This is a genomic window from Acidovorax sp. Q11 (assembly GCF_054950075.1).
Genome location: NZ_JBUDZG010000005.1, coordinates 56,850 through 113,879 on the forward strand (window position 1 = coordinate 56,850; position 57,030 = coordinate 113,879).

Annotated in this window: 51 protein-coding genes and 1 tRNA gene (2 of these 52 running past the window's edge); 20 read left to right on the plus strand and 32 right to left on the minus strand. The window is 62.4% G+C overall.

The genetic code is table 11. The annotated features are described in order from the left end of the window. Together ACYZGB_RS06220 and ACYZGB_RS06225 are read left to right on the plus strand one after the other, a co-directional pair. Window positions 1-293: the 3' end of an N-acetylmuramoyl-L-alanine amidase gene (locus ACYZGB_RS06220; protein WP_462387382.1), read on the plus strand. The gene continues 1,174 nt to the left of window position 1, outside the view; only the last 293 of its 1,467 coding nucleotides appear in the window; its start codon lies off the left edge, out of view; its stop codon occupies window positions 291-293. Window positions 294-497: 204 nt separating this feature from the next. Then, window positions 498-830 (plus strand): cupin domain-containing protein, encoded by a 333-nt coding sequence (locus ACYZGB_RS06225; protein WP_462387383.1) that lies wholly within the window; start codon window positions 498-500, stop codon window positions 828-830. Window positions 831-872: 42 nt separating this feature from the next. Here ACYZGB_RS06225 and ACYZGB_RS06230 read toward each other — a convergent pair whose 3' ends face one another. Continuing rightward, window positions 873-2,453 carry a methyl-accepting chemotaxis protein gene (locus tag ACYZGB_RS06230; protein WP_462387384.1) on the minus strand — a complete coding sequence of 527 codons (1,581 nt, stop codon included), beginning with the start codon at window positions 2,451-2,453 and terminating at the stop codon, window positions 873-875. 269 nt (window positions 2,454-2,722) lie between these two features. Between ACYZGB_RS06230 and ACYZGB_RS06235 the strand changes: the two genes are divergently transcribed. After that, window positions 2,723-2,962, plus strand: coding sequence for a glycine zipper 2TM domain-containing protein (locus ACYZGB_RS06235; protein ID WP_462387385.1), 240 nt, complete (start codon window positions 2,723-2,725; stop codon window positions 2,960-2,962). Between the two features lie 261 nt (window positions 2,963-3,223). Here the strand turns inward: ACYZGB_RS06235 and ACYZGB_RS06240 are convergent, their stop codons facing one another. Next, complete coding sequence (locus ACYZGB_RS06240; protein WP_462387386.1) at window positions 3,224-3,871, minus strand: DedA family protein; 648 nt, start codon at window positions 3,869-3,871, stop codon at window positions 3,224-3,226. 101 nt (window positions 3,872-3,972) lie between these two features. Between ACYZGB_RS06240 and mutL the strand changes: the two genes are divergently transcribed. Together mutL and ACYZGB_RS06250 are read left to right on the plus strand one after the other, a co-directional pair. After that, window positions 3,973-6,063: a DNA mismatch repair endonuclease MutL gene (gene mutL, locus ACYZGB_RS06245; protein ID WP_462387388.1), complete on the plus strand. Its 2,091-nt coding sequence runs from the start codon at window positions 3,973-3,975 to the stop codon at window positions 6,061-6,063. Window positions 6,064-6,093: 30 nt separating this feature from the next. Then, window positions 6,094-6,867, plus strand: coding sequence for a hypothetical protein (locus ACYZGB_RS06250; RefSeq protein WP_462387389.1), 774 nt, complete (start codon window positions 6,094-6,096; stop codon window positions 6,865-6,867). A 296-nt stretch (window positions 6,868-7,163) separates the two neighbouring features. Here the strand turns inward: ACYZGB_RS06250 and ACYZGB_RS06255 are convergent, their stop codons facing one another. Beyond that, window positions 7,164-8,327, minus strand: a complete 1,164-nt coding sequence (locus ACYZGB_RS06255) for a glycerophosphodiester phosphodiesterase (protein ID WP_462387390.1) — start codon at window positions 8,325-8,327, stop codon at window positions 7,164-7,166. A 294-nt stretch (window positions 8,328-8,621) separates the two neighbouring features. On the opposite strand from ACYZGB_RS06255, the gene ACYZGB_RS06260 reads away from it, so the two are divergent. Next, window positions 8,622-9,455 carry an alpha/beta hydrolase gene (locus tag ACYZGB_RS06260; protein ID WP_462387391.1) on the plus strand — a complete coding sequence of 278 codons (834 nt, stop codon included), beginning with the start codon at window positions 8,622-8,624 and terminating at the stop codon, window positions 9,453-9,455. Between the two features lie 45 nt (window positions 9,456-9,500). Here the strand turns inward: ACYZGB_RS06260 and ACYZGB_RS06265 are convergent, their stop codons facing one another. Further along, window positions 9,501-10,844 (minus strand): serine hydrolase domain-containing protein, encoded by a 1,344-nt coding sequence (locus tag ACYZGB_RS06265; protein ID WP_462387392.1) that lies wholly within the window; start codon window positions 10,842-10,844, stop codon window positions 9,501-9,503. A gap of 194 nt (window positions 10,845-11,038) precedes the next feature. Between ACYZGB_RS06265 and ACYZGB_RS06270 the strand changes: the two genes are divergently transcribed. The 4 genes from ACYZGB_RS06270 to ACYZGB_RS06285 all read left to right on the plus strand — a co-directional run bounded on the left by ACYZGB_RS06270 (window position 11,039) and on the right by ACYZGB_RS06285 (window position 15,335). Then, window positions 11,039-12,283 carry a multidrug effflux MFS transporter gene (locus ACYZGB_RS06270; protein ID WP_462387394.1) on the plus strand — a complete coding sequence of 415 codons (1,245 nt, stop codon included), beginning with the start codon at window positions 11,039-11,041 and terminating at the stop codon, window positions 12,281-12,283. After that, complete coding sequence (gene miaA, locus ACYZGB_RS06275; RefSeq protein ID WP_462387395.1) at window positions 12,270-13,283, plus strand: tRNA (adenosine(37)-N6)-dimethylallyltransferase MiaA; 1,014 nt, start codon at window positions 12,270-12,272, stop codon at window positions 13,281-13,283. The genes ACYZGB_RS06270 and miaA overlap by 14 nt, the downstream gene beginning before the upstream one ends. Continuing rightward, entirely contained in the window at window positions 13,280-13,933 is a 654-nt protein-coding gene (locus ACYZGB_RS06280; RefSeq protein WP_462387397.1) for an ABC transporter ATP-binding protein, read from the plus strand. The genes miaA and ACYZGB_RS06280 overlap by 4 nt, the downstream gene beginning before the upstream one ends. A gap of 193 nt (window positions 13,934-14,126) precedes the next feature. Further along, window positions 14,127-15,335, plus strand: a complete 1,209-nt coding sequence (locus ACYZGB_RS06285; protein ID WP_462387398.1) for a helix-turn-helix transcriptional regulator — start codon at window positions 14,127-14,129, stop codon at window positions 15,333-15,335. Window positions 15,336-15,362: 27 nt separating this feature from the next. Here ACYZGB_RS06285 and ACYZGB_RS06290 read toward each other — a convergent pair whose 3' ends face one another. Then, window positions 15,363-15,791 carry an Hsp20/alpha crystallin family protein gene (locus ACYZGB_RS06290; protein WP_056743473.1) on the minus strand — a complete coding sequence of 143 codons (429 nt, stop codon included), beginning with the start codon at window positions 15,789-15,791 and terminating at the stop codon, window positions 15,363-15,365. 214 nt (window positions 15,792-16,005) lie between these two features. Here ACYZGB_RS06290 and ACYZGB_RS06295 point away from each other — a divergent pair, with 214 nt between their 5' ends. The 4 genes from ACYZGB_RS06295 (at window position 16,006) to ACYZGB_RS06310 (ending at window position 21,615) form a co-directional block, all read left to right on the plus strand. Further along, on the plus strand, window positions 16,006-18,660 hold the full coding sequence (locus tag ACYZGB_RS06295; RefSeq protein WP_462387399.1) for an ABC transporter permease: 2,655 nt from the start codon (window positions 16,006-16,008) through the stop codon (window positions 18,658-18,660). A gap of 170 nt (window positions 18,661-18,830) precedes the next feature. Further along, entirely contained in the window at window positions 18,831-19,271 is a 441-nt protein-coding gene (locus tag ACYZGB_RS06300) for a DUF4279 domain-containing protein (RefSeq protein WP_462387539.1), read from the plus strand. Window positions 19,272-19,388: 117 nt separating this feature from the next. Continuing rightward, the gene (locus tag ACYZGB_RS06305; protein WP_462387400.1) at window positions 19,389-20,444 is read left to right on the plus strand and encodes a PLP-dependent cysteine synthase family protein; all 1,056 of its coding nucleotides are present in this window, start codon (window positions 19,389-19,391) and stop codon (window positions 20,442-20,444) included. 49 nt (window positions 20,445-20,493) lie between these two features. Beyond that, window positions 20,494-21,615, plus strand: coding sequence for a lipocalin-like domain-containing protein (locus tag ACYZGB_RS06310; RefSeq protein ID WP_462387401.1), 1,122 nt, complete (start codon window positions 20,494-20,496; stop codon window positions 21,613-21,615). A 63-nt stretch (window positions 21,616-21,678) separates the two neighbouring features. Here ACYZGB_RS06310 and ACYZGB_RS06315 read toward each other — a convergent pair whose 3' ends face one another. The 5 genes from ACYZGB_RS06315 to ACYZGB_RS06335 form a co-directional block, all read right to left on the minus strand. Further along, window positions 21,679-22,680, minus strand: a complete 1,002-nt coding sequence (locus ACYZGB_RS06315) for a branched-chain amino acid ABC transporter permease (RefSeq protein WP_462387402.1) — start codon at window positions 22,678-22,680, stop codon at window positions 21,679-21,681. A 12-nt stretch (window positions 22,681-22,692) separates the two neighbouring features. Beyond that, complete coding sequence (locus ACYZGB_RS06320) at window positions 22,693-23,577, minus strand: branched-chain amino acid ABC transporter permease (protein WP_108616583.1); 885 nt, start codon at window positions 23,575-23,577, stop codon at window positions 22,693-22,695. A 95-nt stretch (window positions 23,578-23,672) separates the two neighbouring features. Then, entirely contained in the window at window positions 23,673-24,866 is a 1,194-nt protein-coding gene (locus ACYZGB_RS06325) for an ABC transporter substrate-binding protein (protein WP_462387404.1), read from the minus strand. A gap of 60 nt (window positions 24,867-24,926) precedes the next feature. Further along, window positions 24,927-25,658, minus strand: a complete 732-nt coding sequence (locus ACYZGB_RS06330) for an ABC transporter ATP-binding protein (protein ID WP_462387405.1) — start codon at window positions 25,656-25,658, stop codon at window positions 24,927-24,929. A gap of 163 nt (window positions 25,659-25,821) precedes the next feature. After that, window positions 25,822-26,592, minus strand: coding sequence for an ABC transporter ATP-binding protein (locus ACYZGB_RS06335; protein ID WP_063461087.1), 771 nt, complete (start codon window positions 26,590-26,592; stop codon window positions 25,822-25,824). A gap of 345 nt (window positions 26,593-26,937) precedes the next feature. Between ACYZGB_RS06335 and ACYZGB_RS06340 the strand changes: the two genes are divergently transcribed. Next, on the plus strand, window positions 26,938-28,794 hold the full coding sequence (locus ACYZGB_RS06340) for an ABC transporter transmembrane domain-containing protein (protein WP_462387406.1): 1,857 nt from the start codon (window positions 26,938-26,940) through the stop codon (window positions 28,792-28,794). 139 nt (window positions 28,795-28,933) lie between these two features. Here ACYZGB_RS06340 and ACYZGB_RS06345 read toward each other — a convergent pair whose 3' ends face one another. The 22 genes from ACYZGB_RS06345 to rpsO form a co-directional block, all read right to left on the minus strand. Continuing rightward, the gene (locus ACYZGB_RS06345; protein ID WP_462387407.1) at window positions 28,934-29,425 is read right to left on the minus strand and encodes a DUF1178 family protein; all 492 of its coding nucleotides are present in this window, start codon (window positions 29,423-29,425) and stop codon (window positions 28,934-28,936) included. Window positions 29,426-29,473: 48 nt separating this feature from the next. Further along, window positions 29,474-29,782, minus strand: coding sequence for a DUF2818 family protein (locus tag ACYZGB_RS06350; RefSeq protein WP_462387408.1), 309 nt, complete (start codon window positions 29,780-29,782; stop codon window positions 29,474-29,476). 88 nt (window positions 29,783-29,870) lie between these two features. Then, window positions 29,871-31,364: an NADH-quinone oxidoreductase subunit NuoN gene (gene nuoN / locus ACYZGB_RS06355; protein ID WP_462387409.1), complete on the minus strand. Its 1,494-nt coding sequence runs from the start codon at window positions 31,362-31,364 to the stop codon at window positions 29,871-29,873. 24 nt (window positions 31,365-31,388) lie between these two features. Then, window positions 31,389-32,864: an NADH-quinone oxidoreductase subunit M gene (locus ACYZGB_RS06360; protein WP_063461091.1), complete on the minus strand. Its 1,476-nt coding sequence runs from the start codon at window positions 32,862-32,864 to the stop codon at window positions 31,389-31,391. A 12-nt stretch (window positions 32,865-32,876) separates the two neighbouring features. Continuing rightward, window positions 32,877-34,916: an NADH-quinone oxidoreductase subunit L gene (gene nuoL, locus ACYZGB_RS06365; RefSeq protein ID WP_462387410.1), complete on the minus strand. Its 2,040-nt coding sequence runs from the start codon at window positions 34,914-34,916 to the stop codon at window positions 32,877-32,879. A gap of 31 nt (window positions 34,917-34,947) precedes the next feature. Further along, window positions 34,948-35,256, minus strand: a complete 309-nt coding sequence (nuoK, locus tag ACYZGB_RS06370; protein ID WP_005793248.1) for an NADH-quinone oxidoreductase subunit NuoK — start codon at window positions 35,254-35,256, stop codon at window positions 34,948-34,950. Further along, window positions 35,253-35,921: an NADH-quinone oxidoreductase subunit J gene (locus ACYZGB_RS06375; protein WP_063461093.1), complete on the minus strand. Its 669-nt coding sequence runs from the start codon at window positions 35,919-35,921 to the stop codon at window positions 35,253-35,255. Before ACYZGB_RS06375 ends, nuoK begins: the two co-directional genes overlap by 4 nt. A 50-nt stretch (window positions 35,922-35,971) precedes the next feature. After that, complete coding sequence (gene nuoI / locus ACYZGB_RS06380; protein ID WP_063461094.1) at window positions 35,972-36,484, minus strand: NADH-quinone oxidoreductase subunit NuoI; 513 nt, start codon at window positions 36,482-36,484, stop codon at window positions 35,972-35,974. Window positions 36,485-36,499: 15 nt separating this feature from the next. Beyond that, complete coding sequence (nuoH, locus tag ACYZGB_RS06385; protein ID WP_063461095.1) at window positions 36,500-37,582, minus strand: NADH-quinone oxidoreductase subunit NuoH; 1,083 nt, start codon at window positions 37,580-37,582, stop codon at window positions 36,500-36,502. Further along, entirely contained in the window at window positions 37,579-39,711 is a 2,133-nt protein-coding gene (nuoG, locus tag ACYZGB_RS06390) for an NADH-quinone oxidoreductase subunit NuoG (RefSeq protein WP_462387412.1), read from the minus strand. Before nuoG ends, nuoH begins: the two co-directional genes overlap by 4 nt. Window positions 39,712-39,726: 15 nt before the next feature. After that, window positions 39,727-41,085, minus strand: a complete 1,359-nt coding sequence (gene nuoF / locus ACYZGB_RS06395) for an NADH-quinone oxidoreductase subunit NuoF (RefSeq protein WP_462387414.1) — start codon at window positions 41,083-41,085, stop codon at window positions 39,727-39,729. After that, entirely contained in the window at window positions 41,082-41,591 is a 510-nt protein-coding gene (gene nuoE, locus ACYZGB_RS06400; protein WP_462387415.1) for an NADH-quinone oxidoreductase subunit NuoE, read from the minus strand. The genes nuoF and nuoE overlap by 4 nt, the downstream gene beginning before the upstream one ends. Beyond that, window positions 41,588-42,841: an NADH-quinone oxidoreductase subunit D gene (locus tag ACYZGB_RS06405; RefSeq protein WP_462387417.1), complete on the minus strand. Its 1,254-nt coding sequence runs from the start codon at window positions 42,839-42,841 to the stop codon at window positions 41,588-41,590. The genes nuoE and ACYZGB_RS06405 overlap by 4 nt, the downstream gene beginning before the upstream one ends. Window positions 42,842-42,868: 27 nt before the next feature. Continuing rightward, entirely contained in the window at window positions 42,869-43,477 is a 609-nt protein-coding gene (locus tag ACYZGB_RS06410) for an NADH-quinone oxidoreductase subunit C (RefSeq protein ID WP_063461379.1), read from the minus strand. Window positions 43,478-43,487: 10 nt separating this feature from the next. Further along, complete coding sequence (locus tag ACYZGB_RS06415; protein ID WP_007849129.1) at window positions 43,488-43,967, minus strand: NuoB/complex I 20 kDa subunit family protein; 480 nt, start codon at window positions 43,965-43,967, stop codon at window positions 43,488-43,490. A gap of 25 nt (window positions 43,968-43,992) precedes the next feature. Next, window positions 43,993-44,352: an NADH-quinone oxidoreductase subunit A gene (locus ACYZGB_RS06420; RefSeq protein ID WP_063461100.1), complete on the minus strand. Its 360-nt coding sequence runs from the start codon at window positions 44,350-44,352 to the stop codon at window positions 43,993-43,995. A 73-nt stretch (window positions 44,353-44,425) separates the two neighbouring features. Then, a tRNA-Leu gene (locus ACYZGB_RS06425) sits at window positions 44,426-44,510 on the minus strand. A gap of 114 nt (window positions 44,511-44,624) precedes the next feature. Next, a complete protein-coding gene (gene secG, locus ACYZGB_RS06430) occupies window positions 44,625-44,987 on the minus strand; it encodes a preprotein translocase subunit SecG (RefSeq protein ID WP_462387419.1) in 363 nt (120 codons plus the stop codon). A gap of 36 nt (window positions 44,988-45,023) precedes the next feature. Next, window positions 45,024-45,773, minus strand: coding sequence for a triose-phosphate isomerase (tpiA, locus tag ACYZGB_RS06435; RefSeq protein ID WP_462387421.1), 750 nt, complete (start codon window positions 45,771-45,773; stop codon window positions 45,024-45,026). Between the two features lie 2 nt (window positions 45,774-45,775). Then, window positions 45,776-46,762, minus strand: coding sequence for an NAD(P)H-quinone oxidoreductase (locus ACYZGB_RS06440; protein ID WP_462387422.1), 987 nt, complete (start codon window positions 46,760-46,762; stop codon window positions 45,776-45,778). Between the two features lie 96 nt (window positions 46,763-46,858). Beyond that, window positions 46,859-49,102, minus strand: coding sequence for a polyribonucleotide nucleotidyltransferase (gene pnp, locus ACYZGB_RS06445; protein ID WP_462387423.1), 2,244 nt, complete (start codon window positions 49,100-49,102; stop codon window positions 46,859-46,861). A 207-nt stretch (window positions 49,103-49,309) separates the two neighbouring features. After that, the gene (gene rpsO / locus ACYZGB_RS06450; protein WP_005793232.1) at window positions 49,310-49,576 is read right to left on the minus strand and encodes a 30S ribosomal protein S15; all 267 of its coding nucleotides are present in this window, start codon (window positions 49,574-49,576) and stop codon (window positions 49,310-49,312) included. 1,482 nt (window positions 49,577-51,058) lie between these two features. On the opposite strand from rpsO, the gene ACYZGB_RS06455 reads away from it, so the two are divergent. The 5 genes in view from ACYZGB_RS06455 to ACYZGB_RS06475 are tightly spaced (at most 24 nt apart) and all read left to right on the plus strand, a layout consistent with a single transcriptional unit that may run on beyond the window. Beyond that, on the plus strand, window positions 51,059-51,640 hold the full coding sequence (locus tag ACYZGB_RS06455; protein ID WP_462387424.1) for a GspH/FimT family pseudopilin: 582 nt from the start codon (window positions 51,059-51,061) through the stop codon (window positions 51,638-51,640). Beyond that, window positions 51,634-52,275, plus strand: a complete 642-nt coding sequence (gene pilV, locus ACYZGB_RS06460; protein WP_462387425.1) for a type IV pilus modification protein PilV — start codon at window positions 51,634-51,636, stop codon at window positions 52,273-52,275. Before ACYZGB_RS06455 ends, pilV begins: the two co-directional genes overlap by 7 nt. 9 nt (window positions 52,276-52,284) lie before the next feature. Next, window positions 52,285-53,157, plus strand: coding sequence for a PilW family protein (locus tag ACYZGB_RS06465; RefSeq protein WP_462387426.1), 873 nt, complete (start codon window positions 52,285-52,287; stop codon window positions 53,155-53,157). A 7-nt stretch (window positions 53,158-53,164) separates the two neighbouring features. Continuing rightward, window positions 53,165-53,845 carry a pilus assembly PilX family protein gene (locus tag ACYZGB_RS06470; protein ID WP_462387427.1) on the plus strand — a complete coding sequence of 227 codons (681 nt, stop codon included), beginning with the start codon at window positions 53,165-53,167 and terminating at the stop codon, window positions 53,843-53,845. Window positions 53,846-53,869: 24 nt separating this feature from the next. Beyond that, window positions 53,870-57,030 carry the 5' portion of a PilC/PilY family type IV pilus protein gene (locus ACYZGB_RS06475; RefSeq protein WP_462387428.1) on the plus strand. Its footprint extends 160 nt past the window's final position, so 3,161 of the gene's 3,321 nt are visible here — the first part of the coding sequence; its start codon is at window positions 53,870-53,872; its stop codon lies beyond the right edge, outside the window.

Consider the following 57,030-nt stretch of genomic DNA (forward strand, 5'->3'; position numbering starts at 1 on the left):
TGAGCACCACCGCACAGATCAACGACAGCCTCAAGCTCGGCTCCGTGCTGCTGGGCGAGATTGGCGGCATGGCCAAGCTGCACAAGCCGCGCGTGGAACAGGCCGGTTTTGCGGTGCTGAAGGCCCCTGACATCCCCAGCGTGCTGGTCGAAACCGCCTTCATCAGCAACCCCGAAGAAGAAAAACGCCTGCGCAGCAGCGCCTACCAGGAGCAGCTGGCCGATGCGCTGATGCGCGGCATCACGCGCTACTTCGCCAAGAACCCGCCGCTGGCGCGCAGCCGGTCGGTGTAGGCCTGGGTGCAGGTGCTTGTGGATGGCGCACCCGCAGACTGCGCGGCACCGGTAAACCCCGTGATTCCCCGGCCTTGCGCCACCTGCCAAGAGCGGGCAAAGTAGCCTTCACAGCCCCGCCTCACGCCGGCATTTCGCCCGAACACCCGCACCGTGCCACCGATGCGCCGAGGCAGGGAAGGAAGGACAGGAAGGAGAAAAACCATGGCCTTGCCCCATGCCCAATCCGGCCAGATCGTCAGCGTGCGCCCCCTGGGCGAGCGCCTGCCCGACACCCTCACCACCGCCATCCTGAAGGCGGGCCAGCTTGAAGTGATGCGCGTGGTCCTGCCCGTGGGCAAATCCATGAAAGAACACCAGACACCGGGCGAGGCCACGGTGCAGTGCATCGAAGGGGTGGTTGAATTTGCCAGCGACGGCGGCGTGCAGCAGCTGCACCCTGGAGACTTTGTGCACCTGGCGCCGCGTGCGCTGCATGCACTCAAGGCGGTGCAGCCCGCCTCGCTGCTGGTAACGCTGTGCCTGCAGGCGGGCTGACGGGGCAGCCACCGCGCTCCACGCTCATCCGGCCCAACCCGCTCACTGCCCCAGCCGGAACACGCTCACGGTCTGGGCCAGCTTGGCGGCTTGGTGCTTGAGGCTGTCGGCCGCTGCCGCGCTCTGCTCCACCAGCGCGGCGTTCTGCTGAGTGACCTGGTCGAGCTGCGTCACGGCCTCGCCCACCTGGCTGATGCCGATGGTCTGCTCGCTGGTGGCGCTGGAGATCTCGCCGATCAGGTCGCTCACACGTTTGACCTGGGTGACGATGTCCTCCATGCTCTGGCCCGCATTGCTCACCAGCTGGGCGCCGTTGTCCACTTTCTCCACGCTCGCGCCGATCAGGGTCTTGATCTCCTTGGCGGCAGAGGCTGAGCGTTGCGCGAGGCTGCGCACCTCGCTGGCCACCACGGCAAAACCCCGGCCCTGCTCGCCCGCGCGGGCCGCTTCCACCGCTGCGTTCAGCGCCAGGATGTTGGTCTGGAACGCAATGCCGTCGATCACCGCGATGATGTCGGTGATCTTTTTGGATGCAGCCGCAATGTCCTGCATGGTGGCCACCACCTGGCCCACCACCTCGCCCCCCTTCACGGCGGCGGCCGATGCCGAACCCGCCAGCACCGCCGCGCGCTGTGCGGTGTCGGAGTTGTTCTTCACGGTGCTGGTGATCTGCTCCATCGACGCCGCAGTCTGCTGCAGGTTGCTGGCCTGCTCTTCCGTGCGCTGGCTCAGGTCGGCATTGCCGGTGGCGATTTCGCTGGAGCCGGTGGCAATGCTGTCGCTGCTGTGGCGCACATCGCCCACGATGCGCACCAGCGAGGTCTGCATGCCCTCCATCGCGCGCATCATCTGAGCCACCTCACCGCGCCCCTGGGCGTGGATGGGTTGCGACAGGTCGCCCTCGCCAATGCGCTGCGCCACCTGGGCCACCTCGGCCAGCGAGCGGCGGATGCGCTGCACCACCACCCACGACAGCAGCACCAGCAGCGCCAGGCCCGCCACGCCTGCCACCAGCACGGTGGTGCGGTAGGACTGGATCAGCCCCGCCGCCTCGCCCGCCTGCTCGGCCGAGCGCTGCACCTGGTAGGCCACCATCTTGTCGGCCACTGCGTTGTACTGGTCCACCACCGGGGCAAAGCTGCCCAGCGCAAAACTCTTGGCCTGCGCCATGTCGCCCGCCTTTTTCAGCGCCAGCGCCTTGTCACGCACCTCCAGGTAGGGCTTGCGCACCGCCGCCAGTTCTTCCTGGATGCGCAGGCCCTCGGGGCTGTTCTCCAGCTCGGTGTAGCGCTTTTGCACCTTGCTGGTGTCGGCCGTGGTGGCGGCCACCATGTCCTTGAAGTAGTTCTGCAGGTCATCGCCCTCGGACTGGACGATGGAGAACACGCGCGTGGAGTTGACCGCAATGTTGCTGCGCCAGCGCAGTGCCAGCTGCAGCCGTTCGACCTGTTCGTTGGCCAGCCGGTCCACCGTGGCGCCCAGGTGCTGCACGCGCACCAGGCTCAGCCCCAGCACCACCACCAGGGCCAGAACGGCCACCCCCACGATCAGCCCGATCTGCTGCGCCACCGTGAGCTGCGTGCCCAGCCCTCCCCGGCTCGCCTGCGGTGCTTGTGGGTCCATGGGGTGCCTCCTTGTAAGAATGTGTATGCACAGGAAATGATCTGCCTGCGCCACGCGGTTGGCAACAGCTGGCAGTCCCACGTAAACCCTTAGCCTGCTCCAGACAACGCCCATTGCGCCCTGGAAACAAGGCCACGCGTCCTACAAGCGGCACGCGGGACGGCCTACACCCACAAAAACCACCAGCACCCAAAGTAGAGGCACAGGCCCACCGTCACGGCCGGTGATGGCAGACCACACGGCCTGCACCTTTTTTGAGGACCTACACCATGAAAATCCGACACATCCTTCTTGCAGGCACCTGCACCGCTGCCCTGGCTCTCGGGGGTTGCGCATCGAACCCATCACGTGCCCAGGTGGGCACCGGCGTAGGGGCCGTGGTCGGCGGCGTGGCTGGCAACGCGATTTTTGGCGGCCCGGTGGGCACCATCGGCGGCGCAGCGGCCGGTGCGCTCATTGGCCATGAGATCGGTGAAGACCGGGACCAGCGCCGCTACCGCCGCCGCTAACCCGGGCTTAACCCAAAATAGGCATAAAAAAGGCTGCTTGCGCGCATCCATCATGCGCAAGCAGCTCTATTTTTTATAGCAAAAACGAGCTATCAATTGCCCATAGCGCTACGCGCCACCCGCACGGGATGACACTGGCGCGGCGCAGGCCAGCGCCCCCGTGCAAGGGCCGTCCCGCCGCACCGGGGGCGTCCCCCTCCCGACTCGCGCAGCGAGTTGAGAGAGGGGGAAGGCGCGAAGCGACGCAGGGGGTGTTTCATTTCAGGCGATCTTGGTCTGGCGCCCCGCCCGCCAGGCGCCGAAGATGGCGATCAGGCCCGGCACAAAAATCAGCGCCCAGATGATCTTGTCCAGGTGCTCCCGCACAAAGGGCAGGTTGCCAAAGAAATACCCGGCCGTGCAAATGCCCAGCACCCACACCAGCGCGCCGCCCACGTTGTAGGCGCTGAACTTGGCGCGGTTCATCTCGGCCACGCCTGCAACAAAAGGCGCAAAAGTGCGGATGAACGGCATGAAGCGCGCGAGCACGATGGTGATGCCGCCATATTTTTCATAGAAGTTGTGCGCCTGGTCGAACGCACGGCGGTTGAACCAGCGCGAGTCCTCCCACTGGAACACCTTGGGGCCAAAAAAGCGGCCGATCGAGTAGTTGCACTGGTCGCCCAGGATGGCAGCGGCGATGAGGACGACGCAGGCCAGCGGAAAACTCATCATGCCCGCGCCGCACAGCGCCCCCACGATGAACAGCAGCGAGTCGCCGGGCAGGAACGGCATCACCACCACGCCCGTCTCCACAAACACGATCAGGAACAACAGCGCATACACCCACGCGCCGTAGTTCTGCACAAACATCTCAAGGTACTTATCGACATGCAGGATGAAGTCGATGAGGAAGGTGACCAGTTCCATGGGGAGGCCGGTGGGGGCACCGGACGTTAAAAAAGTTGCGGCATTATCCCCATCGGCCTGCGGCACACGCACCGATACCCATGCACGCACACCGCCCTAAAATGCCTCGGGTGAACGACGCACCATCCTCCCTTGCAGCGGCACAGCCCGCACCGGCCCCCGCCCCCCACCGCCGCCCCATCCGTGACCTGCCCGATGAGCTGATCAGCCAGATCGCCGCCGGTGAGGTGGTGGAGCGCCCCGCTTCGGTGGTGCGCGAGCTGGTGGACAACGCGCTGGATGCTGGCGCCACGCAGATCACCCTGCGCCTGTCCGCCGGGGGCGTGCGCCTGATCACCGTGGAAGACGATGGCGGCGGCATCCCGCAAGAAGAGCTGCCCGTGGCCCTGCGCCGCCACGCCACCAGCAAGATCACCAACCTGGACGACTTGGAAACCGTGGCCACCATGGGCTTTCGGGGCGAGGCGCTGGCCGCCATTGCCTCGGTGTCAGAAATGTCGCTGCTCTCGCGCCCTGCCGCCCAGGCCAGTGCCTTCCTGCTGGACGCCCGCAGTGGCGAGCTGCGCCCCGCCGCGCGCAGCACCGGCACCACGGTGGAGGTGAAGGAGCTGTTCTTCTCCACCCCCGCGCGCCGCAAGTTCCTGAAAACCGACGCCACCGAACTAGCCCACTGCATCGAGTCCGTGCGCCGCCACGCGCTGGCGCGGCCCGACGTGGGCTTTGCCATCTGGCACGAAGGCAAGCTGGTGGAGCAGTGGCGCGCCACCTTTGTGCCAGGCCAGGGTGATCCGCAGGACGCGCTCGCCCGACGCCTGTCGGACGTGCTGGGCGAAGACTTTGTCCCCCAATCGGTGGCCGTGCAGCACCGCGTGGGCCCCGTCACCGTCACCGGCCGCGCTGGCCTGCCCGACGCCGCCCGCTCGCGCCCCGACCACCAGTATTGCTACGTCAATGGCCGCTTTGTGCGCGACAAGGTGCTCACCCACGCCGCGCGCAGCGCATACGAAGACGTGCTGCACGGCCACAAGCAGCCCATCTATGCGCTGTATGTCGAGATTGACCCGGCGCGCGTGGACGTGAACGTGCACCCCACCAAGATCGAGGTGCGCTTCAGAGACAGCCGCGAGGTGCACCAGGCTGTGCGCCACGCGGTAGAAAACGCGCTGGCCGCCCCCCGCGCCGCCGCGCTGGCGGCAGCCAACACGGCAGCGCCTGCGCCCACGGCAGAAAATTTTGATAAAAAACAGGCCCTACCGCCCGCCTGGCAAGCCCAGGCAGCTATCAAATTTGAAGAACGTGGCCACCGCGTGCAAGACCTGCAAGCGCTGTGGGCGCCCAGTAGCAGTAGCAGTAGCAGTAGCAGTAGCAGTAGCAGTAGCAGTAGCAGTACCAGCAGCAGCAGTCCCGACCACGGAGCCCCCGCAGCATCGCCCGCCAGCATCGGAGGCCTGTGGGCACCCTCTGCCCAACCCGCACAGCCCGCCGAACACCAGGCAGCGCCCGACGGCCCGCAGACCGCCCCCGAAGCCGCTGAAATCATCGCCACGGCAGACACCACCACCTGGCCCACCGGTCGCGACAGCACCACCGCCCACTGGCCCTTGGGCCGTGCCGTGGCGCAGCTGCACGGTGTCTACATCCTGGCCGAAAACGCCCAGGGCATGGTCATCGTGGACATGCACGCCGCCCACGAACGCATCGTCTACGAACGCCTCAAGGCCCAGGTGGACAGCGGCGCCCGCATTGCCAGCCAGCCCCTGCTGATCCCCGCCACCTTCGCCGCCACGCCGCAAGAAGTAGCCACCGCCGAAGACTCCACAGAGGTGCTGGCCATGCTGGGCCTGGAGGTCGTGCCCTTCTCCCCCAAAACCCTGGCCGTGCGCGCTGTGCCTACCACCCTGGCAACAACGTCGGGTTTTGGCGACCCCGTGGAACTGGCCCGCAGCGTGCTGGCCGAACTGGCCCAGCACGACGCCACCACCGTGGTGCAACGCGCCCGCAACGAAATCCTGGGCACCATGGCCTGCCACGGCGCCGTGCGCGCCAACCGCAAGCTCACGCTGGACGAGATGAATGCCCTGCTGCGGCAGATGGAGACCACCGACCGCAGCGACCAGTGCAACCACGGGCGGCCGACGTGGCGGCAGTTGTCGATGAAAGAGCTGGATGGGTTGTTTTTGCGGGGGAGGTAAGGTTCCTCTGTAAGAAATTTAAGGGTACCAATGTCAGCAAAAAAACGTGTAGTAAATGGGCTGAATTTCATCTACAACTCTGGCCCGCAAAAACGCTATCGAGATGGAACAAGGCATTCCCGGTGGACACTTGTCGTCGATGAAAATTTTCTAAAGACTTTTGATGGGGGAATCGTCCCATCAAGCGCTCTGGCCGAAGCTGATGCGTTGGAGGTTGTCCTGCCAGACAAAATGATTTACAACCCCATTTCCTGGGAGGAAAGCGCTGCAGCCAAGATTAAACGCGTTTCTACACAGATGTGCAGCTTTCCTCTCAAGCATTTGAAAATAGATAGCTTCAAGAATCTACATGAAATTCGGGGAAGAGGGACTAATTTTCCAGATCTAGATCTGGGCCGTTTTGACTGCCTCGAACTAGCCAGTGTTTTCGATCTAACCGATTCAAAACTACTGAAGGGATGTAGAAAGGTCTACGAGCTATTGCTTTGGAGTACAAATATCGCAAAACTTGATCCCAATTGGCTTGCCAATTGCAGCCAATTGCGATTGCTGGAATTTATTGAATGCTCGGGCTTCGAAAATTTACAGACAATGCCCACAGTTGAGTTTTTACGCGTGGTCAAGCCATCAAAATCATTCACCTTATCTACTCTATTGAAGAGTTTTCCATCGGCTCGCTCATTGGACATCCAAGGCATTCGAATGCCCCAGATTGATTGCCATCTACCTGACACGATCGAGCTATTCATTGCCAATGGAAAGATTATAAAAACAACAGAGAAAATTAAGGAGTCACCGGACTAATCTTTTTGCGCCGGCTCCCCCGCAATAGACGTCGAATACACGGCTGCAGGCGCCTCACCCGCTGCCCCAGTCAACCAGACTTTTTTCTGTGCAATAGTTCATGTAGATTGATTTAAATTCTCAGGTTTTTGACCGCAATTCGCCGCAGTCAGTGTGAGAAATATTTCAAACAGTAGCCTGCAAAAAAAGATGGGAAGTTGAGCAGTACACCGAAAAACAAAAAGCGCCGTGAGGCGCTTTTTGTTTTGTATGGCGAGAATTCCACTCTGAAAAACAGGCGGGCAATACACCATTTATCAGTTATCCCGAGCCGCCTTCGCGTGGTCCGGGAAGTCGCTGAACACCCCATCCACACCCAGGTTGTAGAACAGCTTGTACTCAGCCTTGGGGTCGCCCTTGAAGTCCGAGGCCAGGCGGCGGGCTTCGCTGCGGAAGGTGTAGGGGTGCACCATCAGGCCTTCGGCGTGGGCGTTTTTCACCACGTCGGTGGGGGGCATCATCACGCGGTCGCGGTCGTCGATCTTGCCGTCGCCGTTCAGATCGTCGGGCTTGCCGTCCTTGTTGGCGTCCACCTGCTTGGAGGGGATCAGGTACGGCTTCCAGGGTCCGATGCCGTCGGCGTAGGTCTTGACTTCCTTGAGGCCTGCGGGGGTGAGCAGGCTGGCAAAGGTGCGCTTGTCACCGGCCACGGCAAAGTCGTAGGGTTTGTCGTAGGGGGCCACCAGCGACATGGTGCCATCCGGGTTCACGTCGTCCGCGTCCACCAGCTGCACGAGGCGGATCTGCGTCTTGGTGCGCAGGTATTTGAGGTTGGACACCTCAAACGACTGCACGATGACGGGTGAGGTCTTGCTGGTGTAGCCGTACTTGGCCAGCACAGCCAGCAACCTGTCTTCCAGCTGCAGGCCCAGGTTGACGTGGTAGGTGGGGTGCTTGGTTTCGGGGTACACACCCACCGTGCGGCCAGCCTTGGTGCCTTCGCTCTTGGCCAGATCCAGCACTTCTTCCAGCGTGGGGATCTGGTACTTGCCGTTGTGCGACTGGTCGCGTTCGGACATGGGCTGGATGGCACGCAGGGTCTTGATTTCGGCCAGGGTGAAGTCCGAGGCGAACCAGCCTTCTTCTTCCACGCCGTCCACCATCTTCTTGGTCTTGCGGTTGGCAAACTCAGCGCGGGTGGACACATCGGTGGTGCCGGTGATGTTGGGCTCGTGGCGGGCGATCAGCACGCCGTCCTTGGTGGCCACCAGGTCGGGCTCGATGAAATCGGCACCCAGCTCCACCGCACGCTTGTAGCTCTCCAGCGTGTGCTCGGGCAGGTAACCACTGGCGCCACGGTGACCAATCACCAGGGGCTTGTCGCCGTTCAATGTGGGGTAGGGGCTGTCGTCGCTGCCGCCGCAGGCTGCCAGCATGGCCGCCACGGCCAGAACTCCCCACTTCGCACCAGAAATGTGCATGCTCTTCTCCTCGTTGTGTTTAGAACCGCCGAACTGTGGGCCCGCCTTGTGACAAGGCTGTGACGCCCTTCTTGCCAACCGGTGACGGTTTTATGCCGCCCACCAGAGGCACCAACATGTGGCAAATCACCAGCACATTCCCCACCATTGTGCAGAGACATCTGCGTGGAAGCATCACTTTTGAACATAATTCGATGCTGCAGCGCGGCATTGCCTTCTTTTAGAGACAATCGGCACAACGTTTGCATGAAAGAAGGAAAGAACTTTCCGGCATCGCGCCAATCTGTCCTCTTCATGAAACGCACCCCTGCCCTGATTTCCCTGGCGCTGGCCATTGCCGTCCTGGCGGGCTGCGCCACCCTTGACGCCAAGCAGCGCGAGTGGATCTTCCAGCCCAGCGACCGCAGCTGGGGCGGTGCCCCCTCCACCGAGGGCATGGAGGATGTGTGGATCGACTTCCAGTCCGACACCAGTGGCAAGGCCGAGCGCCTGCACGGACTGTGGCTGCCCCATGAGCGCAAGGACGCGCCCGTGCTCCTGTACCTGCACGGTGCACGCTGGAACGTGGCGGGCTCGTCCAACCGCATCCGGCGCATGAAGGAGCTGGGGTTCTCGGTGCTGGCCATCGACTACCGGGGCTTTGGCCGCAGCAGCGCAGGCCTGCCGTCCGAGGCCACCGCCGCCGAGGACGCCAGCGCCGCCTGGGCCTGGCTGGCGCAGCACAAGCCGAACAAGCCCCGCTACATCTTTGGCCACTCGCTCGGCGGCGCGATTGCCATCGACCTGGCGCGCCAGGTACAGGATGAGCAGGGCACCATCGTCGAAGGCACCTTTACCAGCATTCCTGAAGTGGTCAGCACCTTCAAGTGGGGCTGGCTGCCGGTGTCGGGGCTGATCACGCAGCGGTTTGAATCCGTGCGCAAGGTGGCGGAAATCGGCTCGCCCCTGCTGGTGGTGCACGGCAGCGAGGACAGCCTGATCCGGCCCAGCCTGGGCCGCAAGCTGTACGAAGCGGCGGCCGAGCCCAAGCGGTTTGTGCTGGTGGAAGGCGGCTCGCACCACAACACCAACGCCGTGGGCCATGGCCTGTACCGCGAAGCCATGGTGGCGCTGTTCAAGCTGAAGTAAGCGCCCGGGCCAAAGCCCAGGCGCTGCGAACGCAACGCAGAAACCTCAGCGGCGCACCGCCTGCGCCAGCGCCGCCCAGGCCTTGAGCGTGAGCGGGTGGGTAAAGCCCGCGCCCGCCACCGGGTGCGACGAGAGCTTGATCACCACCATCTCTGCGGCGGGGTTCACGTGGATGAACTGGCCGTGGATGCCTGCGGCCTCAAAGGCGCCGTCGGCGTTGTGCAGCACCCACCACTGGTTGCGGTAGCTGTAGCCGGGGCGAAACGCCATGCCGCCCATCTTGAACTTCTCGCGGTCACCGCCCTTGGCGGTGTCGTCGATCACGGCCTTGTCAAAAATCTTCTGGCCGTTGTAGCTGCCGCCCAGGCGCAGCATTTCGCCAAACCGCGCCAGGTCGCGCGCCGTGGCGTTGAGCCCCGCGCCCTGCAGCGGTGTGCCCACGCTGTCCACCATCACGTGGGCGTCTTCCTCCATGCCCAGCTTCTGCCAGACGTTGTCGCTCATCAGCTCGGCCCAGTGTTTGCCCGTGGCGCGCGAAACGATCCAGCCCAGCACCTCGGAATGCACGGTGCGGTAAAAAAAACCTGCGCCGTGTTCGCCTTCCTTCTTGAGCGTTTTGAGGAAGTCATACACATTGGTCGGCCCCTGGTAGCCCGGCGGGCGCGGCAGCATGCCGCTGGACCAGCTGTAGCCAAAAATTTCGGTGGTGGGGTCGGTGTAGACCTCGCGGAAGCGCACGGCCCCCGTCATGTCCATCACCTCGCGCACCTTCATGTCGCCCCAGGCCGAGTCGGCCAGCTCGGGCACGTACTTGGTCACCAGCGCATTGGGGTCAATCTTGCCCTCGTGCGCCAGCTGCGCGGCCATGAGGCCGGTGAACGACTTGGTGACCGAGAACAGCAGGTGCGGCGTGTGCGGCTTCATCTGGTTGTCGTAGCGCTCGTACACCACGCGGCCCTTGTGCATCACCACCAGCGCATCGGTGTAGGTGCGGGTGAGCCACTGGTCCACCGTGATGGTCTGGCCCTTGTCATCGTCAAACACCACGCCGCCCAAGGGCTTGGGGTCTGCAGGCAGGGGCGAGGGTGCCGCACTGCCCCGGCGGATGTTGTGTGTGGGCTGTAGCTCGCGCAGGTGCTGCAGCGCCCAGCGCATCTGCGGGTATTTGAAGGAATTGCTCAGGTCTACGCGCTGCGCGCCTTCGGGCGGGAAGGTGGTCATGTAGCCCAGCTTGTCGAGTGTCACGCTCTCGGGCGCGGGCAGTGCGGGGGCCTGGGCCTGGGCGGCCAGGGCGGTGCCCAGGGCGGCCAGCGCCAGCGCGCTGCGCAGCCGGGTGGCCACGGCGCGGCGCCAGCCCTGGGGCTCCCGGGGGGTTGTGATCTTGTGCATGGGATGTCTCCTGGTTTGTTGTGTTGTGTGTTGTTGTGCGACGGCCTGGGCCCGGCCAGCCGCACCAGCATGGTGCTGGGCCACTGGGCCTACCTCTGTCACCCGCGCGACGCGCGTCACACACCAGTTCTCACCACCTCTCACAAGCCCGCCCGGCCCGGTGCCCCCCCCCCATCTGGTACCCTCAGACAGATATGTCTGCCCCCTCCGCCACCGCCCTGCCTGCGGCCCCTGTCCCTGTCTCGATCCACCCCGGCCTGGCCATTCTGGTGCTGGCCCTGCTGCTGTCCATCCAGCCCGTCACCACCGACCTGTACCTGCCCGCCCTGCCCGCGCTCACCCGCAGCCTGGGCGCACCGCTGTCGGCGGCTCAGCTCACCCTGAGCGGCCTGCTGCTGGCGTTTGGCTGCTCGCAGATGGTGTGGGGCCCGCTGTCTGACCGGTTTGGCCGCCGCCCCGTGCTGCTGGCGGGCCTGACCATCTACACCGTGGCCTCGGTGGGCAGCGCGCTAGCGCCCAGCATGGCACTGCTCATCGTGTGGCGCATTGCCCAGGGTGCGGCCATGGGCGCGGTGGTGATGTGCGCGCGCGCCATCGTGCGCGACCTGTACACGCCGCTGGAGGGCGCACGCGCCATGTCCAAGGCGCTCACAGGCCTCGGGATCGTGGCCTGCATCTGCGCGCCGCTGGGCGGGCTGCTGAGCGAATGGCTGGGCTGGCGCGCCGCGCTGTCTGCCCTGACGGTGTACGCGATCGTCACCCTGGCTGTGGTGGCACTGCGCATGCCCGAGACACTGGCACAGCGCAACCCGCAGGCCCTGCAGCCGCGCGCTCTGGCCAGCACCTGGCTGCATGTGCTGAAGAGCCCCACCTTCTGGGCGTTTTCGCTGCAGACCACCGCCACCTACGGCGGGCTGTTCACGTTTCTGGCGGCGTCGTCGTTTGTCTACATCGACGTGCTGGGCCTCTCGCGCACGCAGTTTGGCTGGACCATGGCATCGGCCTGCGCGGCCTACCTGGGGGGCACCTTCTTGTGCCGCCGCCTGCTGGCCCGCCACGGGCTGCAGCGCACGGTGGCCATTGCCGGGGGGCTGAGTGTGGCCGGCGGCACGCTGATGGCGCTGGTGGCCTGGATGGGCTGGCACCACCCCTGGGCCTTGCTGCTGCCGTTCTACCTTTTCATGCTGGGCCATGGCATCCACCAGCCCTGCGGACAAAGTGGCGCCGTGGGGCCGTTTCCGCAGGCAGCGGGCGTGGCGTCGGCCCTCAACGGTTTCATGATGATGCTGGCGGCCTTCGCGATTGGCGGCTGGCTGGGCCAGCGGCTCGACGGCACGGTGTGGCCGCTGGTCAGTGGCATCTGGTTCTGGTCGGTGGTGCTGGCCCTCATCTCGTGGACGCTGGTGCAGAAGTTTGGAGCCGCCCGTGACCGCGCCTGAGCCCCATGACGACCTGCCCCTGATCGCCCTGGCAGGCCCCACCGCATCCGGTAAAACCGCTGGCGCATTGGCGCTGGCCGCCGTGCTGGGCAAACAAGGCCAGCCGGTCGAGATCATCAGCGTGGATTCGGCCCTGGTGTACCGGGGCATGGACATTGGCACAGCCAAGCCCACAGCGGATGAACGCGCTGCCGTGCCCCACCACCTCATCGACATCCGCGACCCGCTGCAGGCCTACAGCGCCGCCGAGTTTGTGCAAGACGCCACCCGGCTCATCGCCGAAATACGCGCACGCGGCGCCCTGCCGCTGCTGGTGGGCGGCACCATGCTGTACTTCAAGGCGCTGTTCGACGGCATCGATGACATGCCCGCCGCCGACCCCGAAGTGCGCGCCAAGATCGAGGCCCAGGCCGCCGAACAGGGCTGGCCCGCAATGCATGCCGAGCTGGCGCGGGTGGACCCGGTCACAGCAGCGCGCCTGGCGCCCGGCGACAGCCAGCGCATCCAGCGCGCGCTGGAGGTGTGGCAGGTGTCCGGCCAGCCGCTGTCAAGCTTTCACACTACAAAAAAAGGAGCTAACAACGCTTTACCAGAGCGCGGAAACGCCCTTTTTTCCTTGGAACCCGACGACCGGGCCTGGCTGCACGACCGCATTGCCCAGCGTTTTGACGCCATGCTGGCCGGTGGTTTCATCGACGAAGTGCAGGCCCTGCGCGCACGCGGCGACCTGCACCCCGACCTGCCCTCCATGCGCTGCGTGGGCTACCGCCAGGTGTGGGACGAGCTGGACTTCATCGCCGCACAAGCGCCCGGCCGCCCCATCAACATGGGCCTGCTGCGCGAACGCGGCATTGCCGCCACGCGCCAGCTGGCCAAGCGCCAGATCACCTGGCTGCGCAGCATGCCGCAGCGCCACACCATCGCCTGCGACCACCCCCACGCCGTGGCCCAACTGGTGCAGGCCGTGCTGCAGCGGCTCGCGCAGCACGCCCCATCATGACCCTGCTGCGCGTGGACGGTCTGGGCAAACACTACGGCAGCGCGCCGGTGTTTGCCAACGTGCAGTTCAGCGTGGCGCCCGGCGAGTTCGTCGCCATCGTCGGCGACTCAGGCGTGGGCAAGTCCACCCTGCTCAACTGCCTGGCGGGCCTGGACACCTGGGACACCGGCACCATCACCCATGGCACCACCGACCTGGGCCAGCTGGACGACACACAGCGCGCACTGTGGCGCCGCGCCCACGTGGGCTTTGTGTTCCAGGCCTTCCACGTACTGCCGCACCTGGACGTGGCGCAGAACGTGGCCCTGCCGCTGATGCTGCTAGGACAAAGCGAGCCCGAGCGCGTGCAGCACATGCTGACCGCCGTGGGCCTGCAGGGCCTGGGCGCACGGCTGCCACAGCAGCTCAGCGGCGGCCAACTGCAGCGCGTGGCCATTGCCCGCGCGCTGGTGCACCGCCCCGCCCTGCTACTGGCCGACGAGCCCACCGGCAACCTGGACCCCACCACCGCTGCGCGCGTGATGGACCTGCTGCTGGCGCAGACGCGCGAGCAGGGGGCATCGCTGGTGCTGGTCACGCATTCGGATGCGGCGGCAGCGCGGGCGGACCGGGTGCTGCGCCTCACGGCTGACGGCATCGCCCCGCACTGAGGGCGGCGGCCGGGCCCGCTGCGGTGCCGCTGTGACACAACAGCCGGGGTACACGGGTTGCCCCCGCGCACCCCGGATGTGGCAGTCCCACCAGGAACACAGCACCTTTGTATCCATTCGTGTTGTCCTCGGCATCCCCCAAACGTATGATTTGGAAGACTGCACGGCCCGATCGCCCCCGGAACGAGGACCCATGACCACGCTGCCGACCTACGCCCCCAACGACATCGGAATGCCAGGCCTGATCCGCAGCGTCTATGACGCCGCACTGGACGCCAGGCGCTGGCAGGAGTTCCTGGCGCGCTTTGCAGCCGAGTTCTCGTCGCAGGCCACGATGATCTTTGGCCAGGACTTTTCAGACGGTTCTGTGGAGGTGACGGGGGGCTCGACCTCGCTCGCGGCCCACCATGGAGTGGGTGACGACGCCATGGCGAGCTTTGCGGCCCATTACTGCCGCACCAATGTCTGGACGCAGGATGAGCGCATGCACCACGAGGGCTGCATCGTCAATGGGTCCAAGTTCTATCCGGACAAACATTTGCCGCGCACCGAATGGCATTGCGACTGGCTTCGTCCGCTCGACCTGTTCTACACGCTGGCTGCGGTGGTCGAAAAGCGCCGCCACCGCTCCTTCAACGTCACGGCCGTGCGCAGCAAGCGCTGTGGCCCCTACACGGCCGACGAAGAACTGCGGCTGCAGTCGCTGGTGCCGCACCTGCAGACGGCCTTTGCGCTGCACTGGCGCCTGCACCGCGCCGAGGCCCTGGCCCATGCGTCGCTCTCGGTGATGGAAAGCCTGCCCATGGGGGTGGTGCTGCTGGGCGAAGGCGCCTGCCTGCTGCACGCCAATGGCCGCGCGCACTCATTAGCCCAGTCCAGCGGGCTGTTGTGCATCCATGAACGCGATGGCCTGCATGCCACGCAGCACGCAGACGACCAGCGCCTGCAGGCCGCCATGCAGGCCGCCATGCGGGCGGTGGTGTCCACACCCACCGGCGCGCCCATGCACGCGGGCACGGGCATGCGGCTGCGCAGCCTGACTGGCAGCGAGCTGCATGTGATGGTGGCGCCGCTGCCGCATTGGTCCGAACCCTTCGGCGCCCATGCCTGTGGTGCCGTCTTCATCAGCAACCCGGCCAGCGCGCTGCAGTCGCTCGAAGGCGTGCTGCGCAGCCTGTACGGCCTCACACCCGCCGAAGCCCGCCTGGCCCAGGGGTTGGTCAATGGCTTGTCGCTGCAGGAATATGCCGAGCAACAGTCGGTGTCCATTCACACCGTGCGCAGCCAGTTCCGCACCATCGCCACCAAGGCGGGCGTGGGGCGCCAGACCGACTTTGTGCGTGCCGTGCTCACCGGCCCCGCCATGCTGCGGCGGGCCGATGCTGCCATGGCCGTGCCCTGACGCACAGGCACCGCCGAGGCACCGCGGTCACTCGATATTCAGCCGCTGCGCCGCCTTGTTCACCTTCTTGGGCAGGTTCAGGGTCAGCACGCCGTTGTCGTACTTGGCCTTGGCCTGGGCAGCGTCCACATCGGCAGGCAGCTGGAAGCTGCGGGCCACAGCGCCGAAGTAGCGCTCGCTGCGCAGCACCTTTTCGCCCTCGCGCTTTTCATCGTGCTGGCGCACCTCGGCGCGCAGGCTCACCACATTGCCTTCGAGCGAGACATGGATGTCCTCCTTGGCCACGCCGGGCACTTCGGCCTGCACGGTGTAGCCGCCTTCGGTCTCCTTCACATCCACCTTGATCTGGCTGGGCGACGGCAGGTTGTCGCCATGCAGCGGGCGGACGTAAAAGCCGGGGGCGATGTCCTTGAAGAAGTCGTCAAACAGACTGCCACGGGTCACGAGAGAGTTCATGGTTTTGCTCCTGAAAAGGGGTTGGTACAAACAACCGGGCCTGCGCAGGAGGGCGGGCCCCTGAGAGGGTGTGAACAAAACCTACATGCCTGTGCGCGGGGCTCATTCACACCTTCTGGCTCCAAGATAGGCGCAGCCTTTCGGCACTTCAAGAGGGTGCAAAACGCAAGGTTGATGTACCTCAAAAGCGCTGCAGCTGGCCCCTGCAGCCACAATGCAGCCCATGCTCGCCCTGCTCCGCACCTTCTCCTGGCAAGACCTGCGCCACCACCCCTGGCGCAGCGCCGCAGCGGTGGCAGCCGTGATGCTGGGTGTGGCGCTGGCGTTTGCGGTGCATGTGATCAATGCGTCGGCGCTGGACGAGTTCTCGCAGGCCGTGCGCGCCGTCAACGGCCAGCCCGACCTGGAATTGCGCGCCATGCAGGGCCCCCTTCCCGAGGCGCTGTACGAACGCCTGGCCACCAACCCGCAGGTGGCCCGCGCCAGCCCGTTGCTGGAGCTGTCGGCCGTGGCGCAGGCGGTGGATGCCGCCGCCACACCCCAGCCTGCCCGCACCCCGCTGCGTGTGCTGGGCGCCGACGCCCTGCTGCTGCCCCCCATGGCCCCCGCGCTCATGCCGCGCCCGTGGGATGGTGCCGATCGCTTTGCGCTGTTCGCCCCGGCCACCGTGTTCCTCAACACCGCCGCGCTGCAAGCGCTGGGCCTGCCCACCAGTGGCCCGCAAAGTGGCAGCCCGCCGCCCACCGTGCTGCTGATCACCGGCCTGCAGCAGCGCGTGCCGGTGCAGGTGGCAGGCACCGTGGCCGCCGGTGGCGCGCCGCTGGCGGTGATGGACATTGGCGCCGCGCAAGACCTGTTTGGACGCCAGGGCGCGCTCACGCGCATCGACCTGCAACTGCAGCCCGGCACCGATGCTGCCGCCTGGCAGCGCACGCTGCGCGCCGATCCCGGCTGGCCCGCCAACGCGGTGTTGGCGCAGCCGGGCGATGCGGCCCAGCGCATCAGCAACCTCTCGCGCGCGTATCGCGTCAACCTCACGGTGCTGGCGCTGGTGGCGCTGTTTACCGGGGCCTTTTTGGTGTTCTCGGTGCTGGCGCTCAGCGTGGCGCAGCGCGGGCCGCAGTTTGCGCTGCTGGCCGTGCTAGGCGCCACACCGCGCCAGCGCCTGCTGCTGGTGCTGGCCGAATCGGCTGCGCTGGGGCTGCTGGGCAGCGTGCTGGGCATTGCGCTGGGCACCGCCCTGGCCGCCACCGCCTTGCAGCTGCTGGGCGGCGACCTGGGCGGTGGCTACTTTGCAGGCGTGCAGCCCGCGCTGCAGTGGAGCGCCCCCGCCGCGCTGGTGTACGGCGCGCTGGGCGTGGCCGCCGCACTGGCGGGCGGCTGGTGGCCCGCCCGCGCTGCGCAGCAGTTGCCCCCTGCGCAAACGCTCAAGGGCCTGGGCACCGCCACCGGCCAGGCAGACCGGGGCACCCTGGGCCTGGTGCTGCTGGCGGGCGGCGCCCTGCTGGCACTGGCGCCCCCGGTGAGCGGCGTGCCGCTGGCGGCGTATGTGGCCATTGGCCTTTTGTTGGTGGGCGGCATTGCGCTGCTGCCCTGGGGCATGGCCCGGCTGCTGGCAGCCCTCCAGCCGCTGGCCGCGCGCCACACCCTGCCCCTGCTGGCGCAGGAGCGCGCACGCCGCATGCGCGGCAGCGCGGCCATTGCGGTGGGCGGCGTGGTGGCATCGCTCAGCCTGGCCGTGGCGCTGACGGTGATGGTGGCCAGCTTTCGCGGCTCGGTCACGCAGTGGCTGGACGCCGTGCTGCCCTCGCCGCTATACGTGCGCTCGGCGCTCAGCACCAGCAGCACCACGGGCACCGAGGCCGCGCTGCTGCCCGCCGGTTTTGCTGAAGCCGTGGCCCAGCTGCCCGGCGTGGAACGCGTGCAGCCCCTGCGCGCCAGCCCCGTGCAGCTCTCGCCCACCCTGCCCGCCCTGGCCGTGCTGAGCCGCCCGCTGGGCGACAACCCCGCCCAAAGCCTGCCCCTGGTGGGCGAGCCCTTGCCCGTGCCTGCAGGTCGCACCGGCGTCTACATCAGCGAAGCGGTGGTAGACCTGTATGGCGTGCGCCCCGGCATGGAATGGCCCGCACTTTCAGAGTCTTTTAGGCCGTTTGCGCGCGATGGGCATGCCCAAGCAGCTATCTTTTACATAGCAGGCGTATGGCGCGACTACGCCCGCCAGTCCGGCGCCGTGGCCCTGGACCGCGCCGCCTGGCTGCGCCTGACCGGCGACGCCCGCACCAGCGACCTGGCCCTGTGGCCCCGTGAGGGCGCCGACACCGCCGCGCTGCAAGCCGCCATCCGCAATTTGGCCGCCACCCACACAGGCCGCACGGCGGGCGCGGGCGACAACGGCGAAGCCCTGGTCGAATTCGCCTCCTCCGGCGCCATCCGCGACCGCTCGCTGCGCATCTTCGACCGCAGCTTTGCCGTCACCTACTGGCTCCAGGCCGTCGCCATCGCCATCGGCCTGTTCGGCGTGGCCGCCAGCTTCAGCGCCCAGGTGCTGGCCCGTCGCAAGGAGTTTGGCCTGCTCGCCCACCTGGGCCTCACGCGGCGGCAGATCCTGACCGTGATCGCGGGCGAAGGCGCTGCATGGACCGCCGTGGGCGCGGCAGCGGGCGCGCTGTTGGGGCTGGCCGTGTCGGTGGTGCTGGTGCACGTGGTCAACCCGCAGAGTTTTCACTGGACGATGGATTTGGCGGTGCCGGGGGGGAGGCTGCTAGGGTTGTGTGCTGCGGTGGTGGTGTCGGGTACGGTTACCGCGTGGCTGGCGGGGCGGGCGGCTGCGGGGAGGGATGCGGTGATGGCGGTGAAAGAGGATTGGTGATGCCGCATTGAGAGGCCCTGTCAGCACTATCAGCCGCCCAGTTTCGAAAGCATTTTTGTCTGGGGACACCGTGAACCCAAAGCCATCCGAAAATTGATCGGGACGTCAATATTTGAAAGAAATCAATGGCCCAAATCTCAACAGCGGTTCGAAAACGCTTGAAGCGCGGCATGCGACGCCGAGAACAAATTCTTGGCAAACCTTCGCATGTCGGCAAACCCCGCCTCTATCGCTTTGACGCATCGCTGAGGATCGCTGGAATTGGTGAACACCATGAAGCAATTTCGAAACGAACAGGAATTGCACCTACGCGCGCGCATCGTGAAGGCGAGACGCGATTTGCCCAGAAAAGGTGGCTAGAAGATATTTGGATACTGGAATCACCTCTAGGGGCATCGGCCTCACTGGATGAGCACATCGAATGGCTTTGGAACGCCATTGCTCCCCATCGGGACTATTTTCAACAGCTGATTTCACAGTCATCGTCTGCTGGCGTAGTTCTTGGGTGCTTTTCTGAAAGCCCATACCCTTACTTGACAGTACAACCTGATTCCTTGCGATTGCTGAGACAGCTGGACTTGGGGATCTCGTTCAACTTCACATGCGTCTAGCCAAGACAATCGCCTAAAAGACGAATGCCCACGCCTATCGCCTCGCGCGGTACTGCGGCCCCTGCGACTCGCGGCAACCGTACCAGCGGCCAATCCAACCTACCCGACAATCCCCCAATGACCCTCCCCTCCCCCTGGCTCCACGAAGCCATCGCCCGCATCGAAGCCGACTACCAGCGCAGTGCCGACACCCACCTGATCCCGCTGCGGCTGCCCGCGTTTGCCGCGCATGGCATTGACCTGTACCTCAAGGACGAATCCACCCACCCCACGGGCAGCCTGAAGCACCGGCTGGCGCGGTCGCTGTTTTTGTATGCGCTGTGCAATGGCTGGGTGCATGAGGGCTCGACCATCGTTGAATCCTCCAGCGGCTCCACGGCGGTGAGCGAGGCTTACTTTGCCCGCCTGCTGGGGCTGCCGTTTGTGGCGGTGATGCCGCGCAGCACCTCGCCGGAGAAGGTGGCGCAGATCGAGTTCCATGGCGGGCGTTGCCACTTTGTGGACAGCGCGGGTGCGGTGTATGACGCGGCCCGGGCGATTGCCGAGGAAACGGGCGGCCACTACATGGACCAGTTCACCTATGCCGAGCGGGCGACCGACTGGCGGGGCAACAACAACATTGCCGAGAGCATGTTCACGCAGATGGCGCGCGAGCCGCACCCTGTGCCGCGCTGGATTGTGGTGGGTGCGGGCACGGGCGGCACCAGCGCCACCATTGGCCGCTATGTGCGCTACCAGCGCCATGCCACGCAGGTGTGTGTGGCCGACCCAGCGGGCTCGGTGTTCAGCGCCTACCACCGCACGGGCGATGCGCAGCTCACGGCGCCGGGCTCGCGCATCGAGGGCATTGGACGGCCACGTGTGGAGCCCAGCTTTATCCGCACGCTGGTGGACCGCATGGTGGATGTGGCGGACTGCGAATCCATTGCCGCCATGCGCGCGCTGTCGCAGTTGCTGGGGCGGCGTGTGGGGCCGTCCACGGGCACCAACTTTGTGGCCATGCTCACGCTGGCCAGCGAGATGCGCGAGCGGGGCGAGCGCGGCTCCATCCTGTCGCTGCTGTGTGATGCGGGCGAGCGCTACCTGCCCACGTACTTCGACACCGAGTGGGTGGACCGCACGTTTGGCGATTGCTCGGCGGCGCAGCAGAAAGTGGATGCATTGATGGGCTGAGCGCCCTGCCCCGTCCCGCAATTCCATCCCGCACATCGATCACCACACCATGCACAGCTCCACGCGCCGCCAGTGGCTGATGGGGGCCAGTCTGCAGGCAGCCGGGCTGGGCGCGCTGCTCTGGCCGGGGGCGGCGCAGGCGCTGCCCGCGCGCACGCTGGCTTTTCCGCGCGACCACGGCAGCCACCCGGAGCTGCGCACCGAGTGGTGGTACATCACCGGCCATGTGCAGGCGCAGGGCCAGCCGTGGGGGTTTCAGCTCACGTTTTTCCGCTCACGGGTGGATGCCACGCAGGGCCTGCAGTCGGCGTTTGCGGCCAAGCAGCTGTTGTTTGCACATGCAGCCATCACTGACGTGAAAGGGCAGCGCCTGCGGCATGACCAGCGCATTGCGCGCGCGGGTTTTGGTGTGGCGCAGGCCAGCGAGGCGGACACGCGCATCCGGCTGCAGGACTGGACGCTGGAGCGCAGTGATGTGCCGGGCAGCACTCCCGGTGAGGCGCCGCGCAGCCGCTACACCACGCGCATCACCGGCGGCGAACTGGGGCTGGAGCTGCAGTTCGACAGCACGCAGCCTGTGCTGCTGCAAGGCCAGCAAGGCCTGTCGCGCAAGGGGCCGGATGCCGCGCAGGCGAGCTACTACTACAGCCAGCCGCAGCTGGCCGTGAGCGGACACCTGACAGTGGCGGGCCGCCGCATGGCGGTGGAGCCGGGCACCGGCCGCGCGTGGATGGACCACGAGTGGAGCGAGGCGCTGATGCACCCCGAGGCCCAGGGCTGGGACTGGATCGGCATGAACCTGGCCGATGGCAGTGCATTGACGGCCTTCCGCCTGCGGCGCGCGGATGGGGCGGCGCTGTGGGCCGGGGGGTCGTGGCGGGCCCCCGGGCAGCCCGTGCAGGTGTTTGGTGCGCAGGCCGTGGTCTTCACCCCGCTGCGCACCTGGGCCAGCCCGCACAGCGGCGCGCGCTACCCGGTGCAGTGGCGGGTGCTGACGCCGGTGGGGCAGTTTGAGGTGCGCGCGCTGTTGGACAACCAGGAGCTGGACAGCAGCGGGTCCAGCGGCGCGATTTATTGGGAGGGACTGTCCGACCTGCTGGACGGCAGCGGACAGCCCGTGGGCCGGGGGTATCTGGAGATGACCGGATATGCAAAGCCGCTGCGCCTGTAAGGGCGGCAGCGGCTTTTTGAGCAGCGTCCAGATAGCAGCCCACCGTTGCGGGCCATGACGGGGTCAGTGCTTGGCCGTGTTGCCCGCGCGGCGTTGTGCCAGCCAGGCAATGATCTCGCCCATGATGCCCCGGCGGAAGGCCAGCACGCAGATCACGAAGATCAGGCCCGTGACCATGGTGACAGATTCGCCCAGGGTCTTGAACCATTCCACGCTGGTCAGGGCGGCCAGCAGGTTGCCGAACTCGCCGATCTTGTTCTCCAGCAGCACCACCACGGCCGAGCCAATGAGCGGGCCCGACAGCGTGCCCAGGCCACCCACCAGCGTCATCAAAATGACCTGGCCCGAGGCCGTCCAGTGCACATCCGACAGCGTGGCAAAGCCCAGCACCAGGGTCTTGAGCGACCCAGCCAGGCCCGCCAGCGCGGCCGACAGCACAAAGGCCAGCAGCTTGAAGCGATGGGTGTCGTAGCCCAGCGAGATGGCGCGGGGTTCGTTCTCCTTGATGCCCTTGAGCACCTGGCCGAATGGCGAGTGGATGGTGCGCACGATGAGCAGGAAAGCCACCACCACGATGACCAGGGCCACGTAGTACATGACCAGATCGCTTTGCAGGTCGATCACACCAAACAGCTTGCCGCGTGGCACGCCCTGCAGGCCGTCTTCACCGCCGGTGAAGGGTGCTTGCAGGCAGGCAAAGAACAGCATCTGTGCCAGCGCCAGCGTGATCATGGAGAAGTAGATGCCCTGGCGGCGGATGGCCAGCCAGCCAAACAGCAGGCCCAGCAGCGCGCCTCCGGCCGTGCCCAGCAGCAGGCCCACTTCGGGCGTGAGGCCCCAGACCTTGATGGCGTGGCCCGCCACATAGGCGGCACCGCCCAGAAAGGCCGCGTGGCCGAAAGACAGCAGGCCGGTGAAGCCCAGCAGCAGGTTGAAAGCCGAAGCAAACAGTGCAAAGCACATGAGCTTCATCACGAAAACAGGGTAGGCACCGAGGAAGGGTGCAACAACCAGGCCCAGCAGCAGCAGGCCGTATCCGATGGGGGCAATGTTCTTGAAGTTCATGCTGGCTGCCCCTTATTTCTCTTTGCCGAACAGGCCGGCGGGGCGGATGAGGAGGACGATGACCATGATGACGAACACCACGGTGGACGACGCTTCGGGGTAGAACACCTTGGTGAAGCCTTCGATGACGCCCAGGCCCAGCCCGGTGAGGATGGAGCCCATGATGGAGCCCATGCCGCCGATCACCACCACCGCAAACACCACGATGATGAGGTTCTGGCCCATGAGCGGCGTGACCTGGTACACAGGCGCAGCGAGCACACCGGCAAACGCTGCCAGCGCGGCGCCAAAGGCGTAGGTCAGCGTCACCATCACCGGCACGTTGATGCCAAAGGCCTCGACCAGACGCGGGTTCTCGGTGCCGGCGCGCAGGTAGGCACCGAGCTTGGTTTTTTCGATCACGTACCAGGTGGCCAGGCACACGACCACCGACGCCACCACGACCCAGGCGCGGTAGTTGGGCATGATCATGAAGCCGAGGTTGGTGGCGCCTTCGAGCAGCTCGGGTGTGTCGTAGCCCAGGCCCGACACGCCGTAGATGGAGCGGAACACGCCCTCGATGAGCAGTGTGAGGCCCAGCGTGAGCAGCAGGCCATACAGGTGGTCGAGCTTGTAGATCCAGCGCAGCAGCAGGCGTTCGATGAGCACCCCGAACAGGCCCACCACCAGCGGTGCCAGGACCAGCATCAACCAATAGTTGATGCCGAGATAGTTCATGGCCATCCAGGTGATCAGGGCGCCGGTCATGAACAGCGCACCGTGCGCAAAGTTGATGACGTTGAGCAGGCCGAAGATCACGGCGAGCCCGAGGCTGAGGATTGCGTAGAACGATCCGTTGACCAGCCCCAGAAGGAGCTGGCTCAACAGGCCGGGCAATGAGACACCAAAGATTTCCATGGGAGGCAGCAGCAGGTGGAGGGGTTCAGGTCAGAGGGCGCCCACAGGCCTGGCCCCGCCGGCAGCGGCGGGGTCGGAGGCTTCCTCTCAGGGGGTTACTTCCAGAGCGCGCACTTGCTCTCGGCCTTGGTGGTGAACACCTGGTCACCGGGCAGCTTCTTGATGAGCTTGTAGTAGTCCCAGGGCTTGGTGGATTCCGAAGGCTTCTTCACTTCCATCAGGTACATGTCGTGCACGTAGCGGCCATCAGGACGCAGCTGGCCCGAGCCGAAGAAGTCGTTCATCTTCATGCCGCGCCAGGTGGTCATCACCTTGTCGGCATCGACCGACTTGGCGGCTTCCACGGCCTTGAGGTAGTTCATGGTGGCCGAGTAGTCGGCCGCCTGAATTTCGGTAGGCATGCGCTTGGTCTTCTCGAAGAAGCGGGCCGAGAACTTGCGTGTCTCGTCGTTCAGGTCCCAGTACCAGCTGGTGGTGAACTGCAGGCCTTCGGTGTTGCGCAGGCCCAGGCTGTGCACGTCAGAGATGAAGATCAGCAGACCTGCGAGCTTCATGCTCTTGCCGATGCCGAACTCCTTGGCGGCCTTGATGGCATTGATGGTGTCGCCACCGGCATTGGCCAGGCCGAGGATCTGGGCCTTGGAGTTCTGGGCCTGCAGCAGGAAGGAGGAGAAGTCCGATGCGTTGAGCGGGTGGCGCACGGCGCCCACCACGGTGCCGCCCTTGGCCTTGACCACGGTGCTGGTGTCAGCCTCCAGCGCGTGGCCGAAAGCGTAGTCTGCCGTGAGGAAATACCAGCTCTTGCCGCCGTTGTCGATGATCGCAGAGCCCGTGCCCTTGGCCAGGGCGACCGTGTCATAGGCGTAGTGCACCGTGTAGGGGGTGCACTGGTCGTTGGTCAGCGCCGAGCTGGCAGCGCCATTGTTGATGTAGACGCGCTTCTTCTCTGCAGCCACCTTGGCCGTGGCCAGCGCCGTGCCGGAGTTGGTGCCGCCAAAGACCATGGTCAGGCCCTGGGTGTCGATCCACTCGCGGGCCTTGGAGGCAGCGATGTCGGCCTTGTTCTGGTGGTCGGCCGTGAGCAGCTCGATGGGCATGCCCAGCACCTTGCCGCCGAAGTCGTCGATGGCCATCTGGATGGCTACGGCACCGTTCTTGCCCTCCAGGTCGGCGTACAGGCTGGACATGTCGGTGATGAAGCCGATCTTGACCTTGTCCTGCGCCTGGGCCGTAGAAGCCAGGCCTGCAGCGGCCAGCATCAAGGCCAGCAGTGTGAGTTGTTTCTTCATGGATTTGTCTCCTGTGGGTGTGGTGGTTGAAGAAAGCGAAAAATGGGGAGCGGGCTGCGTTCAGACGCCCAGCAATTCGTTGAGCACGGGCATCTTGGCGTCCAGTTCGGACGCCCCGAACTTCTCGACGATGCGGCCGTGCTCCATCACGTAAAAGCGGTCGGCCAGCGGTGCGGCAAAGCGGAAGTTCTGCTCGACCATGACCACCGTGTAGCCCTTCTCGCGCAGCATCTTGATCATGCGGGCCAGGGCCTGCACGATGACGGGCGCCAGGCCTTCGGAGATTTCATCGAGCAGCAGCAGGTTGGCGCCAGTGCGCAGGATGCGGGCCACGGCCAGCATCTGCTGCTCGCCACCCGACAGACGCGTGCCCTGGCTGTTCTTGCGCTCGGCCAGGTTGGGGAACATGGCGTAGATCTCTTGCACCGACATGCCGGGGGTGCCGGTCTTGAGCGCGGGCGGCAGCAGCAGGTTTTCTTCGCACGACAGGCTGGAGAAGATGCCGCGCTCTTCAGGGCAGTAGCCCACGCCCAGGTGGGCGATGCGGTGCGTGGCCATGTTCACGGTTTCCACGCCGTTGATCTTGACCGAGCCCTTGCGCGCGCCGGTCAGGCCCATGATGGCGCGCATGGTGGTGGTGCGGCCGGCGCCGTTGCGGCCCAGCAGCGTGACCACCTCGCCGGGCTGCACGACGATGTCCACGCCGTGCAGCACATGCGACTCGCCGTACCAGGCTTCGAGGTTCTTGATTTCCAGCGCAGGCACGCCGTTGTTGTTTGAAGGATTAGCCATCTCAGTTGTCCATTGCGTTCCGCGCTGCCTGTAGAAACCGGCACGCACAAAGCCAGTGCCCCCGCGCAAGGGCCGCCCCGCCGCGCTGGGGGCGTCCCCCTCCCGCATCGCGCAGCGAGGCGAGAGAGGGGGAAGGCGCGAAGCGACTCAGGGGGAGCTTCATTCAATGCGCTCCCTGGAGTTGGCCGTCTGTGGTGCCCATGTAGGCCTCCATCACTTGCGGGTTGTTGGAGACTTCTTCGTAGGGCCCTTCAGCCAGCACTGCGCCACGCTGCAGCACGGTGATGCGGTCGGCTATTGTTGAGACCACCTTCATGTTGTGCTCCACCATCAAAATGGTGCGACCCGCCGAAACCTTCTTGATGAGCTGGGTGACGCGGTCCACGTCCTCGTGGCCCATGCCCTGCGTGGGCTCGTCGAGCAGCATCAGTTCGGGCTCCATCGACAGGGTGGTGGCGATCTCCAACGCGCGCTTGCGGCCGTAGGGCAGGTTCACGGTGACCTCGTCGGCCAGGTCTTCCAGGCCCACTTCGGTCAGCAGCTGCATGGCGCGGTCGTCCAGCTGGCTCAGGGTGCGTTCGCTGCGCCAGAAATGGAACGAGGTGCCCAGCTTGCGCTGCAGGCCCAGGCGCACGTTCTCCATCAGCGTGAGGTGCGGAAACACCGCCGAGATCTGGAACGAGCGGATCACACCGCGCCGGGCAATCTGCGCAGGCTGCTCGCGTGTGATGTCGTGCCCGTTGAAGCGGATCACGCCCGAGGTAGGCTCCAGGAACTTGGTCAGCAGGTTGAAGCAGGTGGTCTTGCCTGCGCCATTGGGGCCGATCAGCGCATGGATGGAGCCTCGGCGCACCGCCAGGTTCACATCGCTCACGGCAGTGAAGCCCTTGAACTCTTTGGTCAGGCTTTTGGTTTCAAGAATGACGTCGCTCATTGCGCCTTGGCCGCTCCGTAGGGTGCTGAGGAATGGAGCCTTGCAGCAAGGTCTCCGTGTGTGGGTCTCGGCGCATCGTATGTCTCTCTACCCTGCGGTAGATACTGGGACTAATGCCTATGTATAAATGCCTACGTACCCACCGCCCGCTGCGCAGGCTCACCACCGACTGCGGGCCCACAGCGCAGGCCAGCGCTCAATCCGGCCTCTCGCATGGCCTGCGCACAGCCCCGGCTCGGAGCCCTGCAACGCGGGGGCATCACTGACTTTTTGCTGACACCGTCCAGCCGCGCCCCTGGCCTTCGCGCCATACACGCCGTCATGGGCCGGGCCTACACTGCCACCATGGCATCCATCCCCTCCTCCCACCCGGCACGCGGGGCTCCCCGCTCGTTGACCGGCCTGCTCCCCTTTCTGCGCCCTTACCGTGTCCACATCCTGCTGTCGGGGGTCTTCCTGGTGCTGGCTGCGCTGGCCACGCTGGCGTTTCCGATGGCTCTGCGCGGCCTGATCGATGGGGGCCTGGTAGGTGGCTCGGCCAGCGACAAGGGCGCGCAGGCCATGGCGCTGCGGGGCCATTTCGAGGCCTTGTTCGCCGTCGCGGTTGCGCTGGGTGTGTTCTCTGCCGCGCGCTTTTACATGGTGAGCTGGCTGGGCGAACGGGTGAGCGCCGACCTGCGCAATGCGGTCTACGGCCATGTGCTGCGGCAAAGCCCGCAGTTTTTTGAAACGACGCAGACAGGAGAGGTGTTGTCCCGCCTCACGGCCGACACCACCTTGGTGCAGACCGTGGTCGGCTCGTCGTTGTCGATGGGCCTGCGCAACGCGGTGATGGGGATCGGCGCGCTGGCCATGCTGGTGTGGACCAATCCTTACGTGATGTCGGTGGTGCTGCTGGCCGTGGTGATGGTGGTCTTGCCCACCATGTGGATCGGGCGGCGCGTGCGGCGGCTGTCGCGGGACAGCCAGGACCGGGTGGCAGACTCCAGCGCCATTGCCGCCGAGGTGCTGAACGCCGTGCCGGTGGTGCAAAGCCATGCGGCCGAGCCGCGCGAGGCGGCCCGGTTCATGCGCGCCACCGAAAACGCCTTCCAGGCGGCCATCCAGCGTACGCGTGCGCGGGCGGTGCTGGTCGCCTTCATCATCATCGCCAATGCCGCCCTGCTGCTGTGGGGGCTGTACCGGGGCACCGAGGCGGTGCTGGCGGGCCAGATGAGTGCGGGCCACCTGGGGCAGACTGTTGTCTATGTGATCCTGCTCGCGGGGGCCGTGGCCGTGCTGGGCGAGGTGTACGGGGACCTGCTGCGCGCCGCAGGCGCGACCGAGCGGCTGATGGAGCTGCTGGCAAGCCGCTCCCCCGTGGCGGACCCTGCCACGCCCCGTGACCTTCCCACCTCAGGCCAGGGCCTGGAGGTGCAGTTTGACAATGTGTGGTTCCACTACCCGTCGCGCCCGGAGCAGGCTGCGCTGCACGGTTTTTCGCTGCACCTGGCGCCCGGGGAAACCGTGGCCCTGGTCGGTGCGAGCGGCGCGGGCAAGACCACGGTGCTGCAGCTGCTGCAACGCTTCTATGACGTGGACGTGAGTGCCCAAAGCGAGACCCCGGGCACGCCGGGCACATCGGTGCCACGGCAAGGGCGCATTCTGCTCAATGGGGTGGGCATTCGCGACGTGGCGCTGGGCACCCTGCGGGCCCACACCGGCACGGTGCCGCAGGACGCGGTGATCTTCTCGGCCTCGGCCCTGGAGAACATCCGCTACGGGCGCCCCGAGGCCACGGACGAGGAGGTGGTGGCCGCCGCGCGCGCCGCCTTTGCCCATGACTTCCTCATGGCGCTGCCCGAGGGCTACGCCACCTTTCTGGGTGAGCGCGGCGTGCGGCTGTCGGGCGGGCAGCGCCAGCGCATCGCGATTGCGCGGGCCATGCTCAAGAACCCGCCCCTGCTGCTGCTGGACGAAGCCACCAGCGCACTCGACGCCGAGAGCGAGCGCATGGTGCAGGCCGCGCTGGACACCGCCATGCAGCGCCACACCGGCCGCCGGACCACACTGGTCATTGCACACCGGCTTGCCACCGTGCAAAACGCCGACCGCATTGTGGTGCTGGACCACGGGCGCATCGTGGAACAGGGCACCCACACCAGCCTGCTGGCGCAAGGGGGTGTCTATGCCCGGCTGGCTGCGCTGCAGTTTGCGGCGTGAGGCGCGCAGGTGCAGCCAGGCGGAGACGCGGGGCGAATCACTATCAAATTGATAGCTTACAACGCTTGCTGGTCGCGCGGAAGGGGGCTAAAAAGGCAAAAACCCACCCCCCTCTTACCCCGACCCAGGGCAGAAAAGCCTATTGCAGGGTTTCCTTGGCGGCCACTGGCAGGGGCAAGGGCATGACGGCAATGCCCTCTTCCAGCAGCTGCACCGCCTCGTCGGGCGTGGCCTGGCCCCGGATGGCGCGCTCTTCCACCTCACCGTGGTGCATGCGCCGGGCCTCCTGGGCAAAACGCTCGCCCACGTCCTCGGTGTTGGCCACCACTTTGCGGGCCAGCGCCAGCCACGCGGCCTGCAAGGCGGGTGGCAGCATCGCCGTGTCGGAAGAGGTTGCGCCTTGGGCACCCGCCGTGGAGGTGGGGTGCGCTGGCACGGTGGCTTCGGCAGCCGCCGGAGCCCGGGCGCCCAGGTTCAGGCGCGGGGCGCTGAGCCGTTTTTCAATGTGGTCATCGCCGCACAGAGGGCACTGCACCAGGCCACGCTGCTTCTGCCCCTGGAAGTCGTCCTCGGAGCCAAACCAGCCCTCAAAGACATGGCCTTGCCGACATTGGAGGTCCAGCACCTTCATGGCAACACTCTTGGGCGACGCAATCGTGGGTGAGCAGTTTCGGCCAGATCAGCTGTGGTGGCGCCGCAGCAGATACCGATAGACAAAACCAGGAAAGGCCAGGGTCAGGAACATGGTGCCGGTGATGGCGTAGAACTCCCAGCCCTGGGGAGCGATCTGGCCCGCGCGGCGTTCCAGCACCAGCGCCAGCGCCCCCACCACAAAGTAGAAAACAACCAGTTCCAGCAGCCGCCCCAGCAAGGGCTTGGCGGGGGTAGCCACCGGCCCTGCCACCAGCCAGCGCTGGTTGACAAAAGGCAGGTTGGCGGCCACGAAGGCCGCCACGATGATGAGCCAGACGGATCCGGTAAGCGACACGGAGGAACGAGCCCGGGATCGGTCAGCGACCGAAGAAAACAGAGGCAGCGCGCTGCCGCAGCGTCAGCATGTGGATCTCAGCGCCAGATCAGGTCGCCAGCGCGCGCACCACGGCGTCTGCACACAGGGCCATCAGGCCACCGGGCAGCAGGCCCAGCCCCAGGACCAGGGCTCCGTTGATGGTCAGCACCACGCGCACATCCACGGGGGCAGACACGTTGGTGGCCGTCAACGGCGCATCGAAATACATGACCTTGACCACGCGCAGGTAGTAGAAGGCGCCGATCAGCGACATGATGACGGCGAACACCGCCATCGCGATGTAGAGGCTCTGGCCCGAGGCGACCAGCGCCTGCAGCACCGACAACTTGGCGTAGAAGCCCACCATGGGCGGAATACCGGCCATGGAGAACAGGCACACCGCCATCACACCCGCGTACAGCGGGCTGCGCTGGTTCAGGCCCGCGAAGTCGGAGATCTCTTCACTCTCGAAGCCTTCACGCGCCAGCAGCAGGATCACACCAAACGCGGCCAGCGTGGTCAGCACATAGGTCACCACGTAGAACATGGACGCGCTGTAGGCGTTTTCGACCGCCGTGGCATCCACGTTGCCGTTGATGACGCCGGACATCAGGCCCAGCAGCACAAAACCCATTTGCGAAATGGTGGAGTACGCCAGCATGCGCTTGAGGTTGGTCTGCGCAATGGCGGCCAGGTTACCCACCAGCAGCGAGCCAATCGCCAGCACCGCCAACATCTGCTGCCAGTCGATGGCCAGGGGCAGCAGGCCATCCACCAGCAGGCGGATGGTGATGGCAAAGGCGGCCAGCTTGGGCGCGCCGCCGATCATCAGCGTGACAGCCGTGGGAGCGCCCTGGTACACGTCGGGGATCCACATGTGGAAAGGCACCACACCGAGCTTGAACGCCAGGCCCGCCACCACAAACACGAGGCCAAACACCAGCACCTGGTGCTTGATCTGACCGGAGTTGACGGCCTTGAACACCTGGCCGATGTCCAGGGAGCCCGTGGCGCCGTAGACCATGGACAGGCCATACAGCAGGAAACCGCTGGCCATGGCGCCGAGCACGAAATACTTCATGGCGGCTTCGGTGGCCGTGGCGTTGTCGCGGCGCAGGGCCACCAGCGCGTAGCTGGACAGCGTGAGCAGTTCCAGGCCCAGGTAGATCACCAGGAAGTTGTTGCCGGAGATCATGATGAACATGCCCAGCAGCGCAAACATCGACAGGGTGAACATCTCACCGCCGCGCATCATGTCGCGGTCGGCAGCGTAAGGGCGGCCATAGACCAGCGTGACCATCATGGCCACGGTGGCGAAACACTTGAGCCAGTTGCCCATGGCGTCGCTCACCACCATGTTGCCAAAGCCATAGAAGGTGTTGCCGCTGCTGGCATACATGGCCTGCAGTGCCGCCACCACCGCCAGCGTGAGCATGGTCAGCACATAGGTGCCGGTGCGGCGGGCGCTGTGGACCCCCAGATCGACCAGCGCAATGACGCAGGCCATGGTCAACAGCACGATTTCGGGGTAAATCGCGAGCCAGCTGATGTTGTCAATCATCTCGAATCTCTCAGTTCAGTCTGGTCAGTTCAGCTTGGTCAATGCGACATGCTTGAGCAATTCCGCGACCGAGGTGTCCATCACGTCCGTGAAGGGGCGTGGATACAGGCCCATGGCCAGCACGGCAATCGCCAGCAGCGACATCACCAGGAACTCGCGGCTGTTGATGTCGGTAAGTTCCTTCACGTGGTCGTTGGCCACGGGGCCCAGGTACACGCGCTTGAACATCCACAGCGTGTAGGCCGCACCGAAGATCAGCGCCGTGGCCGACGCCAGGCCGATCCAGAAGTTGGCCTTGGTCGCACCCAGGATCACCATCCACTCGCCCACAAAACCAGCCGTGCCGGGCAGGCCGCAGTTGGCCATGGCAAACAGCAGCGCAAACGCCGTGAAGTTGGGCATGGTGTTGACCACGCCGCCGTAGGCAGCGATTTCACGCGAATGCACGCGGTCGTACAGCACGCCGATGGACAGGAACATCGCGCCCGACACAAAGCCGTGGGCAATCATCTGCACCAGGCCACCGGACACACCCAGGTCGTTGAAGATGAAGAAGCCCAGGGTCACAAAGCCCATGTGAGCCACGGACGAGTAGGCCACCAGCTTCTTCATGTCCTTCTGGACCATGGCCACCAAGCCCACGTAGATCACGGCGATGAGCGACAGCGTGATCATCAGCCAGGCCCATTCGCGCGATGCGTCGGGGGCGATGGGCATGGAGAAGCGCAGGAAGCCGTAGGCACCCAGCTTGAGCATGATGGCCGCCAGCACGGCGGAGCCGCCGGTGGGCGCTTCCACGTGCACATCAGGCAGCCAGGTGTGCACCGGCCACATTGGCACCTTCACGGCAAACGCAGCGAAGAACGCGAAGAACAGCATGGTCTGTGCGCGGCGGCTCAGGGGCAGCTGGTGCCAGGTGGCGATGTCGAAACTTCCGCCCGACTGGTTGTACAGGTAGATCAGCGCGATCAGCATCAAGAGCGAGCCGAGCAGCGTGTACAGGAAGAACTTGAACGCCGCGTAGATCTTGTTGGGGCCGCCCCAGATACCGATGATCAGGTACATCGGGATCAGCGTGGCCTCGAAGAACACGTAGAACAGGATGCCGTCGAGCGCGCTGAACACGCCGATCATCAGGCCCGACAGGATCAGGAACGCACCCATGTACTGGTTCACACGCTCGGTGATGGCCTCCCACGAGGCGATCACCACGATCACCGTGATGAAGGCGGTGAGCGGCACGAACCAGAAGGAGATGCCGTCCACACCCAGGTGGTAGTGCACATTGAAGCGCTCGATCCACGAGGCCTTCTCGACAAACTGCATGGCTGCAGTGCCCAGCTTGAAGCCGTCGTACAAAGGCAGCGTGACCAGGAAACCCAGCAGCGCCCCCAGCAAGGCCAACCAGCGCACGGCGCGTGCGTGCTCATCCCGCCCAATGGCAAGCAGCAGCACACCGAAGGCAATCGGTGTCCAGATTGCAAGACTCAACAGACCCATTTGTTGTTTTCCTTATTTGATGAGCTGCAGGAACGTGTCGCCCCAGACGAACCAGGTCATCAGAGCGAAGACACCCAGAATCATCACCAGCGCGTAGTGGAAGATGAAGCCAGACTGCACCCAGCGGACAATGCCAGCCACACCCCGCACGACCTTCCAAGAGCCGTTCACCAAGGCGCCATCGATCACCGCCTGATCGCCGCCCTTCCACAGCCCCACGCCCAACAAGCGGGCGCCACGGGCCAGGACGTTTTCGTTGAACCTGTCCATGCCGTACTTGTTTTCAAGCAGCTGGTACACCTTGATCGATTCAAAGAAACGCTTGAGTGCCGCAGGCAGCGCCGGGTTGACCATGTACATGTAGTACGAAGCCGCCACACCCGCCAGCGCCAGCCAGAACGGTGCCGTCTGCAGGCCATGCACCGCCATCGCCACGGGGCCGTGGAAGATTTCTGCGAGCTTCGCCATCGCGGGGTGCTTGGCTGCGTCCACAAAGATCACATCCTTGAAGAAGTCGCCAAACAGCATGGGCTGGATGAACATGAAGCCCACCACCACCGAAGGAATGGCCAACAGGATCAGGGGCACGGTCACCACCCAGGGCGACTCATGGGGCTCGTGGTGGTCATCGTGGCCGTGGTGGTCGTCATGGTGCGCATCGGGGTTCTGGTCGTAACGCTCCTTGCCATGGAAGACCAGGAAGTACATGCGGAACGAATAGAACGCCGTGATGAAAACGCCTGCCAGCACGGCAAAGTGCGCGAAGCCAGCGCCAGGCAGCTGGCTGAAGTGCACTGCCTCAATGATGCTGTCCTTGGAGTAGAAACCCGCAAACAAAGGCGTGCCGATCAGAGCCAGCGAGCCCAGCAACGAGGTGATCCAGGTAATGGGCATGTACTTGCGCACGCCACCCATCCAGCGGATGTCCTGGTTGTGGTGCATGCCCATGATGACCGAGCCGGCCCCCAGGAACAGCAGCGCCTTGAAGAATGCGTGGGTCATCAGGTGGAACACGGCCACCGAGTAGGCCGAAGCGCCCAGCGCCACGGTCATGTAGCCCAGCTGCGACAGCGTGGAGTAGGCCACCACACGCTTGATGTCGTTCTGGATGATGCCCAGGAAACCCATGAACAGCGCTGTGATGGCGCCGATGATCAGGATGAAGTTGAGCGCGGTGTCCGACAGTTCGAACAGCGGCGACATGCGCGACACCATGAAGATGCCGGCAGTCACCATGGTGGCCGCGTGGATAAGTGCCGAGATGGGGGTCGGGCCTTCCATCGAGTCGGGCAACCACACGTGCAGCGGGAACTGGGCGGACTTGCCCATGGCGCCGATGAACAGACAGATGCAGATCACGGTGATCAGCAGCCAGTCGGTGCCGGGGAATGCCAAGGCGCCGAGTTCACCCGACTTGGCAAAGATTTCGCTGTAGTTCAGCGTGCCGGTGTAGGCAGCGATCAGGCCAATGCCCAGGATGAAGCCGAAGTCACCCACACGGTTGACCAGGAACGCCTTCATGTTGGCGAAGATCGCCGTGGGCTTGTTGAACCAGAAACCGATCAGCAGGTAGGACACCAGGCCCACCGCTTCCCAGCCGAAGAACAGCTGCAGCAGGTTGTTGCTCATGACCAGCATGAGCATGGAGAACGTGAACAGCGAGATGTAGGCAAAGAAACGGTTGTAGCCGTCGTCCTCTTCCATGTAGCCAATGGTGTAGATGTGCACCATCAGCGACACGAAGGTAACGACAACCATCATCATGGCCGTGAGGCTGTCGATCAGGAAGCCCACTTCCATCTTCAGGCCGCCCACCACCATCCAGGTGTAGAGCGTCTCGTTGAAACGGGCACCGTCCACGGCCACGCTCTTGAGCGTCATGGCCGAGAGGATGAAAGCGACAAGCACGCCAAGGATCGTCAGCGTGTGGCTCAGGCGGCGACCAATCCAGTTACCACCAAAGGTTGTGCCGAAGATACCGGCCAGCAGAGCGCCCGCCAGCGGAGCCAGTGGCACGGCCAGGAGCGTTGAAGCAGAGAGGGTTTGACTCATTCTTGAGAACCTTGGGAATACTGGTGGCTCATCAGCCCTTGAGGGTGTTGAGGTCTTCCGCGTTGATGCTGGACTTGTTGCGGAACAGCAGCACCAGGATCGCGAGGCCAATGGCCGACTCGGCGGCCGCCACGGTCAGGATGAAGAACACGAACACTTGCCCGTGCATGTCGCCCAGGTAGTGCGAGAACGCCACGAAGTTCATGTTCACGGCCAGCAGCATCAACTCAATCGCCATCAGCAGCACGATCAGGTTCTTGCGGTTCAGGAAGATGCCGATCACGGCCAGCGCGAACAGCATCGCACCCAGGGAGAGAAAGTGGCCCAAAGTCAGCGTCATGCTTTTTTCTCCTCGGCAGCGGGTTCGGCGGGCACCTCGGGCTGCGCCTTCTGGGTGGCTGCCACCTTCACGACTTCCAGGCGATCACTGGCGCGAACCCGGACCTGCAGGGAAGGATTGATGGCCTTGCTGTCCTTGCGCTGGCGCAGGGTCAGTGCAATGGCGGCAATCATGGCCACCAGCAGGATCACGGCAGCGATCTCGACGGGATACAGGTATTCGGTGTAGAGCAGCTTGCCCAGCGCCTTGGTGTTCGAGTACGGGACCACCTGCCCTGCGGCATCCAGCACCACGGCGGCGGCCTTGGGCTCGTCCATGCCACGGAAACCGCCCATCAGCACAGCGGCCATTTCCAGCGCAATCAGTGCACCCACCGTCGCCGCAAGCGGGAAGTGTTTCCAGAAGCCCTTGCGCACGGTATCAATGTGGATGTCCAGCATCATCACCACGAACAGGAACAGCACCATCACCGCCCCCAGGTACACCAGCACCAGGGCAATGGCCAGGAACTCGGCCTTGAGCAGCAGCCACACAGCGGCAGCCTGCGAAAAGGCAAGAATGAGGTAGAGCACCGCATGCACAGGATTGCGCGCGGTGATCACCCGGAAGGCTGCGAACAGCAGCACCACCGAAAAGAGATAGAAGAAACCAGTCTTGGCGTCCATGAATCGGGTCTTTATAGAAAGTCTGGCAAAGAGGCCGCGCTCAGCACCGCTCAGCGGTACTTGGCATCCGCAGCCTTGGCCGCCGCGATTTCACCTTCGTACCGGTCGCCCACGGCCAGGAGCATGTCTTTCGTGAAATACAGGTCGCCACGCTTTTCGCCGTGGTACTCGAAGATGTGCGTTTCGACGATCGAATCCACCGGGCAGCTTTCTTCGCAGAAACCGCAGAAGATGCACTTGGTCAAATCGATGTCGTAGCGCGTGGTACGGCGCGAACCGTCGGCACGCACATCCGATTCAATCGTGATGGCCATCGCGGGGCACACGGCCTCGCACAGCTTGCAGGCAATGCAGCGCTCTTCGCCGTTGTCATAGCGGCGCAGGGCATGCAGGCCGCGGAAACGGGGGGACAGAGGCGTTTTCTCTTCAGGAAACTGCACGGTCACCTTGCGGCGGAACGCATAGCGGCCAGTCAGGGCCATGCCCTTGACCAATTCCACGAGCATGAAGCTCTTGAAGAAGTCTTTGAACGAAAAAGGTGCAGCAGCAACAACGGCAGTCATGTGTGATGTCCCCGCTTATTTCCAGATGTTCCAAGGCGACAGCAGCCAGCCGCCCACGAAGAGCAAGTACACCAGCGTCACCGGGATGAAGATCTTCCAGCCCAGACGCATGATCTGGTCATAACGGAAGCGTGGGAATGTGGCGCGGATCCAGATGAACATGGACACCACGAGGAAGGTCTTGAGGCCCAGCCAGATCCAGCCTGGAATCCAGTTGAACAGGGCGCTGTCGATGGGCGACAGCCAGCCACCCAGGAACATCAGCGCGGCCAGGATGGACACGAGCCACATGCTGGCGTACTCAGCCAGGAAGAAGATCGCGAAGCCCATGCCCGAATACTCGACCATATGGCCGGCCACGATTTCGGCCTCACCTTCGACCACGTCGAAGGGGTGGCGGTTGGTCTCGGCCACGCCGGAGATCAGGTACACCAGGAAAATCGGCAGCAGAGGCAGCCAGTTCCAGGACAGGAAGGTCAGACCCTTGTCGGCCGCCATGCCCTTGGCCTGCGACATGACGATCTCGGTCAGGTTCATGCTGCCCGAGACCATGATCACCACCAGGAAGCAGAAGCCCATGGCGATTTCATAGCTCACCATCTGGGCCGAAGCGCGCAGTGCGCCAAGGAAGGCGTACTTGGAGTTTGATGCCCAGCCAGCAATGATTACGCCGTACACCTCGATAGAGGTAATGGCCATCACCAGCAGCAGGCCGGCGTTGACATTGGCCAGCGCCACATCGGGACCAAAGGGAATCGCCACCCAGGCTGCCAGCGCCGGCATGATGGCCATGACAGGGCCCAACACGAACAAGCCCTTGCTCGCAGCGGTCGGCTGGATGATTTCCTTGGTCAGCAGCTTCAGCGCATCGGCAATCGGCTGCAACAAGCCCATGGGGCCCACGCGGTTGGGGCCGTGGCGCACTTGCATGAAACCCAGCAGCTTGCGCTCCCACAAGGTGAGGTAGGCCACTGCCCCCATCAGGGGCGCCAGGATGCAGACGATCTTGATAAGGATCCAGAGCACCGGCCAGACGATACCGGTCCACCAGCCAAAGGAGAGCAGGTTCAGGCCCGCGTTGTAGATCGCGTCGATCATGCGGCCACTCCTTCACGTGCCATGCGCGCGTCGGCAGTAAGCTGCAGCGACGTGGAACGGCGCACCAAGCCGTCCAGTTGATAGATGGAAGCCACCACGGGTTCGCCAGCAGCGGCCGCGGCCGCGGGCACTGCCTTCACAGCATTCGACAGCTGCGCAGCTGGCACTTGCGTGACCGTGCCCGCAGGGGCGTTCGTGGCGCGGGCCAGCACGTCCTGCGAGGTTTCGAAGTCGAAGCCCGGCACGCCCAGCAGATTGGCCAGCACGCGCAGGACCTTCCACGCAGGGCGGGTATCGCCCAGGGGACGCACCACGGCATGGAAGCTTTGCAGACGGCCTTCGGCATTGACGAAGCTGCCCGAGGTTTCCGTGAACGGAGCAATTGGCAACAGAACGTCACTGAACTCCATGTTGGCCTTGAAGGGGCTCAACGTGACCACCATCTCTGCTCCAGCCAGGGCAGTTGCAGCCTGCGCACCTGCAGCAGAGTCATGGACTGGCTCTGTGTTGAGCAGCACCGCCGCCTTCAAACCACCGGAGAGCATTTGAGCCGCATTCAGACCACCGTTGACAGGGTGAGCGCCCGCAAACTGCGCACCCACCGTGTTAGCGGCTTCCGTGAGGTAACCCACGCTCGCGCCGGTGTTCTCACCGATCCAGTTGGCAAGCGCCAGCAGCTGGCTGGCCTGAGCATGGTGTGCAGCGGCATTGCCAAGCAGCACAGCCTTGCGCTCGCCGCCCAGCAAAGAGCGGGCGATAGCTTGAGCTGCCTCGCTGGCAGCAGCCGCGCCTTGGGGTGCAGCAATGCCTTTCTCCTGGGCCACTGCGGACGCAATTCCGCCCAGTGTCTGCATCCATTCCGCAGCGCCTTGCGCTACGAAAGATTGCACGGGCATGGCCCAGTCCTGGGTCACCGACGCGATGGCGCTGACCTGGCAGCCATGGCGCGCAGCCTGACGAATGCGCTGGGCAAACAGCGGATGGTCCTTGCGCAGATTCGAGCCCACCACCAGCACGCGTTGCAGCGTGGACAGGGAGGCGATGGACGTGCCCAGCCAGCGGATACCTTCGGGCGCAGCGAACTCGGCGTTGCGCAGGCGGTAGTCGACGTTGTCGCTGCCAATGCCGCGCACCAGAGCAGAAGCGAGGTACAACTCTTCCACCGTGCTGTGCGGGCTGACCAACGCACCGATGCTGCCGGCGCCGTGGTCGTTCTTGATGTTCTTCAAGCCATTGGCCACGTACTCCAGCGCGGTCTGCCAATCGACTTCCTTCCACACCCCGCCCTGCTTGAGCATGGGCTGGGTCAGGCGGTCGTCGCTGTTGAGCGATTCGTACGAGAAGCGGTCGCGGTCGGCGATCCAGCATTCGTTCACGGCTTCGTTTTCGAGCGGAACGACGCGCATGACCTTGTGGTTCTTGACCTGGACAATCAGGTTGGAGCCAGTCGAATCGTGCGGGCTCACCGAACGGCGGCGCGACAACTCCCAGGTGCGCGCGCTGTAGCGGAAAGGCTTGCTGGTCAGGGCACCCACGGGGCAGATGTCGATCATGTTGCCCGACAGCTCGGAGTCCACCGTGTCGCCCGTGACCGTCGTGATCTCGGAGTGCTCACCGCGATGGATCATGCCCAGTTCCATCACGCCAGCCACTTCCTGGCCGAAGCGCACGCAGCGGGTGCAGTGAATGCAACGGCTCATTTCCTGCATGGAAATCAGCGGGCCCACATCCTTGACGGGCACCACGCGCTTTTCTTCCTCGTAGCGCGAAGAAGAGCCGCCATAGCCCACGGCCAAGTCCTGCAGCTGGCACTCACCGCCCTGATCGCAGATGGGGCAGTCCAGCGGGTGGTTGATCAGCAGAAACTCCATGACCGACTGCTGAGCCTTGATGGCCTTGTCGCTCTTGGTGCGCACGATCATGCCTTGCGTCACCGGCGTGGCGCAGGCGGGCATGGGCTTGGGAGCCTTTTCCACATCCACCAAGCACATGCGGCAGTTGGCGGCGATGGAAAGCTTCTTGTGGTAACAGAAATGGGGAATGTAGGTGCCAGCTTTCTCGGCAGCATGCATCACCATGCAGCCTTCAGCGACTTCTACTTTCTGCCCGTCGAGTTCGATTTCAACCATATGCGTTTCTCGCGATCAGGCGGAGGTGGAAGCCTGAGGGGTCTTCTCTTGGCGGATCAGCGCTTCGAATTCCGGACGGAAGTGCTTGATCATGGCGCGCACCGGCATGGCCGCCGCGTCACCCAGCGCACAGATGGTGCGGCCCTGGATGTTGTCCGCCACCGAATTGAGCAGGTTCAGGTCGCCTTCGCGTCCCTGGCCATGCTGGATCCGGTCGATCACACGCCACATCCAGCCCGTGCCTTCGCGGCAGGGCGTGCACTGGCCGCAGGATTCGTGCGAGTAGAAGTACGACAGGCGCAGCAGGCTCTCGACCATGCTGCGGGAGTCGTCCATCACGATCACGGCGCCCGAACCCAGCATGGAGCCGGCCTTGGCGATGGAGTCGTAGTCCATCGTGCATTCCATGATGATGGACGCGGGCAGCACGGGGGCGGACGAGCCACCAGGAATCACGGCCTTGAGCTGGCGGCCCTTGCGCACGCCACCGGCCAGTTCGAGCAGCTTGGCGAACGGTGTACCCAGAGGCACTTCGTAGTTGCCGGGTTTTTCCACGTCGCCCGAGACCGAAAAAATCTTCGTGCCACCGTTATTGGGCTTGCCGCACTCAAGATACGCCGCACCGCCGTTGCGAATGATCCACGGCACCGCCGCGAAGGTCTCTGTGTTGTTGATGGTCGTGGGCTTGCCATACAGACCGAAGCTGGCAGGGAACGGTGGCTTGAAGCGGGGCTGCCCCTTCTTGCCTTCCAGCGATTCGAGCAGCGCGGTCTCTTCGCCGCAGATGTAGGCACCGAAGCCGTGCGCCGCATGCAGCTGGAAGCTGAAGTTGCTGCCCAGGATCTTGTCGCCCAGATAGCCCGCAGCGCGCGCCTCTTCCAGCGCCGCCTCGAAGCGGTCATAGGTCTGGAAAATCTCGCCGTGGATGTAGTTGTAGCCCACGGTAATGCCCATCGCGTAGGCCGCGATGATCATGCCTTCGATGACGATGTGCGGGTTGAACTGTAGGATGTCGCGGTCCTTGCACGTGCCCGGCTCACCCTCGTCAGAATTGCAGACGAGGTACTTCTGGCCGGGGAACGAGCGGGGCATGAAGCTCCACTTGAGGCCGGTGGGGAAGCCCGCACCGCCGCGGCCACGCAGGCCCGATTCCTTGACGGTGGCGATGACCTGGTCCTGCGTGAGCGGCTCGCCGCCGTCGGTGCCCAGGATCTTGCGCAGTGCGGCATAACCGCCGCGCGCTTCGTAGTCCTTGATGCTCCAGTTCGTGCCGTCGAGCCCCGCCACGATCTGCGGGTTGATGTGGCGGTCATGGAAGCAGGTCTGGACGCCCGTGGCCTGGAACTGCGAGAGGATCTGTGCGGCGGTGGTCATACTTGTCCCTCCGCCGCGCGCAGACCGTCCACCAACTGATCGAGCTTGTCGTTGTCCATGAAGCTGCACATCGTGCGGTCGTTGACCAGCATCACTGGCGCATCGGCGCAGGCGCCCAGGCACTCACACTGCTGCAGGGTGAACAGGCCGTCGGCTGTGGTCTCGCCCATGGTCACACCGAGCTTCTTTTCGAGGTGATGCAGCGCCTTCTGGCCGTCACGCAGCTGGCAAGGCAGGTTGGTGCAAACGTTGAGCTTGTACTTGCCCGTCGGCTGCTGGTTGTACATGTTGTAGAACGTGGTGACTTCGTGCACCGCGATCTGGGCCATGCCCAGGTAATCGGCGATCACGGCCTCGCTCTCGGCGCTGACCCAGCCCTGCTCCTGCTGCACGATGGACAGGCAGGCCATCACGGCGGACTGCGCCTGCTCGGGAGGGTACTTGGCCACTTCGCGTGCAAAGCGCGCCAGCGTCGCCTCGGTGATCTTGGTATTGCTGCTGTTCATCGGTCGATCTCCCCGAACACGATATCCATGGTGCCAATGATGGCCACGGCGTCGGCGATCATGTGGCCACGGGCCATTTCGTCCAAGGTGGCGAGGTGCGCAAAACCAGGCGCACGAATCTTGAGGCGGTAAGGTTTGTTGGCGCCATCGCTGACCAGATAGATGCCGAACTCGCCCTTGGGGTGCTCCACGGCAGCATAGGCTTCGCCTTCGGGCACGTGGAAACCTTCGGTGAAGAGCTTGAAATGGTGGATCAGCTCTTCCATGTTGGACTTCATGGATTCGCGCGCAGGCGCCGCCACCTTGTGGTTGCCAGTGATGACGGGGCCCGGATTGGCGCGCAGCCAGTCCACGCACTGCTTGATGATGCGGTTGGACTCGCGCATCTCCTGCACGCGAACCAAGTAGCGGTCGTAGCAGTCGCCAGTCTTGCCCACAGGCACATCAAAATCCACGCGGTCGTACACATCGTAGGGCTGCGTCTTGCGCAGGTCCCAGGCAATGCCAGAGCCACGGATCATGGGGCCGGTCATGCCCAGGTTGAGCGCACGCTCGGGTGGCACCACGCCGATGCCCACGGTGCGCTGCTTCCAGATGCGGTTGTCAGTCAACAACGTCTCGTACTCATCCACACAGCCGGGGAAGCGCTTGGTGAAATCGTCGATGAAATCAAGCAGCGAGCCCTGGCGGTTCTGGTTCAGAGCCTCCAATGCCTTGGCGTTCTTGATCTTGCTGACCTTGTATTGCGGCATGGAATCCGGCAGGTCGCGGTAGACGCCCCCCGGACGGAAGTACGCCGCGTGCATGCGCGCGCCGGAGACGGCTTCGTACATGTCGAACAGGTCTTCGCGTTCGCGGAAGGTGTAGATCAGGATGGTGGAGCTGCCACAGTCGTTGCCGTGCGAGCCCAGCCACATCAGGTGGTTCAGCAGGCGTGTGATCTCGGAGAACATCACGCGGATGTACTGCGCACGCACAGGCACTTCCAGACCCAGCAGCTTTTCGATGGCCAGACAGTAGGCGTGCTCGTTGGACATCATGGACACGTAGTCCAAGCGGTCCATGTAGGGCAGCGACTGGATGTAGGTCTTGTGCTCGGCCAGCTTTTCGGTGGCACGGTGCAGCAGACCAATGTGCGGGTCGGCACGTTGCACGACCTCGCCGTCCAACTCCAGCACGAGGCGCAACACACCGTGCGCCGCCGGGTGCTGCGGACCAAAGTTCAGGGAATAGTTCTTGATTTCAGCCATGATGGTTCACGTGGGGCGCCGGGCGCCTCAGTGCAGGCCTCCGTACTTGTCTTCGCGGATGATGCGCGGCGTGATCTCACGCGGCTCGATCGAGACGGGCTCGTAGACCACCCGACGCTGCTCAGCGTCGTAGCGCATCTCGACATGGCCCGACAGCGGGAAGTCCTTGCGGAAGGGATGGCCGATGAAGCCATAGTCGGTCAGAATGCGGCGCAGATCGTTGTGGCCATCGAACACGATGCCGAACAGGTCAAACGCCTCGCGCTCGTACCAGTTGGCCGAGTTCCACAGATCGGAGACCGATGCCACCACCGGGAAATCATCATCGGCGCAAAACACCTTCACGCGCACACGCTGATTGAGACTCACGGACAGCAAGTGCGACACCACACAGTAGCGCGCCCCTTCGTTCACCGCATCGCCATACGCGGAGTAATCCACGCCACACAGATCCACCAGCTGCTCGAAGCGGCACCCCTCAGCGTCGCGCAGCAGACGCATGGCATCCAGGTAGTCAGCGGCAGACACCACCAGCGTGACCTCATCCAGGGCCACCGTGATCTGGCGCACCTTCGCACCCAGCGCCGCAGCAATGTTGTCTTTGAGTTTTTCAGGCCGAATGGCAACAGCAGTCATCATCAACCCTTCAGACACGAGCAATGGTGTTGGTGCGGCGAATCTTCTGCTGCAACTGGATGATCCCGTAGATCAGCGCTTCTGCCGTGGGTGGGCAGCCTGGCACGTACACGTCTACTGGCACGATGCGGTCGCACCCACGCACCACGGAGTAGCTGTAGTGGTAGTACCCACCACCATTGGCGCACGAGCCCATCGACAGCACCCAGCGGGGCTCGGACATCTGGTCGTACACCTTGCGCAGCGCCGGTGCCATCTTGTTGCAAAGGGTGCCAGCCACGATCATCAGATCGGACTGGCGAGGACTGGCACGGAACACTTCGGCGCCGAAGCGGCCGATGTCATATCGGGCCGCTGCCGCGTGCATCATCTCGACAGCACAACAGGCCAGACCAAAAGTCATCGGCCACAGGGAACCGGTCTTGGCCCAATTCACCACGGAGTCGTAACTCGTGGTGATGAAGCCTTCCTTCATCACGCCTTCAATCATTGCATCGATCCTTGTTGAAGCCCGCTCATTCCCAATCCAGGGCACCCTTTTTCCACTCGTAGGCAAAGCCCACGACCAGGATGGCCAGGAAGATGACGACCGCCACGAAACCCGCCATGCCCACATCATGAAGCGTTACCGCCCAGGGGAAGAGGAATGCGATTTCGAGGTCGAACAGAATGAAGAGAATGGCCACGAGGTAGTAGCGCACATCGAACTTCATGCGCGCATCCTCGAAGGCTTCAAAGCCACATTCGTAGGGGGAGTTCTTTGCGGCATCCGGGCGATTGGGGCCCAGTATGTAGCCGAGTACGAGGGGGACAACGCCGACGGCGATGCCAACCAAGATGAACAAAAGGACGGGGAGGTACTGATCGAGGTTCATCTTGAGGATGTGCTCACCGCTGTGGCCTTGCCCGACATGATTCCGGATGGATCATGCGGGGAGGCCTTTGTTTTGGTGCCGTCGGCGAGACTCGAACTCGCACAGCTTTCGCCACTACCCCCTCAAGATAGCGTGTCTACCAATTTCACCACGACGGCTGGTTGCTGCGTCTGGATGGCATGAGGAACCTTGCGGTTTTGGCTTTCCAGACAATCCGGAATTCTACTCCGGAAAAACCCTGCTTCAGCTTGCAGAGCCCAATTTAGTGCAGATTATTTGGTCGGAATCTGCGCAGCGCCCGATGCCGGTACAGCAGGAGCAACGGTCGCATCCGGAGCCGCAGCGGCGGGCGCCACGGTAGCAGGCGCCTCCAGCACGCTGCCAGAGCTGGCAGGGCGCGCGTTGCCAAAGTAGGCCAGCGCCAGCGTGGACACAAAAAAGACCGCAGCCAGCACCCCCGTGCTGCGCGACAGGAAGTTGGCGCTGCCACTGGCGCCAAACAGGCTGCCCGAGCTTCCGCTGCCAAATGCGGCCCCCATGTCGGCTCCCTTGCCGTGCTGGATGAGGATCAGGCCAATCATCACCAGGGCCGCCAACATCTGCACCGCCAAAATCACATTCACGATCACGTTCATTCTCTGTTCACTCCTGATTGAATAACTTCGGCAGCCTCACCGGGCTGCCGCAATGATTTGCAAAAAGTCGGCCGCCTTCAACGAGGCGCCCCCCACCAGTCCACCGTCGATGTCCGGCTGAGCCAGCAGCTGCGCCGCGTTGCCCGCATTCATGCTGCCGCCGTACAGCAAACGAATCCGATCGGCATGCTCGCTGGCCGCCGCGAGCTGCGCGCGCAACACCGCATGGACCGCCTGCGCTTGCTCTGGAGATGCAGTGCGCCCTGTGCCAATGGCCCAGACAGGCTCGTAGGCCACCACGATCTCGCTGATGCAGTGACCATTGAGGTGAATCACCGCCGCCAGCTGACGCTTGACCACCGCTTCGGTCTGCCCCGCTTCGCGCTCCTGCAAGGTTTCCCCCACACAAACGATGGGGGTGACACCTGCGGCCAGGGCGCGCTGCGCCTTCTCCGCCACCGCCACGTCGGTTTCGCCATGGTATTGGCGACGTTCCGAGTGCCCCACCAGGGCATAACGCACGCCAAAATCCTTGAGCATCGCCACGGAGACCTCGCCGGTATAGGCCCCCGACTCGTACCGGGAAACATCCTGCGCCGCCACAGCGACCGCTGTTCCAGCAGTGAGTGCCTGCACCTGCGCCAGGTACGGTGCGGGAACCGCCACCGCCACGTCGCAAGCCACACCATCCAGACCTGCGATGAGCGCCTTCAGCAGCACTTCGTTGGCAGCCAGGCTGCCATTCATCTTCCAGTTGCCTGCGATGAGTTTTTTCTTGTTGTTCATGGTTACCACATCAAAACAATCTTGCCGATATGCTGGTTCGATTCCATCAGGGCATGGGCTTGAGATGCATCTGCCGCAGCAAATGTGCTGTGGATGACGGGGCGCACCTTGCCAGCTGCCAACAAGGGCCACACCCGCTCACGCAGTGCGCGGGCAATAGCCCCCTTGAAAGCCACAGGACGCGGACGCAATGTAGACCCGGTGATGGTGAGGCGGCGCCGCAAAACCAGCCCCGCATTGAAGTCACTTTTGACCCCACCCTGCACCGCAATGATGACCAGCCGGCCATCTTCTGCCAGGCATTCCACCTCCCGCGCCACATAGTCGCCCGCGACCATGTCGAGCACCACATCCACTCCCCGCCCTTCCGTGATGCGCCGCGCCTCGGCCACAAAGTCTTGCGACTTGTAGTTGATGGCATGGTGCGCACCGAGCGCGAGGCAGGCAGCGCATTTTTCGTCGCTGCCCACCGTGGCAATGACCACCGCACCGAGCGCCCGCGCCAACTGGATCGCCGTGACGCCAATGCCGCTGGCCCCACCCTGCACCAGCAAGGTCTCCCCCGCCTGCAGACGACCACGGTCAAACACATTGCTCCACACCGTGAAGAAGGTCTCCGGCAACGATGCCGCCTCCACATCACTCAGCCCATCGGGCACCGGCAAACACTGCGCCACCGGAGCGACACACCATTCGGCATAGCCACCACCGGCCACCAGCGCGCACACGCGGTCGCCCACGCGCACGCCCGCTTCGGCCAGAGCCGCAGCGTCACCAGACTCGACCACCCCCGCCACCTCCAGCCCCGGCAGGTCCGAGGTGCCCGGTGGTGGCGCGTAGTGCCCCAAGCGCTGCAGCACATCAGGACGGTTGATCCCACTGGCGGCAACGCGGATCAGCAGCTCACCCACGCCAGGCTCCGGCCTGGGGCGATCCCCCAGGGCCAGCACCTGAGGCTCGCCAAACGACGTGATCTCGACTGCACGCATATTGCGATCCATGGAAAGTAAAAATTGGAATGATTTTGGCCGTTTGCGCGCTATCCATAAGCGCAAACAGCTACAAAATCAATAGCAATCAATAACTCAGCCAACCACCTGCTCGGACGCACCATCCGACAACAGAGATTGCTGCTGTTGCTGCTCCGCAGGCTGGCGACCACCGTCACGACCATGGTCACGGCGTGGCTCGCGGTCACCGCGCTCGGCAGGCGCGGGGCGGTCGCTACCGCCTGCTGGGCGCTCGGCCAGCACCTTCATCGACAGCTTGATGCGACCCTTTTCGTCAGTTTCCATGACCTTGACCTTCACGATCTGGCCTTCGGTCAGGTAGTCGGATACCCTCTCAACACGCTCGTGCGCGATCTGGCTGATGTGCAACAGGCCATCCTTGCCGGGCAGCAGGTTGATCAGGGCGCCGAAGTCCAGGATCTTGGTCACGGGACCTTCGTAGATCTTGCCGATCTCGACCTCAGCCGTGATCTGCTCGATGCGCTTCTTAGCCTCGTCGGCCTTCGCTGCGTCAGTCGCGGCGATGGTGATGGTGCCGTCTTCCTCGATGTTGATCTGGCAACCGGTTTCTTCGGTCAGCGCACGGATCACCGCGCCGCCCTTGCCGATCACATCGCGGATCTTCTCGGGGTTGATCTTCATCGTGTAGAGCTTGGGCGCGAAGTTGGACACTTCGGTCTTGGCCTCGCCCATGGCTTCCTGCATCTTGCCCAGAATGTGCATGCGCGCTTCCTTGGCCTGCGCCAGAGCGACCTGCATGATTTCCTTGGTGATGCCCTGGATCTTGATGTCCATCTGCAGCGCAGTGATGCCGCTGGTCGTGCCGGCCACCTTGAAGTCCATGTCGCCCAGGTGATCTTCGTCACCCAGGATGTCGGTCAGCACGGCGAAGCGGTTGTCCTCCTTGATCAGGCCCATGGCAATGCCTGCCACGTGCGCCTTCATGGGCACGCCAGCGTCCATCATGGACAGGCAGCCACCGCAGACGGAAGCCATCGAGGACGAACCGTTGGACTCGGTGATTTCGGACACCACGCGGATGGTGTACGGGAATTCTTCCTTCGTGGGCAGCACGGCCACGAGAGCGCGCTTAGCCAGGCGGCCGTGGCCGATTTCACGGCGCTTGGTGGAGCCCATGCGACCCACTTCGCCGGTGGCGAATGGAGGCATGTTGTAGTGGAACATGAAGCGGTCTTCGAACTCGCCAGCCAGCGCGTCGATGCGCTGGGCATCGCGCTCGGTGCCCAGTGTGGAGATCACCAGCGCCTGGGTTTCACCGCGCGTGAACAGCGCCGAGCCGTGCGTGCGGGGCAGCACGGAGTTGCGAATCTCGATGGGGCGCACGGTGCGCGTGTCGCGGCCATCAATGCGAGGCTCGCCTGCCAGGATCTGGCTGCGGACAATCTTGGCTTCGATATCGAACAGCAGGCCTTCAACCTTGACGGAATCGAATTCCACGCCTTCGGCCTTCAGCGAGGCGAACACAGAGGCCGTGGCTTCGCGCAGGGCGTGCGTACGGGCTTGCTTGCTGCGGATCTGGTAAGCAGCGCGCAGCTTTTCTTCGGCCAGGCCAGCGATCCTGGCGATGAAGGGCTCGTCCTTGGCAGGCGCTTGCCAGTCCCACACGGGCTTGCCAGCGTCGCGCACCAGTTCGTGGATGGCATTGATGGCGATCTTGCCTTGCTCGTGGCCGAACACCACGGCGCCCAGCATGATGTCTTCAGGCAATTGTTGCGCTTCGGATTCGACCATCAGCACGGCAGCTTCGGTGCCGGCGACGATCAGGTCCATCTGCGAGTTCTTGCGGGCGGTCTGGCCGGGGTTCAGCACGTATTCGCCGTTGATGTAGCCCACGCGCGCAGCACCGATGGGGCCGTTGAACGGGATACCGGAGATCGACAGCGCGGCACTCACAGCGATCATGGCAGCAATGTCTGCGTCCACTTCGGGGTTCAGCGAGATGGTGTGGATGACCACATGCACATCGTTGTAGAAACCTTCGGGGAACAGCGGGCGGATCGGGCGGTCGATCAGGCGGCTGGTCAGCGTTTCGAGTTCGCTGGGCTTGGCTTCGCGCTTGAAGAAGCTGCCGGGGATCTTGCCAGCGGCGTAGGTCTTCTCGATGTAGTCCACGGTCAACGGGAAGAAGTCCTGTCCGGCCTTGGCAATCTTGGACCCCACCACGGTGGCCAGCACTACGGTGTCATCGATGTTGACCAGCACGGCGCCGGAGGCTTGGCGGGCAATCTCGCCCGTTTCCATGACGACGGTCTTGTCGCCCCATTGGAAAGACTTGGTAACTTTGTTGAAAATGCTCATGTTCAGCTCCTGTTTTAATAGCTGGTAGCGCGCTACCAGATTGTCACGGAGGGCAATTCAGAACACGATGCCATTCCAGGGAACCTGCCCGCCAGCGCATGGCGGCAACTTCATTGGAATGACACAGCTTCGCTCTGTTTTGCGACTCCGAAGTAAAAAACGCCTGAGCTAGCGGACTAACCCAGGCGTTTTCGCATGCAATGAAAATTACTTGCGCAGACCCAACTTGGCGATCAGCGCGGTGTAACGGTCAGCGTCCTTGGCCTTCAGATAGTCCAGCAGCTTGCGACGACGGCTCACCATGCGCAGCAGGCCACGACGACCATGGTGGTCCTTGGCATGCGTCTTGAAGTGGGGGGTCAGTTCGTTGATGCGGGCGGTCAGCAGGGCCACTTGCACTTCTGGGCTACCAGTGTCGTTGGCAGCACGGGCGTTCGCCTTGACGACTTCGGCCTTGATGGAGGATGCGATCATGTTTTTCCTTTGATGTGGCCTAGCGGAAAGCGGGCCATGGTTTTTACTTGCGCTAGCAGCTGGAACGGCCGCTAGCGTGCGTCTTGCACCATGCAAAACTTTTGGATTATACCCTGAGACAGGTTTTTGCCTACCCGACCCGTAGGCGAGCCGCTTAGGGCTGCTAGACACAAAGTCCAGCACAACCAACCCTGCCTAGGCAACGCCAAGTTCATTGCCCGGGGCAAGATCTCACGCCGCGGCCCACAGCCGACTAGCCACATCTAAAGAGTCGCACCGCCCTGGAAGATAAAAAAAGAATGCGGCACGTCCTGCGCGACCACCACATCCGCGCCAGGTAGCGCCCAAAAATCGGCGCCATGGCTCTACGGATGTGACTCAGATGCGCAACCACCCATGCCTGTGCATCATCCGCGCGCGCAATCATTGCAGCCAGGCGCGAAGCGCAAACGCATAGAAATAGTAGGTCGTGAACGCGGGTGCGACCATCCACCCAAGCCGTCAACCGCCCTCAAGAAAGCTCTTGAAAAACTGCGCACCAAGATCAGGCGCCCCAGACTCCGCCAGATCCAGAAAGCCGGGAGCACAACCCCTGGAAGGGTCTGGACAGCAAAGGCATCCACATGCCCAATCCACCAGAATTCATGCGCCATGCTTCCTAACAGTGGGTCAGAATGACGCACGATCCAGCAGCACTCAATCTGCAAACCTTTTTTGAGACCCTGGAGATCAGCAACCGAGTTGCCGAGAGGGCTGCCAGCAGGCTTTCACTAAGAGGAGAGAAGACACCCACAGGCTGCCGTCAGCCCACCACCCCGGCGCCCTACGCCTGCGCCGACGACTTCACGAATGAGGGATTCTGCAAAAATTCGCGAGACAGAGCGAATAACAGGCAACAAAAACCCCAAGGGGATCGATAGTTTTGAGAGCAGACAATGGGCACAAATAGCCCCTGGCGTCCAAGTTTGCTTCGAAAAATAGAAACCGATGAAGCACCAATGAGATTGGCAGATGAAAAAAATCAAGCTCCCCAATGAAATCACCCCTCACTCCATTTCCTAGAAAAATCAAGGTTCACCAAAAATACATAAAACCTCCAACCAACATTACCAGCATTTGCAAATTTCATTCACCCAAAAAATGCGATCAACAAATTTTCAGATAGTTCATGCACTTATATTCCTTGCAATTCTCAGCACTCCAAATGCAGCCCATTTAAAAACCCACACAAAGAAAGAGCTCAACACAGCACAAAGCACCAGCGGCCCCACAAAAAAGCAGCCTCGCGCCAAGCAGCCAAAGAGCAGTTCGGAAGAGTCAAGCGCAGAACGAGACCGCCGATTGAAACGCGAGTGCCGAGGTCGCAACAATGCAGGTGCATGCCTCGGCTACACACGATAGCGAACACCACTCATCACTCATTCGAAGCCACCCGTCCACCCCGCCCCTCTAGGCAGACTTCAGGGAAATATGATGCGAAGCATGCTCGTACACCACCCAGAATCAGCCAAGCGGCCAGCCCAGCGGTCGCGACACGCTCTAGGCTTCACCGCTATTGAACTGCTGATTGTCATCACAATTCTGGCCGTGCTTACAGCCCTGGCACTCCCAAGCTTTGGCCCCATGATTGAGCGCTGGCGCACCAACCAAGCGGTAAACAACATCACCAGCACAATTTATGTAGCGCGCTCGGAGGCCATCAAACGAGGTGGCAGGGTTAGTGTTAGAAAAATTGCAAACGGCACAGATGGCTGCACATTCGCACCCAATATCGAAGAGTGGAGCTGCGGATGGATTATTTTTGTGGATACAGATGAAGATGGGAATCTGGATGCCGGAGAGGAAATACTGCAATCTTTCCAGATGCCAACAAGTGTAGATATTTCTAACAAAAATAGCGCAGCGTCATTTCGCTTCGACCGATGGGGGCGCACCAATAATATCAATGCGGCCAGCTTCGCCATCGTCCCACGAGCAGGTGGCGTGGCATCACCCGCCGCAACTGCAGTTTGCTTTTCATCTGGCGGGCGAGTCCGCGTTGTTAAAGAAAGCGTGACATGCTAGTTTATGACTTCTCCCGCAGCCGCGAGGTTTCTCAAAAAGGGATTACGCTCCTTGAATCATTGGTTGCGATCGTCGTGATGGCGCTTGGATTGCTTGGCGTAGTTGGCATTCAGATGCGAACACTGGCGGACACTCAAACCGGCGTCAGGCGTGCTCAGGCCGTTAAGCTGATTGAAGACCTTAGTGAGCGAGTAAGAGCGAACCCGAATGCCATAGGCAATGCCGCCAGCTACGCTGTGGCATGGGCTTCAACCTTAGGAGCAGCCCCAGCCTGCGCGATCGATTCAGGATTTCCCACCACAAACTGCACAGCGGCCCAGCTAGCCACTTATGACGTGGATCGTTGGTTGCGTAGCGTAAGAGCAAATTTGCCCGTCGGTGATGCAACTGTCTTTGTTTCTGGAAGCGATGCCAGGCAGTTGGGAGTGATGCTCTCTTGGCGAGAAAATGAGCGCGCTCGCGAGGGAGATTCCCTGGCAGACACCTCCGCATACAAAGCCATTTTTTCAGTGACTGGCACTTCAACCTCTGGGTCTGTAGCCTGTCCAGCAGGGAGAATCTGCCACTTGCAATATATCAACCTCACCCAACGATGCATTCCCAGTGGCCCGCTGGTTTTTTGTTCTAAAATTTGAATAAAGCCTATGATGCACGTAAGCTCAAAAGCGCATAGCGCCTTCAATTCATATATTCTCTCCCGCGTGCACACAAAACAACGTGGGGCCACACTTATAGAATTATTGGTTGGCCTGACAATCGGCCTGCTCACCATCAGTGTAGGTTTGGGTGCGATTATGGTATCGCGAGGGGTCACTACAACAGTTGGCGATACTACAACGCTGCAACAGCAAGCCTCCTATGCCTTTAGAGTCATTGGACAGCAACTACGCCAAGCTGGAGGAAGACCCCTCAATACAGCAGCGGATCCTCGTGATGCAGCAACATTTGTTCAACCGACTGCTGTTACGTTATCTGGCCTCCCACCCATTGCTGGAGTGGACACACCAACAGCCAGCCAATTCATCATCTCGTTGCGATATGTCAACGCGAGCGAGTCCATTTATCCAACCCCACCATCTTCCACGCCGATTGAGGGATATCTTGTCAGCGATTGTTTAGGAAGCAACAATGGAATTGCTTCAGTTCCAATCATTCTCAATCAATTTCGGAAAAATGGTACCGACCTGGAGTGTTCCAACGGTATTGGGATGGTACAACCGATCATTAGCAATCTGGTAGACCTAAGGATTCGCTATCTACAACAGAAACTGAACATAGCTGATAGCCAGCCACAATTTCGCTATGCATCTGCAGCCAACCTGAGCCCCACTGACTGGCCAGAAGTTTATGGTATTGAAGTATGCCTTGAACTAGAGGGTGAACAAGTCATAGATACTGTCGGCGCGAGCTATACCAAATGCGATGGAACCACCGCAACCCGAGGAAATAAGCTGCGTATGGTTTTCAAAAATATATTCCACATCCGCAATCATGCTTGGCCAAAGGCTATATCGTGAGGCTGCCATGAAAAAGTACAAAAATCAGCAAGGTATCTCACTCTTTATTGTGATCGTTCTGGTCTTGATGTCGATGCTACTGGCCTTGTGGGCATCGCGCACGGCGTTTTTTAACGAACTCATCGTGGGCAACGATACAGACTACCAAAGGGCATTCGAGGCAGCGCAAGTTATGTTGCAAGATGCGGAACTTGACATTCGTCAGGGCTCAGAGATTGGCACCAACCAACGAGCTGTTGCCAGTTCGACTTTTTATCCCACCGCTCACAACGAACTGGATGCGCTGACCTACACGCTTGACGCACAGACTACAAAATGTTTCAACGGCATTTGTCAGTTCCGCACTGGTGCGCAGGACTTCTGGAACGACTCCACCATGATGAGTGCCATGATTACAGCCAATATTGGCGCAAGATATGGTCAATACACAGGTGCAAGCGCAGGAACTTCCAGCAACCCCATCCTGGCCGACACGACAGCAGGCAGAGGGGCTTGGTACTGGGTGGAGGTCATCAAATACGAACCAAAAGAGACAGGCTCAGGCATACTAATTGGAGCAGAACCTGAAGTGGTTAATGCAAAAATCTTCTACCGCATCACCGCCATTGCCCGCGGTCTCAAGCCAAGCACACAGGTTGTTTTACAAAATATCGTCGCTTTTCCATCCATATCTGGCGAGGCCAAATAATTTACGGCAACATCAGGAAATTATATGAAAACAAATCATAACTTTCAGAAAAACGCCATCGCGCTAATAATTGGAACTATTGGCTTTCCCCAAATGGTTCTTGCGGGCGACTTCCTGAGCCTCGTCCAATACCCAGCCGGATCGGCGAGTAGAGAGCCGGCGCCAAATATCATCGTATCGGTTGACAATTCTGGCAGCATGGGCACAGCAGGCATCACCGCCTTGAAAGATGCACTCAAAGAGACCTTCAGGCCTGCCAACGTGCCGGATGACTCTATACGACTTGCCTACCAAGCTCTTTGGGGTTGCAATACCATACCTAGCACCCATGTGAGTTGCAATAGCAAAAACTCAATGAAAGTCTTGCGAGGTCTTGACAATGCCACTGACGATAGTCATCGCGGAAATTTCATCAAATGGGTGGATACACTGGTTGCAGGCAACAACACCCCCACTCACCGTATGCAAGGAGTTGCGGGCGAATACCTGAAAACTACTGGAATCAACAATCCATACAATTTTGACCCTGGCACTACAGAGGCCCCGGTACATGCATGCCGTCGCTCGTACAACATTTTGATGACCGATGGCGGCTGGAACAACAATCCAGCCAATACCATCAACAATGATGATGGTACCAACCACACATTGCCAGATGGCACCTCCTACGACATAACGGCACCTGAAACTCGAATCTACAGGGATGATTGGGGAACGAATGTTGTATCCACATTGTCTGATATGGCATTTCACTACTGGAGGCAAGATCTTCAATCAGGAATCAACAATCAAGTTGTTCCGCTCATCAAAAAGTCAGGCTCCGAAACATTTGCAGACGGAGCCACTACAGCAACCATTCCACAGTATTGGAATCCGAGAAATAATCCTGCCAATTGGCAGCACATGGTGACTTATACGATTGGATACAATGCAGCGGCAAACTGGCCCGACACTGGCACCAATCCCATGTTCAACATTGCGCAAGGCATGTATGGAGGCGACTTTTCGCGCGCCATTGTTGGCACGAAACTCTGGCGGGACCCCCTGGCCACCAATGAAACAGGTCGTCAAGAGGAGCTCTGGCATACTGCCATTAATAGTCGAGGTAAATTCTACCCGGCACAAACGTCGCAAGATTTGGTCAATGCCTTCAAGGATATTGTGGGCACAATTATTGCCGACTCTACCAGACCAATAACTGGATTTTCAAGCGCTTCCAGCTCCATTAGCAACCAGGGAACTACGGCCTTCTTCTCTACCTATGAAGCAGATGGCTGGATTGGCGGGATTGGATCGAAAACAGTTGCTGTTGCGACCGCAGCGCTTACCGACAATACTGCGTGGGGTATGACTTCAACCCTACCAACAAGGGGAAAAACCACGGGAGATAAGCTGAATGAGCTGTCAGCAACCGACATATCTTCTAGATTGATTTTCACTTACAACGATACAACGACGGCCGGCACAACTTTTACCTGGGCCAACCTTAGTGCCGCCCAAAAAATTCTGTTGAATACTGTTGATACAGTGACCGATACGCTCGGAGAGGATCGACTGAATTACATTCGAGGCGACAGAACCAAGGAAGGGACAACCGTTACGGAGCCGTTCCGGGTTCGCCGGTCTCGGCAGGGCGATGTTGCCAACTCCACACTGTGGTACGTCGGTCCCCCCAATAATGGCCTGACTGTAGATGGATATCGCACCTTTGCAAATGCGCAGCGCTATCGTATGCCTATGCTTTATGTTGGTGGTAACGATGGCATGCTGCATGGTTTTTCAGCCGCAGATGGAACGGAAAAGATTGCATATGTGCCTCAGGGTGTCATAAAAAATCTTTCGCAGCTGCCGAAACAAAATTACAGCCACCGTTACTTTGTTGATGGGTCACCTTTCACTGGTGATGTCAACACAGGAACCAGTGCGCTTCCATCCTGGAAAACGATGTTGGTTGGCACATTGGGTGCTGGTGGCAAAGGCTACTATGTTCTGGATGTCACCCGCCCTGGATACACCGCAGGAGCAGAAACCTCCAACTTTTTGGCGGCCAATGCGTCTTCGCTCGTCGTAATGGACAAAACCGACGGAGTAGACAGCGACATTGGTAATATTTTTGGAGATCCCGTCACTTCAGAGAATAATTCGCAGATTGCTACCCAGATTACACGCATGAACAATGGCCGTTGGGCTGTTGTATTGGGAAATGGGTATAACAGTGGTAGCGAAGATCCGGTTCTTTTGATTCAATACCTTGATGGAGACAAATCCATTAAGAAAATCAATGCCGCAAGTACAGGAACGGAATCTACGGCCAATGGGCTTTCCACACCACGCCTGCTGGATATTAATGGCGACGGCACTGTGGACATGATCTATGCAGGAGATTTACGGGGCAATATTTGGAAGTTTGACGTCTCTAACGCAGAGGCAAGCAACTGGAAAGTGGCTTTCTCTGCAGCAGGATGCACTGCATGCACGCCCTTTTACACAGCGGTGGAGAAGGCAAACACTGCCAATCGCCAGCCCATTACTGCAGCTCCCAACCTCAGGCCTAACGTTACTGTCGGTGGCATGATGGTTGTTTTTGGGACGGGCAGAAATGTGACCGAAGGCGATAGAACCGACGTGACGGTACAAACGCTGTACTCAATACTGGACAATACACGCTACAAGCTGGATACAGTTGCTGGCCCCAACTTGGGCAAGGTGCTTGTAGATACATCCGCAGTTACGCCAGCAGCTATTGGAACCAACGGGCGAGACACCAAACTTGCAGAACGCGTGTTTAGCGCACCAGTTATTGCCGGACAAGGAAGCAGTAGCAATGCAAGCTTCTGGCGCATGCCCGCTACCCAGACAGCACTGGCTTACTCTCTCGCCGGCACTCAAAAGGGCTGGTATTTTGAGTTGCCGATTGCAGGGGAACGGGTTTTGAGCATGCCCGCATTCTTTGATGGTAGCGACGTCATTGATCTCCTCAGTATTGTTCCTGCATCCGGAGGCAACACAACTGGAGAGACCTGCCAACCCACCTCCGCTCCTGCTCGGGGCTACAGAACGTTTTTGGGTGTTCAGTATGGTTTGAAACCCACGCAGCAAATTCTGGATGCAAATGGTGACGGTCTTTATCAGGCGGCCGCCGCACAGGACAATGACACTAATCGCACGACCACTTCTCCCAAAGG

Coding starts and splice junctions, on each gene's coding strand:
- ACYZGB_RS06225 (WP_462387383.1), top strand. CDS start 498: ATGGCCTTGCCCCATGCCCAATCCGGCCAGATCGTCAGCGTGCGCCCC.
- ACYZGB_RS06230 (WP_462387384.1), bottom strand. CDS start 2,453: ATGGACCCACAAGCACCGCAGGCGAGCCGGGGAGGGCTGGGCACGCAG.
- ACYZGB_RS06235 (WP_462387385.1), top strand. CDS start 2,723: ATGAAAATCCGACACATCCTTCTTGCAGGCACCTGCACCGCTGCCCTG.
- ACYZGB_RS06240 (WP_462387386.1), bottom strand. CDS start 3,871: ATGGAACTGGTCACCTTCCTCATCGACTTCATCCTGCATGTCGATAAG.
- mutL (WP_462387388.1), top strand. CDS start 3,973: ATGCCTCGGGTGAACGACGCACCATCCTCCCTTGCAGCGGCACAGCCC.
- ACYZGB_RS06250 (WP_462387389.1), top strand. CDS start 6,094: ATGTCAGCAAAAAAACGTGTAGTAAATGGGCTGAATTTCATCTACAAC.
- ACYZGB_RS06255 (WP_462387390.1), bottom strand. CDS start 8,327: ATGCACATTTCTGGTGCGAAGTGGGGAGTTCTGGCCGTGGCGGCCATG.
- ACYZGB_RS06260 (WP_462387391.1), top strand. CDS start 8,622: ATGAAACGCACCCCTGCCCTGATTTCCCTGGCGCTGGCCATTGCCGTC.
- ACYZGB_RS06265 (WP_462387392.1), bottom strand. CDS start 10,844: ATGCACAAGATCACAACCCCCCGGGAGCCCCAGGGCTGGCGCCGCGCC.
- ACYZGB_RS06270 (WP_462387394.1), top strand. CDS start 11,039: ATGTCTGCCCCCTCCGCCACCGCCCTGCCTGCGGCCCCTGTCCCTGTC.
- ACYZGB_RS06280 (WP_462387397.1), top strand. CDS start 13,280: ATGACCCTGCTGCGCGTGGACGGTCTGGGCAAACACTACGGCAGCGCG.
- ACYZGB_RS06285 (WP_462387398.1), top strand. CDS start 14,127: ATGACCACGCTGCCGACCTACGCCCCCAACGACATCGGAATGCCAGGC.
- ACYZGB_RS06290 (WP_056743473.1), bottom strand. CDS start 15,791: ATGAACTCTCTCGTGACCCGTGGCAGTCTGTTTGACGACTTCTTCAAG.
- ACYZGB_RS06295 (WP_462387399.1), top strand. CDS start 16,006: ATGCAGCCCATGCTCGCCCTGCTCCGCACCTTCTCCTGGCAAGACCTG.
- ACYZGB_RS06300 (WP_462387539.1), top strand. CDS start 18,831: ATGCGACGCCGAGAACAAATTCTTGGCAAACCTTCGCATGTCGGCAAA.
- ACYZGB_RS06305 (WP_462387400.1), top strand. CDS start 19,389: ATGACCCTCCCCTCCCCCTGGCTCCACGAAGCCATCGCCCGCATCGAA.
- ACYZGB_RS06310 (WP_462387401.1), top strand. CDS start 20,494: ATGCACAGCTCCACGCGCCGCCAGTGGCTGATGGGGGCCAGTCTGCAG.
- ACYZGB_RS06315 (WP_462387402.1), bottom strand. CDS start 22,680: ATGAACTTCAAGAACATTGCCCCCATCGGATACGGCCTGCTGCTGCTG.
- ACYZGB_RS06320 (WP_108616583.1), bottom strand. CDS start 23,577: ATGGAAATCTTTGGTGTCTCATTGCCCGGCCTGTTGAGCCAGCTCCTT.
- ACYZGB_RS06325 (WP_462387404.1), bottom strand. CDS start 24,866: ATGAAGAAACAACTCACACTGCTGGCCTTGATGCTGGCCGCTGCAGGC.
- ACYZGB_RS06330 (WP_462387405.1), bottom strand. CDS start 25,658: ATGGCTAATCCTTCAAACAACAACGGCGTGCCTGCGCTGGAAATCAAG.
- ACYZGB_RS06335 (WP_063461087.1), bottom strand. CDS start 26,592: ATGAGCGACGTCATTCTTGAAACCAAAAGCCTGACCAAAGAGTTCAAG.
- ACYZGB_RS06340 (WP_462387406.1), top strand. CDS start 26,938: ATGGCATCCATCCCCTCCTCCCACCCGGCACGCGGGGCTCCCCGCTCG.
- ACYZGB_RS06345 (WP_462387407.1), bottom strand. CDS start 29,425: ATGAAGGTGCTGGACCTCCAATGTCGGCAAGGCCATGTCTTTGAGGGC.
- nuoN (WP_462387409.1), bottom strand. CDS start 31,364: ATGATTGACAACATCAGCTGGCTCGCGATTTACCCCGAAATCGTGCTG.
- ACYZGB_RS06360 (WP_063461091.1), bottom strand. CDS start 32,864: ATGGGTCTGTTGAGTCTTGCAATCTGGACACCGATTGCCTTCGGTGTG.
- nuoL (WP_462387410.1), bottom strand. CDS start 34,916: ATGAGTCAAACCCTCTCTGCTTCAACGCTCCTGGCCGTGCCACTGGCT.
- nuoK (WP_005793248.1), bottom strand. CDS start 35,256: ATGACGCTGACTTTGGGCCACTTTCTCTCCCTGGGTGCGATGCTGTTC.
- ACYZGB_RS06375 (WP_063461093.1), bottom strand. CDS start 35,921: ATGGACGCCAAGACTGGTTTCTTCTATCTCTTTTCGGTGGTGCTGCTG.
- nuoI (WP_063461094.1), bottom strand. CDS start 36,484: ATGACTGCCGTTGTTGCTGCTGCACCTTTTTCGTTCAAAGACTTCTTC.
- nuoH (WP_063461095.1), bottom strand. CDS start 37,582: ATGATCGACGCGATCTACAACGCGGGCCTGAACCTGCTCTCCTTTGGC.
- nuoG (WP_462387412.1), bottom strand. CDS start 39,711: ATGGTTGAAATCGAACTCGACGGGCAGAAAGTAGAAGTCGCTGAAGGC.
- nuoF (WP_462387414.1), bottom strand. CDS start 41,085: ATGACCACCGCCGCACAGATCCTCTCGCAGTTCCAGGCCACGGGCGTC.
- nuoE (WP_462387415.1), bottom strand. CDS start 41,591: ATGAACAGCAGCAATACCAAGATCACCGAGGCGACGCTGGCGCGCTTT.
- ACYZGB_RS06405 (WP_462387417.1), bottom strand. CDS start 42,841: ATGGCTGAAATCAAGAACTATTCCCTGAACTTTGGTCCGCAGCACCCG.
- ACYZGB_RS06410 (WP_063461379.1), bottom strand. CDS start 43,477: ATGACTGCTGTTGCCATTCGGCCTGAAAAACTCAAAGACAACATTGCT.
- ACYZGB_RS06415 (WP_007849129.1), bottom strand. CDS start 43,967: ATGATTGAAGGCGTGATGAAGGAAGGCTTCATCACCACGAGTTACGAC.
- ACYZGB_RS06420 (WP_063461100.1), bottom strand. CDS start 44,352: ATGAACCTCGATCAGTACCTCCCCGTCCTTTTGTTCATCTTGGTTGGC.
- secG (WP_462387419.1), bottom strand. CDS start 44,987: ATGAACGTGATCGTGAATGTGATTTTGGCGGTGCAGATGTTGGCGGCC.
- tpiA (WP_462387421.1), bottom strand. CDS start 45,773: ATGAACAACAAGAAAAAACTCATCGCAGGCAACTGGAAGATGAATGGC.
- ACYZGB_RS06440 (WP_462387422.1), bottom strand. CDS start 46,762: ATGCGTGCAGTCGAGATCACGTCGTTTGGCGAGCCTCAGGTGCTGGCC.
- pnp (WP_462387423.1), bottom strand. CDS start 49,102: ATGAGCATTTTCAACAAAGTTACCAAGTCTTTCCAATGGGGCGACAAG.
- rpsO (WP_005793232.1), bottom strand. CDS start 49,576: ATGATCGCATCCTCCATCAAGGCCGAAGTCGTCAAGGCGAACGCCCGT.
- ACYZGB_RS06455 (WP_462387424.1), top strand. CDS start 51,059: ATGCTCGTACACCACCCAGAATCAGCCAAGCGGCCAGCCCAGCGGTCG.
- pilV (WP_462387425.1), top strand. CDS start 51,634: ATGCTAGTTTATGACTTCTCCCGCAGCCGCGAGGTTTCTCAAAAAGGG.
- ACYZGB_RS06465 (WP_462387426.1), top strand. CDS start 52,285: ATGATGCACGTAAGCTCAAAAGCGCATAGCGCCTTCAATTCATATATT.
- ACYZGB_RS06470 (WP_462387427.1), top strand. CDS start 53,165: ATGAAAAAGTACAAAAATCAGCAAGGTATCTCACTCTTTATTGTGATC.